Below are 47,029 nucleotides of genomic sequence, written 5' to 3'. Positions count from 1 at the left end.
AGCTCGCCGCGGTGTTGCTGTGGCAGTTCGAGCACTGCAGCGTCCCGGTCGGGATGTGCGGCGGCGTCGTCATGCCCTGCGCCGTCTTGCCGTTGTGGCAGGTCGCGCAGTTGGTGTCGGTGGCGGCATGCTTGAACGCCGCGCCACCGAAGCTGGCCGTGCTGGTGTGACAGGACTCGCACGGCAGATTGGTCTGGAGATGATTGCTGGACTTGCCGCGCGCCGTCGTCCCGTTGTGGCAGTTGGCGCAACCGGCGACGATGCCGGCGTGGTCCATCTTCATTCTGATGCGGAAACTCGCCGTCGACCTGTGGCACACATCGCATGGCGCCGCCGTCGTGATGTGGTTCTTCGACTTGCCCCGTGCCATCACGCCGTTGTGGCAGGTCGTACACGACGCTTTCGCCTGGGTATGATCGATCGCCCGAACGTCCTTCCATGTCGAAGTCTGATGGCAGCTCTCACAGCGCCTCGTGGTCATCGGATGGTTGACCGACATGCCGGCCGTCTGAGCGCCGTTGTGGCAACTGGCGCACTGCGTCTGCGTGCCCTTGAACCGCCCACCGACGTGGCAGGACGAGCACTCCACTCCAACATGGCTTCCGGTCAGCGGAAACCCGGTCGAGACATGATCGAATGAACTCTGCGCAGCAGCGTGCCCTGCCAGCGCCAGAGCGAGCAGCATACCGGCAAGCAACCACCGCGCCACATAGTGCGATGCTTGCGCCAACAGCCCCCGCTTGCTGTAGCAGCTGCTCAACTCAAACTCCCGATCTTCACTCTCGACTCGATCGCCATCCGAATATTCAACGGAGACCGGTCACCCCGAATCCAGCCGAAACCCTTGAGCGGCCCGCTGCTCGCCGGTCGCCCCAACAAACCCAAGACACTCCTGCGGATTTCCTCCCCAAACGGCCCGGCAGCATGCCTTCCCTGCTACCGAACACTCGGAACGCCCCCGGCCCCCTCAATCGAGCGCTACGTTGATCGGCGGCGACCAAGTCATCAGCCAGATCACGCAGCGTCACGCCCAACACAGGGCTTCATAGACCGGCAAAGCTGGCCCAAAACTGGGCCAAGCTGAACTCAAGCTGAATGGTGGTAATGTTTCTGGCGTCCTTCGCTCACGAGGTTCTCGCAAGCGCATCGCGCAAACCGTTGACCTGCAGGCGAACTGATAACTGTTGCGAGCTGATGTCAGCTCGACACGATGTCGGACGACCGATGCGGCCAGCGCAGCCGTCCGAATCAGTTCCTGATCTGAACGTTGCGCCATCCCGTTGCGACATGGCAGCGCTCGCACGTCTGACCGAAAGTGCCATTGTGCACGTCCGAGCTGCGATGACAGCTGAAGCAATCCATCGGCAACTTCAGATCCGGCGGCGACTTGGCCTTGTGGCAGGCCTCGCACGTGATCTTCTGGTGGACACCAACCAGCGGGAATCGTGTCTGCCGCGCGTGATCAAAGCGCCACAGCCGCCACCCATTCGGATTGTGACAACTGGCGCACCGTCCTCCGAGCTTCCCCTGGTGGAAATCCTTGTGGCAGCTCTCACAGGCCATCGGCGTATTCTTGTAGGTCGGCGTCCGGTGGCACTCCTCGCAAGGCACCGACTTGTGCAGACCTATCAACGGAAAACGCGTAATCTCGTGATCGAAGGAGAGCCTCTTCCGCCAGCCCGCATCGCTATGGCAGGTCTCGCAACGTTCGCCGAGCTTACCCTGATGCGGGTCCTGCTTGCGGTGACAGGACACGCATGACGTCGCGAGCTTGTCCCGATAGAGATCACCCGTATGGCAGCTCTCACACTTCACCTTGGCATGCGCATTTCGCAACGGGAAGCGGGTCTTGTCGTGATTGAAGCGGCCCGTCTTCCACTTCTCCTGATCGTGACACGTCTCGCACTTGTCGCCGAAGCGGCCGGCATGGACGTCCTGAAGACGGTGGCATGAGCCGCACGACGTCTGCAGATCCTTGTATTGCTGGCCGGAGTGGCACGTTGCACAAGCGACCGACTTGTGGGCGCCCACGAGGGGAAACCTGGTCTTCGTGTGATCGAATTCCTTGGTCGCGCGCCATTTCACCGCCGTGTGGCAGTTCTCGCAGCGCTCACCGAGCCGGCCGCGATGAGGATCGAGCGCCTTGTGACACTCGAAGCAGGTCGAGGGCGTGTTGCGGAACTTCACCTTCGCGACATGACATCCAGCACAAGGAACGTTCTTGTGCGCATCGACCAGCCTGTAGTTCGTCATGTCGTGGTTGAATGTTTCCTTGTCGAGCTGGACGATGTCGGTTCCACGCCCCTTGTGGTCGGTGTGACACTGCCTGCACTCCTGGGTCAGCGCCGCCTGCTCGCGTCCATGCAGGCGCTCATGCTGCCTGCGATCGACTGCAATCTCCTTGTGGCAATCGAGGCAGAGGCCCGACTGCGCCTTCCGCGTGAAGGCTTCGTGGCACTTTCCGCATTCGCTTTCGAGCTTGGCATGCTTCTCGGCCAGCGGGCCCGGCATGACCAGTTTTTCAAGCAACGTCTGCGCTCGAAGCCCGGCCGACAGCAGCGCAACACCGACCATGACAGCGACAACCGCCGCTAGGCGCCACCTCATCACGAAACTCCGTCAATAGTGATGGACGGCCCAGACATGAACGAAACCCGCCAGCAGCATGAGAAAAAACAGCGGCAGATGCAGAACGTGCCACAGCGAAAATAGCCGTTCGAAAAATGTCAGTTCGGCGGCCTTCCGCACCGCAGCGGTGTACCTCCGCACGACTTCTTCGATTCGCTTCTCGCGCCGTCGCCGCTCGAACCACGACCATCGCGCACGCTTGGCTTCGGCGCGAATGAGCCGGCGCGCTTCCGCAACCACGTTGGCACGCAGCCGCCTCGTCCGCGCCGCGATGATCGCCCCCGTCCGCAGGCTCCCCAGCGCAGTTCGCGGCACCCTGTTGTCGAGCCCCTTGCTGAAGGCAGCCAACTCCCGCGACACGAATGACGCTGCCTGCATCTCCTGACCGAGCTCCATCCTCATCGCCTCGGCTTCCGCAAGCAGCTCCTTGATGCGCGCCCTTCCACCATGAAGACCCATGTGGATCTTGCCGTAGATATACCGGCCGATCACGCCGCTGATCGCAACGATCAACATGGCAAAGAATGCCACGTTGCTGTTGAGTGCTCCCAGCTTGAAGTTGGCATGAAACAGGATCAGCACGGGGCCAACGACGCCCAGCAGCATGTGCGTTTTGAACCAGAATGGCACCGAGCCGATCCCGCGGAGCGACTTGAAGCGCTTGCGCATCGAATAGGCCAGCAACGATAGCATCGCGACGCTGCCGTATATTCCGAGCCAGTAGCCGGTCCCCGATCCCGGCGTAATATACTCCTCCTCCTTCTGCAGCCATCCGATGCCGATCGCTGCGACAACGAGAAGTGTGACGATGACCGGGATGGTTCCTCGAAGAGGATCGCCGTTCGCGCGAACGACTGCTGTTCTGCTCATGTTCTCGACGCTTCCTGTGAAACCCAAATGCCGGATGGGCGAATGTCCGGCTTGCCTGCGGATCTCCGGATCTCAGTCGAGAGATTCCTTCCTGATAACCACTTGCAAATAACTGTTGCGTCCTCCGGCACTGACATCATTCGTGTGAGATCAGTGCGAGCCATATTTCCGCCGACGGCATCTGTTCAACGAATGAACTACTCCTTGTCCGCAAAACTACAAATCATTCTGGAATTTCTATGTCGGCATCTGTTGAGACGAATTTGCATCTAGCGATGCGGCCGACCTTTCCGGGCGGCCACCACAGCCGGCACCTGCTGCCGCCTACTGTCAGGACTTAAGAAGGGGAAAGAGAGGACATGGCGCTCGATCTCCTGATCGTCTACGCCGCGCCGATGCTCGGCGTCTGGGCCACCTACATGGCCGTGCGCAAGCGTAAAGAAATAAAGAGCGTCGCGAAGCTCTCGGCCGCCAAGGACGCCGGTCTTCTCGAACCGGCATCGCTCCACCCCATCATCGATCCCGCCTTGTGCATCGGCTGTGGCTCATGCGTCAGGGCGTGTCCGGAGGGCGACATTCTCGGCCTGATCGGCGGCAAGGCGGCGCTCGTCGAGCCTTCGCATTGCATTGGACACGGCGCCTGCAAGGCGGTGTGTCCCGTGAATGCCATCACGCTGGTGTTTGGCACCGAAACGCGCGGCATTGACATTCCAAACGTGGACGAGGCGTTTCAGACCAATGTGCCCGGCATCTTCATCGCGGGAGAGCTCGGCGGGATGGGGCTGGTGCGAAACGCCATCGAGCAGGGACGCCAGGCGATCGACTCCGTCCGCAAGATCAAGAACATCGGCAAGTCGGACATGCTCGACGTCGTGATCGTCGGCTGCGGTCCGGCCGGACTCTCCGCCAGTCTCGCCTGCCTGCAGCATCGGCTGCGCTTCGTCACCCTCGAACAGGACTCGCTCGGCGGCACCGTCGCGCACTTCCCCCGCGGCAAGCTGGTGATGACCGCTCCCTTCACGCTGCCGCTCGCAGGTAAATTCAACTTCAGAGAGCTCAGCAAGGAGAAGCTGATCGAGTTCTTCATGAGCATCGTGCACAAGTCCCGCCTCAAGGTGAACGTCGGCGAGCGCGTCGAAGCGGTCGCCCGCGTCGGCGATGGCTTCGACGTCAAGACGAACTGCAGCAGCTACAGAACGCATGCGGTGCTCTTGGCAATCGGACGACGCGGAACACCGCGCAAGCTGGACGTCCCGGGCGAAGAGCAGACCAAGGTCGTCTATCGACTGATCGACCCCGAACAGTATCGCGGCCAGCACGTGCTCGTCGTCGGTGGCGGCGACGCCGCGCTGGAAGCCGCCTGCTCCATCGCCGACGAGCCCGGAACGACGGTGACTCTCTCCCATCGCAGCGACTCGTTCAGTCGCGCCAAACTGAAGAACCGTCAACGGACGGAAGCAGCCGCCCAATCGGGACGGCTCCACGTCATGTACAATTCGTCAGTCAAACGAGTTGGCGGTGACGACGTCGAGATCGATGCCGATGGTAGGACGAGCACGATCCGAAACGATGCCGTCATCGTGTGCGTCGGCGGCATTCTGCCGACGGCGTTCCTGAAGAGCATGGGTATCGAGGTCGAGACGAAGTATGGCACGGCATAAATCCTCTCCTGTCATCCTCCCGCTGATCTGTCTCGTCAGCTTGACCGTACCATCGGTCGCCCTGGCCGGCGACACGGCGGTGCTGGGCGGCAATCCAGCGGGCGCGAGCTCCGAAGTCCCCGGCACGAGCCAGGCTGCGGACGCGGCAATCCGGGCCGGACGTCCCGAGGAAGCACTGAAGCTGCTCGAGCGCGCGGCCATCGCCGGGGATCCAGAGGCGCAGTACCGCCTTGCATCACTCTACCGCGCCGGCCTCGGCACCAAATCAGACGACGCGCTGGCGTTCAAATGGATGGAGGCAAGTGCAAGGAAAGGACACGTCAAGGCACAGTACAATGTCGCAGCGATGTGGCTCGCAGGACGCGGAACGCCCGCCGATCCCGACCGGGCGCGGGATTGGCTGCGTAAATCGGCTGCGGCCGGTTATCAGCCCGCCGAGCAGTTGCTGGCCGATACGGCCAATCGAAACGCGCGCCCGCGCGCCAGGGAGCCGGAGCGGGAAACTGCGCGCAGGCCCGCGCCGACGCTCGATGCGCAGGCCGCAATGCGAAACGGCCATCCGGCCATCATCGACGCCGCCCTGCGCGGCCAGCTCGATCCGATGCGCCAGCTCATCGCTGCGAAGGCTGACGTCAACGCGGTCAACCAGGACGGCGATACGCCTCTGGCGATCGCCGCGGCCGCCGGGCATCTTCGGCTGGTGGAGCTCCTGCTCGCCTCGGGAGCCAACCCGAACACCGGCAACCGGCGCGGCGACACGCCGTTGATGCTGGCAGCGGACAAGGATCATGGAGACATCATCAAATTGCTGCTGACAAAGGCGGCCGACCCATCTGCAGCGCGTGCGGATGGCGCGACCGCACTGCTGATGGCACTCAGCCGCTGCAATGGTGCCGCTATCGCCGCGCTCCTCGACGGCGCTTCCGGCAGCCTGCCTCCGTTGGCAGACGGCCGGACCCCACTCATGATCGCGGTCGCGTCGTGCACCAATGGCCCGCTCGATCGGCAACTCGTTCAGAGATCCGACCTCAACGCCGCCGATGGGCAGGGCCGCACCGCACTTTGGCACGCGGCCGGCAATGGCAATACGCAAGCGATCGGGCAACTGATCCGCGCAGGTGCGGACGTCAACCGCGCTGACGCCGACGACAAGACGCCGTTGCTGAATGCAATCGAAGGCCGCAGCGCCGCGGCCTCGCTGCTTCTGTTGGACCACGGCGCCGATCCGAAACGCGCGACAAGAGGCGGAAATACCGCTCTCATCCTCGCTGCGCGCGCCGGCCTTGCCGATGTCGTCGGTGAACTTCTCAGGCGCAAGGCCGATCCGAACGCGCGCAACGGCCAGGGCATGAGCGCGTTGATGATGGCGGCCCATGAGGGAGACATCGGCATTGCGCAAAGCCTTCTGGCCGCCGGCGCCGAAAAGCAATTGAGGAACAAGCGGCGCGAACGTGCCACGGACATCGCCGCCGCCAGCGGTCACAGCGATATTGCCAAGCTTCTGGAATAGCAGCCGATCTCGTTTCGCCTTCCTGCCCATCATGCGGTCGACGCAGCGTTCGCTGTTCCATGGCGCCGCAGACGATTCGACCGCTATTTACCAACGAATACAACGCTCCGTGCCGAGACGACCGATGATACCGTTCTCCGGCAGTGAGTGAGAATGAGTTGCAATTTCACGACGATACGCGTCGATGGATCATCATCTTTCCGTACAAATGATGCCTCATTCGGCGCATTGATTGTCGACGCATCACAGACACTTGATAGTTAGCTGCAGGAATATCCGCTGCAGTCGGAGATACTACATGACAGCGGAGGCCGGATCGTTTGCGCTCATTCTCGCGCTCATCGTGTCGCTGGTACAGTCGATCGTTCCGTTCGCAGCGCTGCGTCGTCAATCCGCGATGATCGCCGGCTTCGTTCGTCACGCTGCCCTGACTCAGTTTCTCTTCGTTGCGATCGCATTCGCGTGCCTGACGTCGCTGTTCGTCCACTCCGACTTTTCAGTCCAGGTCGTCGCAGCGAACTCGCACACGCTGAAGCCGCTGCTCTACAAGGTCTCCGGAGTCTGGGGAAACCATGAGGGATCCATGCTGTTGTGGGTCCTGATCCTCTCCTTGTTCGGCGCGGCAGTAGCATTGTTCGGAACGAACCTTCCCGAGCGGCTGCAGAGCAACGTTCTCGGCGTGCACGGCATGATCGGTCTCGGCTTTCTGGCGTTCATCGTCTCGACCTCGAATCCGTTCGCGCGGCTGGTCGATGCTCCCCTCGAAGGCAACGGACTGAATCCGATTCTGCAGGATCCCGGCCTCGCCTTTCATCCACCATTTCTGTACCTGGGTTACGTCGGCTTCTCGATGGCGTTCTCGTTCTCGGTCGCCGCGCTGATCGAGGGAAAGGTCGATGCCGGCTGGGCCCGCTGGGTTCGACCGTGGGTGCTCGCCGCCTGGTGCTTTCTCACGATTGGAATCACGCTGGGCAGCGCATGGGCGTACTACACGCTCGGCTGGGGCGGCTGGTGGTTCTGGGACCCCGTCGAGAACGCCTCCTTCATGCCGTGGCTTGCAGGGACTGCGCTGCTGCATTCCGCCCTTGTGGTCGAGCGTCGGAGCGCCCTCCAGAGCTGGACGATCCTGCTGGGGATCGTGACCTTCTCATTGAGCCTGATCGGGACTTTCCTGGTGAGGTCCGGCGTGCTCACCAGCGTTCATGCCTTCGCACAGGACCCGTCGCGTGGCGCATTCATCCTGGCGCTGATCCTGGTAGCGACCGGCGGGGCATTGACGCTGTATGCGATCCGGGCGCCAAGCCTGAAGCACGGCGCGCTGTTTGCAGCGGTCAGCCGCGAGAGCGGCCTCGTCCTCAACAATGTGCTGCTCACCGCAGCCGTGGCCACCGTGTTTCTCGGCACGTTCTACCCGCTCCTCGTCGACATGCTCGGGAACGACAAGATCTCGGTCGGCCCTCCCTACTACAACTTGACGTTCGTTCCGATCATGGTTCCGCTGCTGCTTGCCATGGTGATCGGCCCGGCTCTGAAATGGAAGCGCGATCTCCTCGTTGCGGCGCTGCAACGGCTCCGTCTGGCCGGGGGGCTTGCGGCATTCGTCGCCGTCGCAATCCTCGTCGCGACGTTCGGACAGCGTTTCCTAGTCGCATTCTTCTTCGGCATCGCCGTCTGGCTCGTGATCGGCTCGTTGATGGTGCTGGCTCATCGCGTGCGCCTCGGCACGACGACTCCCTTGGCGACCTCGCTCAACCTCGCGCGCACCACCCCGCTCGCGGTCTACGGCCTGGTGCTGGCCCATGCGGGAATGGGCGTCACCGTCGCAGGCATTACCGGGATGACCGCGTGGGCCTCCGAGAAGGTGCAGATGCTGCGGCCGGGCCAGAGCCTGCAGCTCGCGGGCTATGACATCAAGTTGCGCTCGATCGGAAAATTTCCGGGCCCCAACTACGAAGCCGAGCGTGGCTCGTTCGACATCACGCGGAACGGAAAGCCGTTCACGCAGCTTTCCAGCGAGCGCCGCTTCTATCCCGTCAGACAGCAGCAGACGACCGCCGCCGGCATTCGAACCAACCTGATCTGGAACGTCTATGTGACGCTCGGCGACCCCGACGACAAAGGCGCGTGGGCGGTGCGCTGCTACTATCACCCTCTGGTGCCGCTGGTCTGGATCGGCGCACTGATGATGGCTTGCGGCGGCTTCATCTCGCTGGCCGACCGGAGATTTCGTGTCGGTGCTCCGCGACGGGCGATGCGGGCCGTACCGACTGCCGTTCCTGCTGAATAGGACGAGATATGCCGCGCCTACCCTATCTCATACCTCTCGTGGCCTTCGCCGCACTGGCCGCTGGATTGGCTTTCAGCCTGACCAACGATCCGCGGCGAATGCCCTCGACCCTGATCGACAAGCCGACGCCGCGCTTCCAGCTCGCGTCGCTCGACGGCAAGGGCGGCGGTCTTGCCAGTACCGATCTGCAGGGCGATGTGGTCCTGCTCAACGTGTTCGCATCCTGGTGTCCCGGATGCCGCGTCGAGCACCCGATGCTGCTCAAGCTCGCGGAGAGCTCCGCCATCCCGATCTACGGACTGAACTGGAAGGACGATCGGAACGACGGCAAACGCTGGCTTGCCAAGCATGGCAGTCCCTATGCCCGTGTCGGCTCCGATGAGTCCGGCCGGGCCGGCATCGACCTCGGCGTGACCGGCGTTCCCGAAACCTTCGTGATCGATCGGGCCGGCCGCATCCGCTACCGCTATCCCGGCCCGCTGACCGAAGATGTATGGCGTGACGATTTCGAACCTCTGCTGAAGGCACTCAGGAGCGAGTCATGAGCTGCCGGCGGATGAAGGGATTAACCGGAGCGCTGCTCGTCAGCTCGCTCGTGCTGACGGCGACCTTGTCGCCGTCCCGTGCGGTGCTTCCGGACGAAATGCTGCGGGATGAGGGGCTGGAGGCCCGTGCGCGCGCGCTGGGCCAGGAGTTGCGCTGCGTCGTTTGTCAGAATCAAAGCATCGACGATTCGAACGCTCCATTGGCGCATGATCTGAGGGTTCTGCTGCGCGACCGCCTGCAGGCCGGCGACAGCGACCGGCAGGCGGTGGACTTCCTGGTCGCACGCTACGGCAACTTCGTCCTGCTCAAGCCTCCCTTGCAGTGGAATACGATCCCGCTGTGGATCGGCCCGCTCCTGGCGCTGCTGGCGGCCATCGTCGGCTTCGGCCGCTACGTGCGCCGCGCGGCAGCCAATGCGACCGCGCTCGGAGCGGAGCACGTCGCTCCGCTCAGCGCCGACGAACTCAAAGCCATCGAGGCGATCCTCGATCGACGGAGCCTTTCATGATGCTATGGCTGATCCTGACGGCGATGATTTCCGTGGCCGCCGTGCTGATATCGACGCCCTTCATCCGCAACTACGAGCGGAGACGGTTGGCTTCGGCTCAGGGACTCGCCGTCCACCACGATCAGCTCCGCGAGATCGAGAACGAAACCGCACGGGGCTTGATCGACAAGTCGGATGGCGAGAACGCGGCCAGCGAGATCAAGCGGCGCATTCTCGCCGCAGCCGCCGCCGAACAGCCGCCGGCGCCCTCCCTCACCAGCTCCGAACGAAAATTTGCGCTCGCCGTCGTCACGATGACGGTGGTGTTCGGCTCCGTCATCCTGTACGCGGTCATCGGAAATCCGGATGTCCCCGCAGCCGCGCCGGGCCAGACCGCCAGCAGCACGACGGCGAGGTCGGTTGGCGAAGCGCGATCCGACGCCGGCACCCGGGCCATCGCGTCATTGGAGCAGATGGCCAGCCAGGACGGTCGCGACCGGCCGCAGCAGGGCAGCGGACTGCCGCCGGTCGAAGAGATGATCCAGCGTGTGCAGACCAGACTGGAGCGGAATCCCAAGGATGCCGACGGATGGCGGCTGCTGGGCTGGTCGCTGTTCAACATCGAGCGCTTTGCAGAGGCGGCACAGGCCTATGCGCGCGCGATGGAGCTGCGGCCGGGCTCGGCCGAATACCGCAGCGCGCGCGGCGAAGCGCTGGTGCGGGCCGCAGACGGCACCGTCACGTCCGAAGCCCGCGCGGATTTCGACGAAGCACTCAAACTGGATCCCAAGGACGCGCGCGCCCGCTTCTTCATCGGCGTCGTGAAAGAGCAGGAGGGCGACAAACGGGGTGCGATGGCCGACTGGACGGCGATCGTATCGGAGGCCGATCCGAACGAGCCGTGGCTGCCCGATCTCAAGCAGCGACTCGGCGCGCTTCGTCGCGAGCTCGGGGAGGATGACGGCTCGCCATCGCCTGCCCGGCCGAACCTGTCCGCCGAGCGCATGCAGGAGCTCCTGCGCTCCGGCAAGACGGCGGCGACCGAGCCGGCGGAGCCGCGCGGCCCCCGCGCCGAGGACATCCGCAAGGCCGAAAGCATGTCCACACAGGACCGCAACCTCATGATCCGCGGCATGGTGGATGGCCTTGCAAGCCGCCTCGAACAATCACCGCGCGATGTAGAAGGCTGGATCAAGTTGATCCGCTCGCGGGTCGTGCTGGGCGAGGTCGAAGCGGCGAAACAGTCGCTGCAACGCGCACTGTCGGTCTTCGCGGAGGACGTCCCGGAGCGCACGCGCATAGCTGACGCAGCCAGAGAGCTCGGAATCAATCCATAACGTTCGAGGGCCCGATCCGCGTGTCATCATCGTCGGAACCCGTTCGGCAACCGGAGGAATGGCAATGCGCATTCTGCTCATAGAGGACGAGCCCGTCTACGCGGAGCGCATCAGGGAAAGCTTGGCCGATGCCGGTTTCGAGGCGGATCTCGCCACCGATGGCAAGCAGGGCTGGATGCTGGGCAACAGCCAGCCCTATGATGCCGCGGTCCTCGACCTCGGCCTGCCGTGCATTTCGGGCCTCGACGTGCTGCAACGCTGGCGTCATACCGGGCACACGCTGCCGGTGCTGATCCTGTCGGCCCGCAGCGGCTGGGCCGAGCGTGTCAACGGCCTGAACGCTGGCGCGGACGACTATCTCGAAAAGCCCTTCAAGGCGCAGGAGCTGGTCGCGCGGGTCAAATCGCTGCTCCGTCGGGTCTCCAGCAGACCGGAGGCCGTGCTCCGCCTCCGGCAGATCGAATTCAACGCGGCGGCTGGCCTGGTCAAGAAGGACGGGCAGATCGTCGACCTGACTGCACTCGAGTTGCGCGTCCTCGAGCTCCTCATGCGCCGCGCCGATCATATCGTGTCGCAGACCGAGCTACTGGAGCACATCTATCCGAGCAGCGACCATCGCGACTCCAATACGGTCGAAGTCTACATTGCCCGGCTCAGGAGAAAGCTGGGGCGTGATTGCATTCGCACCGTCAGAGGCATGGGATATCGCTTCGGATAGAGCAATGTTCAGCCGCAACTTCCGAGCCCGCATGATCGTGGTCGCCGCGATCTGGATTTCCATCGTCTTGTTCGCCAGCGGGCTCGGACTCTCGATCGTCATTCGCCGTGTCGTCGTGGCCCACTTCGATCATGACCTCCTGGATCACGCCCGCGAGCTCGCCGACCTCGTGGAAATCGACGCAACGCAGCGGCTATTCATCGCCCGCAATCTGAGCGATCCGCGTTTCTCCCCTGCCAGGTCCGGAATGTATTGGCAGGTCATCCTGCAGAACGGCGAGACCGCGCGTTCGCCGTCGCTACAGGATGACCTTTCTCTTTCATTCACGCCCGACCAGACTCGCGAGGGTTCCCTGCCCCCCTCCACGGCGCTTACGAATGTGGAGGGACCGACTGGGCCGATGCGCATGGTCCGAAACATCAGCGAGCCGTCTCGGCTCGGGCAACCCGTCGAAATCCGTGTCGGTGCCGACGAGCGACTGATCAGTGACGAGATGCAGCACCTCAATCTGACGCTGATCGCGACGCTGGGTATCATGGCCCTCGCCATGGTTGGCACCGCCTACGCTCAAGTCGTTTACGGCCTGCGGCCACTCCAGCGCATGAGTCGCGCCATCGTGGACGTGCGCAGCGGCAAGACCACGCGGCTGCCTGAGGACCTGCCGGAGGAAATCATGCCGCTCGTAACCGAGTTGAACGGAATGATTGCGGCAAATCTCATCATGGTCGATCGCGCTCGCGTGCTCGCAGGAAGTTTTGCACACGCGCTGAAGACGCCTCTGGCAATTCTCGACGAGGAGGCAGCACGGCTGAAAGCATCCGGCCAGGAGAGCCACGCTCAGATTCTGTCGGAGCAGTGCTCGCGAATGGCGCTGCTCATCAACTACCAGACGGCGCGCGCAAAGGCCTCCACGATCGCGAATGCAGGTGCGTTTGCGGTCGTCGCAGACGTATTGAGGAGCGTCATCAATACCTACTCGCGATTCAGCCCGGGGCACGACCGGCGGTTCGAAGTCGAAGGAGCAGCCGACGTCGTCGTTGCCTGCGATACGAACGATCTGACCGAACTCATCGGCAACCTGCTCGACAATGCGGCAAAATGGGCACATGACCGCGTCGTGATTTCGATCGAGGATCTCGACAGCACCGTCTTGATCACGGTGGAGGACGACGGGCCCGGCATTCCAGTCGAAGAGCGAATGCGCGTGTTCGACGTGGGCACGAGACTTGACGACGCGAAGCCGGGCACTGGGCTCGGTCTGGCGATTGCCCGCGACCTGACCAGTCTCTATGATGGCCGACTATGGATCGAGGATTCGAGAATTGGGGGCGTCGCCCTGAAGCTCGCACTTCGAAAGAAGGGTGATCCAAGCTCATCGTGACATGACTGGTGCCCGCAGCGCCACACGAAGCCGCCCTGGTCGATGCGTTTGGTGAACAGACGCCCCCCATTGCCGTCACAGAACCGGACCTTCAGCACCAACGCCTTCTTGCCGCGGAAAGCAAACGGGTAGCCGAAGAACGGCCCTTCGTCGGCGCGTCGTGTACCAGCATCGAGACCCCGAAATGCCGGCTCACGACATCGCCCAAGCCAACCGTGAGAAGCCTGGCATCAGCGGAATGGACGAGGTGGTCGCGTTCGACCAGAGCCTGTCATCGGAGGATTTTCTCAAGCCCGTCGCAGAAAACAGGACAGCAACGCCCCGCGGGAACGATCGGCAACATTCCCGAGCAACATACAGAAAAAAGTTCAAGGATTTCAAGGATCAAACGAGGATTTATGGTGCGCTCGGAGGGACTCGAACCCCCACGGTGTTACCCACTGCCACCTCAAGGCAGCGCGTCTACCAATTCCGCCACGAGCGCGAAGAAGAAGCCGGAGCCAGAGGAAGGGCGGCACCGGATCAGTGGCGCCCATGTATCAAATCGATGTCGGGGGGACAAGGCCCGCCCTGCCCTAAAATACCGGATTGTGGATGGTTTTCGCGCCGCCCGGGGCCGCTATCGCGACGTCGGCGTCGGCGAGCGCGGCAGCATCTGCTTGACCTCGACCGCGATGCGGTTGCGGTCGACCAGCACGACCCCGTTGGCGATCGGCAGGTTGTTGGCGAGCACCTTGACGTCATCAGCCTCGGTAGCGTCCAGCTCGATGATGGCGCCGCGGGACAGGCGCAGAACCTGGTGGATGGGCATGGAGCAGGTGCCGAGAACGACCATCAGGTCGACTGTCACTTTATCGAGGGTTGACACTGCAGGACCACCGAAGTCACGACTGGATTTTCGTTGCCCAGACATCACCATGTTGTGGTTAGCCAATGGTTAACAGCCGCCAAACACTCGACCTGACCACCTTTGCGGGCCCCCCCGGCAACGCCGTGGCGTGGTGCATCTCCGATTCGCTGGTCGACTACGCCCAGGCCACCGAATTCATGGAGGCGCGGGCGGCGGCGATCGCCGCCAACGAGGCCGCGGAGATGGTCTGGCTGCTCGAACACCCGCCGGTCTACACCTCCGGTACGTCGGGCAAGGCGGAAGACCTGCGCGATCCGCGCTTTCCGCTGGTGCCGACCGGCCGTGGCGGCCAGGTCACCTATCATGGGCCCGGCCAGCGGGTGGCCTATGTCATGCTCGACCTCAAGCGGCGGCGCCCCGACGTACGCGCCTATGTCGCCGCGCTCGAGGAGACGATCATCCGCACCCTCGACGCCTTCAACGTGCGCGGCGAGCGGCGCGAGGATCGCGTCGGTGTCTGGGTCAAACGGCCCGACAAGGGCGAGGGCCATGAGGACAAGATCGCCGCGATCGGCGTGCGGCTGAAGCGCTGGGTCACCTTTCACGGCATCGCCATCAATGTCGAGCCGGACCTGTCGCACTTTCAGGCCATCGTGCCCTGCGGCGTGACCGATCCGCGCTACGGCGTCACCAGCCTGGTCGATCTCGGCCTGCCGGTGACGCTCGCCGATGTCGACATCGCGTTCCGGCAGGCGTTCGAGAGCGTGTTCGGCGCCGTCAGCGTCGCGCAGCCGGAGACGGCATGAGCTCACGCAGCGCCCTGCTGCGGCGGCACGCCGAGCTTCGCCGCGACATAGCGGCGCTCCTGGCTCAAGCCACCGAAGCCGTAGGCATCCGCCTTGACCTCGTCGACATGAAGGTAGGTCTCGTGATGCAGCGGTCCGATCAGCTCGGCCATGCGCGCGAACACCGCGGCGAGATAGGCGGCCTTCTCGTCCTTGGTATTGGTGCCCTCGCTGACGTGAACGTCGATCCAATAGCTTGAAAGCCCCTGCTCCGCCAGCGCGGCGCCGCCGGCGAACCAGTCCGCGGCATCCGCTTCCGAGACGATGACGGCGGTGACCTTGGGATCCTTGCGCAGGATGCGTGCGGTCAGTTCGGTGACGGCGTCCGCAATGTCCTTCTTCAGCTCGGGCGAGCGACGCTGGCTGGCATAGACGATATTGATCAATGGCATTTTTGGCTCCCGGCCTCGAGCGCGTGACTGCGCTTCGAGAGCAAAGCTAGCCCCATGCCGCTCATTTTGGTACGTTATCGATATGGATATCAATGATAACAGACGCATATGACCGCCACGCTCGACATCGCAACCGTCCGCGCCTTTCTGCTGGTGAGCGAGCTGCACAGCTTCACGCGGGCGGCCGAGACGCTCGGCACCACCCAGGCCGCGGTCAGCCTGAAGCTGCAGCGACTGGAAGCGCTGCTCGGAAAGCGGCTGGTCGAGCGTTCGCCGCGCGCGGTCCGGCTCACCGCCGACGGCGCGGCTTTCGCCGAGAACGCCCGCGCGCTGGTTGCCGCTCATGACCTTGCGCTCACGGGAGCGCCCCGCACCCGCCCGCTTCTGTCGCTCGGGATCAGCGATCACGTCGCCGGCCCCGAGCTGGTGCCGATGCTCGAGCAGATGCATGCAGCCATGGCGGACCTCGTCCTGTCGGTCAGCATCGGCTTCTCGCGCGACCTGCTCGACCGCTACGATGCCGGCAAGCTCGACGCCGTGATCGTCCGCCAGGAGGCGAGCCGCCGCGGTGGCGAGGCGTTGATCACGGACGAGTTCGGCTGGTTCGCAGCTCCCAGATTTCGTCTGCCGGCGGGCGGCACGCTGCCGCTCGCCACGCTCGCGCCGCCCTGCGGCGTGCGCAGCATCGCGGTCCGCGCTCTCGAGCGCGCCCGAATCAGCTTCAGCGAGACATTCGTCGGCGGCGGGGTGACGGCCGTTGCGGCGGCCGCGCGCGCCGGTCTTGCGGTTGCGCCGCTGGCCCGCCGGATCGCGCCGAGCGGACTGATCGATGTCGGACCGGATCTCGGCCTGCCCAAGCTCGGCCGTTCCAAGGTGATGCTGCATGCAAAGGCGGGAGATGCGGCCAAGCGCGCGGCCTTGCGCACGCTGGCCGCGGCCTTCCGAAGCGCCGCGATGTCGAAGTAATTGACGCCCGCGGAGCCTGATGTAGCATGGGTTGATGATCGGAGCTCAGGAGCAGCGGCTTGAACCGTCTCTTGACCGCAGCTGACCTCGTCAGCGCCCCAGCAAAGCCGAGCCCGGCCTCGACCGGCGCGACCGGCCTCGAACCGTTACATCGCCACGCGCTGATCCGAACCTCCAACGCCGACGTGCTGCGCGACCTCGCGGGGCGCCGGCTCGGCGCCGAGCGCGTCGACTTCAGGAACGCCGAGCGCTTCGAGGCGATCGTCAACCTGATCGAACTCGAGACCATCGGCCTCGCCTTTGGCACCACGACCTGCGACATGGTCTGCGACCATCGTGCGGCCGACTTCATCAGGGTGCAGATCGCCCTGAAGGGACGCGCGGTCAGTTGCGCCCGCGGCGAGGCGACCGACGTCAACGAGCATCAGCTCGCAGTCGCGCCGGCCGGCGTGCCATGGCAGATGGCGTGCCAGGGTGGCCATCGACGCCTCACTTTGCGGCTCGATCCGCAAGCGCTGCGGCGGCGCCTGACGGCGCTGGTCGGCGTGCAGCCGCGCGCCGACTTTGCGGTCGCCCCCGCCATTCCGGCCGCCGATCCGCAGGCCCGCAGCCTGATGCGGCTGCTCGATTTCCTGACGACCCAGCTGAACGAGCAGGATGCGGCGTTCCCCGCTGCGGTCTATCGCGAGCTGGAGGATGCGGTGCATGTCGCCTTCCTCTGCGCGAGCCGTCATCGTTTCCGCGACACGCTCCTGGATCCCTCTCCGATGCCGGATTTCGGCCTGGTCAAGCGGCTCGAAGATTACATCGAGGCCAACTGGCGCGAGCCGATCACGATCGAGCGCCTTGCGCGCGAAGCCGGCGTCAGCGCCCGCTCGATCTTCCGTCTGTTCGAGCGCGTGCGCGGCTATTCGCCGATGGCCTTTGCCAAGTCGGTGCGCCTGCGGCGCGCCCACGAGATGCTGCGGTCCGGAGATCCGGCCGTCACGGTTGCGGCGGCGGCCGCCGCCTGCAACTTTGCCAATGCCGGACACTTCGCCCGCTACTATCGCGCCACGTTCGGCGAGTTGCCATCGGCGACGATGACGCGCGCCGAGCAATCGTGACGCTTTCGGCCGCTCACAGGATGGCTTCGAGCGCGCTGCGCAGGCTCTGATGGCGGAACACGAAACCGCTCGACAACGCCTTGTTCGGCACCACGCGCTGGCCGCCGAGCAAAAGCTCCTCGGCGAGGTCGCCGCCGATCCGGCGCAGCATGCCGGCGGGAACGCGCAGCAGCGCCGGTCGCCGCAGGCAGCGCGCGAGCTCGGCGGTGAAGGCGAGATTGCGCACCGGCAGCGGCGCTGTCGCATTGACCGGCCCGGTGATGGTCTCGGTCGCAATCACATGCGCGATCAGCCGGACGAGATCGTCGCGCTCGATCCAGGACATCCATTGCAGGCCGGAGCCGAATGGCCCGCCCAGGCCGAATTCGAACGGCGTCAGCATCCGCGCCAGGAAGCCGCCGTCGCGGCCGACGACGAGACCGATCCGCAGCAATGCGACGCGGACGCCATGTGCTTCGGCACCGCGAGCCGCCTGCTCCCAGGCGTCGCAGAGGTCATGACTGAAGCAGGCATGCGACTTGGCGGATTCGGTCAGCGGCTGGTCCTGCCACAGGCCGTACCAGCCGATCGCCGAGCCGTTGACCAATACACTCGGCTTGCGGTCGAGCCGCGCAATCAGAGAGACGACGGCTTCCGTCGTAGCCAGCCGGGACTGCAGGATCGTGGCGCGCTTGGCCGCGGTCCATGGCGCGTTGCCGATCGGCTCGCCGGCGAGATTGACGATCGCGTCGATGCGGATGTCAGAGGCGAGCTGATCGAGACTGGTGATCAACGTCAGCGGCGCCGGCAACATTGCGGCCTTGGCCGGGTCGCGCACCAGGGCGACGACATGATGGCCGGCCGCGGCGAGACTGGCCGCCAGCCGCGTGCCGATGAAGCCGGTCGCACCGGTGACGAGAATGGTCTGCGCCGGCGGCAGCGCCGCGACCAGCGCGGCGGCATCGGGCTGTGACATCCGCGCCAGGCGCCGTGCCGCGGTGAAGTCGCGCAGACCGCACAGAGCAGCGCCAACCGCGGCCGCGGCAGCAATCCAGCTCAGCACGCCCGCATAGGCCGGCACGATCGCAGAAGGCCGCGTCGCCCAGCCGATCAGCAGCGGCACCAGCAGCATCAGGATCGCGCCGTAGTTGATGGCGAGCAGAGTGTGATTGATACGCTCGCTCGGTGGCAGCCTGCGCGTCAGATCCTCCTCGACGAAATCGGTCAAGGTGATGGCGATCTCGGCCACGAGCACCGCGAGCAGGAGGATTGCGAACAGGCCATGCACCTCGCACCAGCCGAGGACGGCGAACAGCAGCGCATAGAGCACGTTGCGGATACCGTGCAGCTTGAGCTCGCCCTGCTGCGACGGCCGCCACGCCAGGCGCTCAGTGAACTCATGGTGATAGAAGGTGTCGAACACGCCCATCACGATCTGGAGCGCGATCAGGGACCAGAGCAGCGGCGTCATGGTGTGGACTCCCAGAACACGGCGCTCTGGCGGATGATGCGCCCGAAGCGCGGGTGGGTGATCTCGAGCGAGAAGCGAAAGACGCCGCTGCCGAGATCGGAATGGGTGACGGTGAGGTCGCCGGGCGTGAGCCATGCCGGCAGCGCCCAGCGCCGGCCCGCGAAGTCGAACGTGTAGCCGGCGCTATGGAAATGAAGCGCCCATCGGCGACGCCGACACGCAGGCTCATGCTAAGGCCCCAGCCGAGATATTCCTCGAGCCCCGTTGGACCGGCGAAGCGCTTGGCGGAATGGATCACCTGCGGGAAGCCATGCGGGCGCCCGCAAATGCGTGTCCAGATCTGACCGCCTCTCGCCGCGTCCTCCGTCACCGCGACGATCATCGGCACACCGATGTCCGCGCGCGTCGGCAGCGGCCCGCCGATCAGCCGTGCCAGATGCGCGAACCAGAAGCCGGCACGGCTGATCTCGGCCTGATCGACCTCGCCGACATAGACGACGGTGGCGCCATCGGCGAGTTTCTTGGAGAAGCGGCGCCAGATCGACACCGGCAGTCGTCCCCAGTCTTCGGCGGACAGCAGCGCACGAAACCTGTGATCATCATGGAGCCGGGCGCTGGAGGGCGTTGAAAGTCCGAGATGTCGCATGGTGACCATGACGCCCTCCACTCTCCTCAAGCGCTGCCGGACCTGGACCTTCCCGACGGCAACAGATTTGCAATCTTCTCGCCGAGCTTGATCAGCGCGACGAGACGCGGCCGCGGCACCTTCAGCATCTGCACGTACCAGCGGTCGATCAGCTCGGTGAACGCCAGCATGTCCTTCAGACGCTTGGCTGCGACCGCGCTGATCGTGGGATCGCCGGTCGCTTCCGCGACGCAGGCGCGCAGCGCCGCGATGGCCGGATCGATCTCGCGTTCCTTGCGGCCGGCCGCGATCCGCTGCGCCACCTCCCAGATGTCGGTCTCGGCCTCGAAATGATCGCGGCGGTCGCCGAGGATCGGCACGCGCCGGATCAAGCCCCAGGCGAGCAGCTCCTTCAGCGAGTTCGAGACATTGGAGCGGGCCATGCCGAGCGTGTCGGCGACGTCCTCCGCCGTCATCGGCTTCTCGGCGAGGTACAGCAGGCCGTGGATCTGGCTCACCGAGCGGTTCACACCCCACTGGTCGCCCATGTCGCCCCAGTTGAGAATGAAGCGCTCGACGGCGGGCGGAAGCTTCCGATTGCCTGGTGTTTCTGTCATGACAGAAATATCTGACCGTAGAGAGTGAATGTCAAGAGCGTCTTATTTGAACCGGGCGGGTGGCCGGCAAGACGGATGTTACAGCGCCCCTCTTGCGCGCGCCGAGACCGCCTGATCCCCGCCTGCCCCATCTGCAACAGGAGCAAGCCATGACGGCATCCGACAAGGCTTTCACCGGATCGATCCCGCAGATCTACGATCAACTGCTGGTGCCCTTGATCTTCGTGCCCTACGCGCAGGATCTTGCGCGGCGCATCGCGGCCTGCCTGCCGCGCGACGTGCTGGAGACGGCGGCGGGCACCGGCGTGGTCACGAGGGCGCTGCACGCGCAACTGCCGCCGGAGGTCCGGATCACCGCCACCGACCTCAACGAGCCGATGCTCGCACAGGCGAAGACGCATCTCGCCACCGAGAGCCGCATCGCATTTCGTCAAGCGGATGCGCTGGCCCTGCCCTTTGCCGACGCGAGCTTCGATGCCGTCGCATGTCAGTTCGGCGCGATGTTCTTCCCCGATCGCGTCAAGAGTTATGCTGAGGCCCGCCGCGTGCTCAGGCCCGGAGGACGTTTCGTCTTCAATGTCTGGGACCGGATCGAGGAGAACGAAATCCCTCACGTCGTTCACGAGACGTTGCAGCAGGTGTTCCCCGAAAACCCGCCGCAGTTCTTCACCCGGACTCCGCACGGCTACTACGACACCGGGCGGATCGAGGCCGATCTGACAGCAGCAGGCTTCACCGATATCGTGATCGAGACGGTTGCACATCGCAGCCGCGCCGCCTCGCCACATCAGTCGGCAATGGCGTTCTGCCAGGGCACGCCGATGCGCGGCGAGATCGAAGCGCGCGGCACGCCCGGCCTCGCAGCCGTCACGCAGGCGGCCGCGGACGCGCTGGCGCGCCGGTTCGGCGACGGACCGATCGAGGGCCGCATACAGGCGCTGGTGATCTCGGCTGGGTGAGCGACAGCGACCGCTCTACGGTGCACCGCGGGTGAAATGCACCCGCAGCAGGATCAAAGCCGTCCAGAACAGAAAGCCGACAAATGTGCACGATCGGTAGTCGGCAACGGAAGACAACTACGCCGTCTGCAGCACCGAGAACGATTCGCCGGGCCGACGCAATGCGAGCTGATCGACCGTCCCGGCGACGTCGATCACGTCGTCGACACGCGCAGCCGGCGGCCCTTTGCGGCAGGCCGTGACCATCGCCGCGACGTCGTCGGCGGGACCGGCGAAGACCGCCTCGACGCTGCGGTCGCTGCGGTTGCGGACCCAGCCTTCGAGCCCGTTGAGGATGGCCTGGTCCTCGACCCAGGCGCGGTAGCCGACGCCCTGGACGCGGCCGCGGACCGTGACGTGGACGATGGCGCGACCGATCATGAACCAAGCCCCAGGAACTCGCGAAGTCTCTTCTTCACGTCGCCATCGCGCATGACGCGCGCGGTCAGTTCGGCCGACGGCAGCCCCTTGAGCTGCTTCGGCGAGGCGCCGTTGCGCAGCGCCTTCAGCGTCTCATGCACCGCCTGCGTCGCGGCCGCGATCGGTGCATGGCCCTGCAGCGCGACGCGGACGCGGCGCGAGGCGAGATAGCCGAGATCGGACATCTCCTCCGGCGCGCCACCGAGCACGATCGGCAATGTGGTGACTGCCGTAATTGCATCGAGCTGATCGCGCGAGGTGATGCCGGTGAAGAACAGGCCGTCGACGCCGCAGGCCTCGTAGGCTTTGGCGCGCATGATCGCGTCGTCGAGCGAGGCGATGGAGACGGCCCCGGTTCGCCCCAGAATGACCAGCGCGGGATCGCCTCGGCCGTCGAGCGCTGCCCTCACCTTGCCGACCCCTTCGGCGAGCGAGATCAACTGCGGCTTCGCCTCGCCAAAAGCCTGCGGCAGCAGCGTATCCTCGATGGTGAGACCCGCGGCACCGGCCGCCTCCAGCTCCTGCACCGTGCGGCGCACGTTCATCGCATTGCCATAGCCGTGATCGGCATCGACCAGCACCGGCAGCGCGGCGGCGCGCGACATCCGCCGCATCTGCTCGGCCAACTCGGTCAATGTGATCAGCGCGATGTCGGGATCGCCGAGGACGGCGAGCGAGGCAGCCGAACCGCCGAACATGCCGAGCTCAAAGCCGAGATCTTCGGCGATGCGGATCGAGATCGCGTCGTACACCGAGCCCGGATGGATGCAGCGATCGCCGGCGAGGATCGCACGGAGCGCCTCTCTGCATGCACGGAAGGTCATCCTCGCCTCCTCTCCTTCGTCATTGCGAGGAGCGCAGCGACGAAGCAATCCAGAATCGTGCCCCGAACTCTGGATTGCTTCGGAGCTGACGCTCCTCGCAATGACGGATGATGGTTCGTTCGGTCATCCGGGCCGCCTTCGACGAGACGAACCCGGACTTTCGAAATTCTCAGATGCGCAATTGCGCATCATGGTTCGATGCTGCGCATCGCCCCGGAATGATGGAGCAAGTCCTACGCAAACTCCAGGATCAGCGCGTCCACCGCGAGCGTAGCGCCGGCTGTCGCGTGGATCTTCTTCACCGTACCGTCCTGCTCGGCGCGCAGCACGTTCTGCATCTTCATGGCTTCGACCACGGCGAGCGTCTCGCCGGCCTTGACCTCCTGCCCTTCGGTCACGGCGATCGAGACCACGAGGCCGGGCATCGGGCACAACAGCTTCTTGCCGCTGTCGCCGGCGGTGACGACCGGCATCAGCCGCGCCGCGGTCGCCTCGGCTTCCGTGTAGACGTAGACTGGCGCTTCGACGCCCTGATGCGCAAGCCGCACACCGTTCGCAATGAGGCGCGTCTGCACTGCGATGGCCGCGCCATCGATGGTGCCGTGCCAGACCGCGTCGCCCGGTTTCCAGTCCGACACCAACTGATGCGCCGCGCCGACCTTGCCGTCGGCCCCGACGAAGCGGACCGTGATCGCGCCGTTCTCCCTGGTGATGTCGAGCAGGATCTCGTCACGCCCGAGCCACACCGCGCGGCGGCCCTGCCGCCTCACAGGCCGGCCGATCATCTGCTGCGAGATCTGCCGCTTGCGCTCGCCGAGCACGTGGTCGATCGCAGCACCCACCGCCGCTAGCCGGCGCGCGATCTCGCCTTCCGGCGCACGCGCGGCGAAGCCCTTGGGAAACTCCTCGGCGATGAAACCGGTCGACAGCCTTCCCTCGCGCCAGCGCGGATGGTTCATCAGCGCCGACAGGAACGGGATGTTGTGGCGGATGCCATCGACATAGAACGCATCGAGCGCGGTCGACTGCGCCTCGATCGCGGCAGCCCGCGACGGCGCATGGGTGACCAGCTTGGCGATCATCGGATCGTAGTAGATCGAGATCTCGCCGCCCTCCTGCACGCCGGTGTCGTTGCGCACGGTGACGCCGTCCGCCTTGCTCTCGGCCGGCGGGCGATACTTCACGAGGCGGCCGATCGACGGCAGGAAGCTGCGGAACGGATCTTCCGCATAGACGCGCGACTCCACCGCCCAGCCGGTCAGCGCGACGTCCTTCTGCGCAAGCGCGAGCTTCTCGCCGGCGGCGACGCGGATCATCTGCTCGACGAGATCGATACCGGTGACGAGCTCGGTGACGGGATGCTCGACCTGCAGGCGGGTGTTCATCTCCAGGAAGTAGAAGCTCTTGTCCTGGCCGGCGACGAACTCCACGGTGCCGGCGGAGTCGTAGTTCACGGCCTTGGCGAGCGCGACCGCCTGCTCGCCCATCTTGCGCCTTGTCTCCTCGTCGAGCAGCGGCGACGGCGCCTCCTCGATGACCTTCTGGTTGCGGCGCTGGATCGAGCATTCGCGCTCGCCGAGATAGATCACGTTGCCATGCTTGTCACCGAGCACCTGGATCTCGATGTGGCGGGGATCGACGATGAACTTCTCGATGAAGACGCGGTCGTCGCCGAACGAGGCCTTGGCCTCGGCCTTGGCGAGGTTGAAGCCCTCGGCCACCTCGGCGGTCGAATGCGCGATGCGCATGCCCTTGCCGCCGCCGCCGGCGGAGGCCTTGATCATGACGGGATAGCCGATCTCGTCGGCGATGCGCACGGCATGCTTGTCGTCCTCGATGACGCCGAGGAAGCCTGGCACGGTCGAGACCTTGGCCTTGGCGGCCGCCTTCTTCGATTCGATCTTGTCGCCCATCGCGGCGATGGCGCCGGGGTTGGGGCCGATGAAGACGATGCCAGCCTCGGCCAATGCCCGCGGGAAAGCCTCGCGCTCGGACAGGAAGCCGTAGCCCGGATGCACCGCCTCGGCGCCGGTCTTGCGGCAGGCCTCGACGATGCGGTCGATCAGGAGATAGCTCTCGGCGGCGGCGGGCGGGCCGATCAGCACGGCATCATCGGCCATCTCGACATGAAGCGCATCGCGGTCGGCTTCCGAATAGACCGCAACGGTCCGGATTCCCATGCGGCGGGCGGTCTTGATGACCCGGCAGGCGATCTCGCCGCGGTTCGCGATCAGAATGGTTTTGAACATTTCTTGCTTGATACCTTTGGGCGGGCTCCCCGCTCGTGGCACAGGCGTAACACCGCGAGCTTGACCGGTTCGTCTATACCAAAATCGCCCGCGCGCAACCCGCCTCTCGTTCCGACGTTGCCGTCCGGCGAGGCATGCCAGCTGCGTCCCTTGCCGTCAGCCGGAATAGCTGTGGAAACGTCCGCGGGCATAGGCGTGCGACACCGCCTTCATCAGTTCGCCGACCTCGGTCTCGAGAAAATCGTTCGCAACGATCAGGGCACGAATGGCCGCCCGCGGATCGCCCCCGCAGGCAGCAATGGCCTGGTCTACGGCGGCGTCCAGCGCGAGGTCTTCGGTGTCCGCGGCATCGGTCTTGGATTGCGATCTGGGCATGCGCGATGACGGTCCTCGCTCCGGTCACGCCGCCATGTTCACCTTATGTTCGAAGGAGTCAAGGCGGATCACGCCGCCCCGATCTCTTCCTGCTGAGGCTCGGCCTGTGGCTTTTCGGGAGCCAGAGCGACAGACTTTTGCTGTGCGCCCTGCCGCACCAGATGGTGGACGAAGCCGAGCTTGCCGATGACCGGCGGCGTCAGGATGAATGGATAGAGATCGCGCGCGCCCATCGCCCGGGCGACGCTGTTCATGGCGAAGGTGAATGGCAGCCAGGCGTTGACGATGATGTCGAAATCCTCCGCGACATACGGATCGAAGGTGACGCGCGCCGTCAGCCCGCCGATCTGGTCGGCGGGCGGATCGATCTCGATGCCGAACTCGGAGGCCATCTCCAGCGTATCGACGATGTGGAGGTAGTGCGCCCAGGTCTCGGCAAAATCCTCCCACGGATGCGTGGTGGCGTAGGCCGAAACGAAATTGTCCTGCCAGTCCACCGGAGGCCCCTGATCGTAATGCCGCCTCAGCGCCTCGCCGTAGTCCTGGGTATCGTCGCCGAACACGGCCCGGCATTCCTCGAGCCTGCCGGCATCGCGCACCAGCACGTCCCAGAAATAGTGCCCGACCTCGTGGCGGAAATGACCGAGCAAGGTCCGGTACGGCTCGTCCATTTCGAGCCGCCGTCGCTCGCGCTCGAAATCGTCGGCCTCGGCCAGCGCGATGGTGACGAGGCCGTTGTCGTGGCCCGTCATGACGTTCTGCTGGCCGACGGGGTCATCGGCGAGGAAGTTGAAGATCAGCCCGTGCTCGGGGTCCTCGATCCGCGTCTTCACAGGGAGTTTCCATCGGATCAGCGAGTAGAACAGTCGGTGCTTGGCCACCTCCAGCTCGCGCCATCCCGCGAGCTGCGCGGGATCGGACAGATTGGGAATGGTGCCGTTGTGCCGGCAGGCTCGGCAGAAGCCTGCGGTCTCGCCGGTCTCGAGCAGCCAGTTGCAGGCGTCGTGCTCGGCATTGGCGCAGAAGAAGCGCCCCGTCCCGTGGTCGGCGAGCGTCCGAAAGCCCTCCTCCGCCGGCTCGATCGCCGACAGGATCTGGCGCTCCGGCATGAAGGCGAGCTGATGGCCACAGCGCCCGCAGCTCCGATTCTCGAAGTACAGGATGTTCGTGCAGACCTGACAGACGAAGAGCTTCACGGCGTGGACCTACGTGTTGCGGTGTTCAGGGCCTGACGACGCACGACAGTAACAGTCCGTTCCGGGAGCGCGGAACTTTTTGTCTGCCCCGACGTTCTCGTCATGCCGGCGTTTGCCCGCCTTAATCTCTGGTCAGTTTGCTTTCCTTGGTCCCAATGTCGCCAAGCTTCCGAACACCCGCGATGGAATTCTCGGGCGACTGCTCGCCACATCAGTGCAGGTCAGCATGAACAGCGCGGATGCGCCCAGAGACGAAGTGAGGCCGGAGGCTGCCGCCGACGCGCTGCGCCAGCATATCGAGGAGATCGCGCGCGATCGCGATGAGGCCTATCGCGCGCTGCAGGAACGCGAGGCGGAGCTCGCGCGCATCCAGCGGATCGCCCGGGTCGGCGGCGTCGAGGTCGACCTGCGCGAAGGCTACCGCAACCGCCGCTCCCCCGAATACCTGATCATTCACGGCCTGCCGCCGGAAGCCGTTCACGAGACTCACGAAGACTGGGTCAGGCGCGTCCATCCCGACGACCGCGTCAAGGCCGAGCAGGAGTTCATCGCCGCGGTCAAGAGCAAGCAGGAGGACTACACCACCGAATACCGCATCATCCGTCCCAGCGATGGCGAGATCCGGTGGGTCCGCGTCATCGCCCGCATCGAGCGCGACTGGAACGGCCGCGCCATCCGCCTGGTCGGCGCGCATATCGACGTCACCGACCAGATGCTGGCGCAGGCCAAACTGCGCGAGAGCGAGGAGCGCTTCCGGCTGATCGCCGACAGCGCCCCGGTGCCGATCTGGGTGACGAAGCTCGACCGCACCCGCTCCTTCGTCAATCGCGCCTATGTCGATTTCCTCGGCCTGCCCCATGACGAGACGCTGGCCTTCGACTGGCGCAAGGTGCTGCATCCCGAGGACCTTCCGCGCATCCTGGAGCAGCAGCAGTCGGGAGAGCGCTCGCTGAAGCCGTTCTTCCTCGAGGCGCGCTACCGCCGCGCCGACGGCGAATGGCGCTGGCTGCGCTCGGAATCGCAGCCGCGCTGGGACGCGAACGGCAAACATGTCGGATTCATCGGCGTCGCTCACGACGTCACGGCCGCCAAGCAGGCCGAGATCGAGCTGCGCCGCATCAACGAGACCCTCGAAGAGCGGATCAAGGAGCGCACCGCCCAACTCGAGGCCAATGAAGCGCGCATGCGCGCGATCTTCGACACCAGCAATCAGTATCAGGCCATCCTCGACGTCGAGGGCCGCGTGCTGCATGCCAACCGCATCGCGGTCGCCGGCATGCGCGCCGGTGAAGTGAACGTCATCGGCCAGCCGCTCTGGGATGCGCCCTGGTTCACCCATACGCCGGGCGTGACCGAGATGCTGCGCAAGGCGTTCGCCCGCGTTCTCGCCGGCGAGAGCTTTCGGACCGAGATGCGGCTCGATTTCGCCAGCGGCCAGCGACATTTCGAGCTTTCGATGCGGCCTCTGTTCGACCAGCATGATGTGGTCACCGGCGCGGTCGCCGAGGCGGTCGACGTCACCGAACGCATCCAGGGCGAGGAGCTGTTGCGGCAGTCGCAGAAGATGGAGGCGATCGGCCAGCTCACCGGCGGCGTCGCGCACGATTTCAACAACCTGCTCACCATCATCCGCTCGGCCACCGACTTCCTGCGCCGCCGCGATCTCCCCGAGGAACGGCGCCGGCGCTATGTCGATGCGATCTCCGAGACGGTGGAGCGCGCCTCGAAGCTGACCGCGCAACTTCTGGCCTTCGCGCGGCGGCAACCCTTGACGCCGCAGGTGTTCAATGTTGGCGAGCAGGTCGAGAACGTCGTGCAGCTGATCCGTCCTCTCGTCGGCGGCCGCATCCAGATCGAGCTCGCGGTCACGAACAGCGGACTGTTCACCCTCGCCGACGTCGCGCAATTCCAGACCGCGCTGATCAACCTCGCCGTCAATGCGCGCGACGCCATGAACGGTGAAGGACATCTGAAAATCGGCGTGCAGCGGACCGAGAGCATCCCGGCCTTGCGTGGCCAGGGCCCCCGGCCCGGTGCCTTCATCGCGATTTCGGTCGCCGACACCGGGGGCGGCATCGCGCCTCAGCACCTCAACGCCATCTTCGAACCCTTCTTCACCACCAAGGAGGTCGGCAAGGGCACGGGTCTCGGCCTCAGCCAGGCGTTCGGCTTCGCCAAGCAGTCCGAAGGCGACATCGCGGTCGACAGCCGCATCGGCCACGGCGCGACCTTCACGATCTACCTGCCGCAGGCCACGGCACCGCAATCCGGCACGGAAGCCGGCTCCGCGCGCATCGAGCCGGCGACCATCGGGCGCGGCTACCGCGTGCTCGTGGTCGAGGACAATGACGAGGTGGGGCAGTTCTCGACCGAGCTGCTCGAGGACCTCGGCTATGTGACGCGCCGCGTCGCCAATGCCGCCGATGCACTGGCAATCCTGGCGAACGACGAATTCGCGGTCGACCTCGTGTTCTCCGACGTCATCATGCCCGGCATCAACGGCCTGGAGCTCGCCGGCATCATCCGCGACCGCTATCCCGGCCTGCCGGTGGTGCTGACATCCGGCTACAGCCACGTGCTCGCGGAGAACGCCCATCACGGCTTCGAGCTGATCAAGAAGCCCTATTCGGTGGAGTCGCTGTCGCGCATCCTGCGCAAGGCGATGGCCGAGAAGGCGCCGCTGCCGCGCTGAGTAGGTAGTGCGCGCTTCGCGCGCCCCGGCGCCGGCATCTTCGGCGCGATCATGCCGGTGATCGTCGCGGACCTGATGCGCGGCACCGGCCGCTTCAACATTGCTCAGGGCGCCGTGATTACAGCGCAGAGCATTGGCGCGGCGCTGTCGACCGCGCTGGCGGGCCCGGTCGTCGTCCATGGCGGCTACAGCGCCGCGTTCCTGGCCTTCGGCGCGGCCGCCGTGATCGTATGCTGGCGGCTGCAGCCCGAGACCGGTGGACCGGAGGCCGCGCACCCGGATGCGGCGTCCTCGCCCGCTATCCCCGCCGAATGATTTGCTCTATCGATCCCTGATCATGTCCCTGCAAGATACCTGGCTCGCTTACGCCATCATCATTCCCGCCACCGCCGGCGTCATCATCCGCCCGTTTCGGCTGCCCGAGGCCGTGTGGGCCGTCGCCGGCGCGATCCTGTTGGTCGCGCTCGGCCTGCTGCCTGTCGCTGATGCGCTCACCGGCATCCGCAAGGGCGTCGACGTCTATCTGTTCCTGATCGGCATGATGCTGATTGCCGAGCTGGCCCGCCGCGAGGGCTTGTTCGACTATCTCGCGGCCTATGCCGTGGAGCATGCGCGCGGCTCGCCGCAACTCCTGTTCCTGTTGGTCTATGCGGTCGGTACCCTGGTCACCGTGGTGCTCTCCAACGATGCCACCGCGATCGTGCTGACGCCGGCCGTCTATGCCGCCACGCGCGCCGCCGGCGCTTCGCCGCTGCCCTATCTCTACGTCTGCGCCTTCATCGCCAATGCCGCGAGCTTCGTGCTGCCGATCTCCAATCCGGCCAATCTGGTCGTGTTCGGCGAGCGCATGCCGCATCTCACCGAATGGCTGCGCCAGTTCACTTTGCCCTCGATGGCCGCGATCGCCCTGACCTATGTCGCGCTGTGGCTGACCCAGCGCCGCGCGCTCCGTGAGGAGACGCTGCGGACCGATGTCGACAAGCCGCATCTGAGCCGCGAGGGTCGGCTCGCCGCGGTCGGAATCATGGCGATTGCCGCCGTGTTGCTGACCGCCTCGGCGCTCGACGTGCAACTGGGCTTGCCGACCTTCGTCTGTGGCGTGGTCACGGCGGCCGCGATCCTGCTGATCAGCCGGCAGTCGCCATGGCCCACGATCAAAGGCGTGTCCTGGGGCGTGCTGCCGCTGGTCGGCGGCCTGTTCGTGATGGTCGAAGGCCTGAACCGGGCCGGCGCGATCGGCCAGCTCAGCGCCTGGCTGCACCAGGGCGTTACCGGCTCACCGGCTGGCGCCGCCTGGGCCGCGGGCCTGATCACGGCGATCGCCGACAACATCGCCAACAATCTTCCCGTCGGACTGGTCGCCGGCTCGGTGGCGGCCAGCGATCACCTGTCGCATGAGGTCATCCGTGCAATTCTGATCGGCGTCGATCTCGGCCCCAACATCTCGGTGACCGGCTCGCTCGCCACCATCCTGTGGCTGACCGCCCTGCGGCGCGAAAAAATCGAGGTGTCCGCCTGGCAGTTTCTCAAGATCGGACTCGTAGCAACGCCGCCAGCGCTGATCGCGGCGCTGGCCGCAGCGATCTGACATCGATGTGATGGCGGTGGGCACGGTGACGAAGGCGGGAGCCCGCCCTACCTCTCCAGGGCACCGTTGAAGAAGTCGACGAGCCCGAATGGTGCGCTGTCGCCGAGGCAGAGCTTGAGGATTTGATGCGCGCCTGCGGCCGCCGACGAGCTGCGCGGGAATAGCGCTGCTTCGTAGATGGCGAGTGCCGCTTCGATGTCGCCGGGGTGGGCAGCGATCGCCTTGCCGAGCTCGGCGCCGTCGAACATCGCCAGGTTCGCGCCCTCGCCGGCCGGCGGCGCCAGGTGCGCGGCATCACCGAGAAGCGTCACCCCAGGCACACGGTCCCACCGATGGTCGTTCGGAAGCGTGTGGATCATGCGCGGGACCGGCGGGGTTTCGCCGTCGGTGATCAGCGCGGTGAGCGCAGGCGCCCATCCGTCGAACTCGGCCGCAATTCGCGCCGTCGCGGCGGCAGCGTCCATGAAGTCGATGCCGGCGATCCACTCGGCGGAGCGGTTCAGCGCGACGTAGGCGTGAAGAACCTGTCCTGCCTCACGGTGCGCGCAGATCCCCTGTCCCGGAGCGAGCGCGAACAATGCGCCGCCGCCGACTGCTTCGGCCGCCGCGGTGTGCCGCTCGTCGGCGTCATGCAGGTAGGTCTCAACGAACGTCGTGCCGACATATTCCGGCTTGGCGGCCGACAGCAGGGGCCGGACCTTCGACCAGGCGCCGTCGGCGCCGACCAGCAGGCTCGTGACCACGCTCGCCCCGTCCGCGAATCTCAGCTCGTGCCTGTGGTCGCCGAGGCGCACGACGCCGGTCAGCTTCTTGCCCCACTGGATCGTCTCAGCTGGCAGGGACTCGAGAAGAATCCGCCGCAGATCACCCCGCAGCACCTCGGGGCGTCGGCCGTCATCGGGCTGCGCGAGCAGCACCGTGCCATGCCGGTCAAGCACGCGCGACGCCGCGCCGCCCTCATGGATGATCTCACGGAACGCATCGATGAGGCCGGCGTCTGCGAGGGCACGTTGCCCGTCGTGCTCGTGAATATCGAGCTGGCCGCCTTGCGCCCGGGTCTCGGCAGATGGCTCCGCCTCATAGATCGTAGCCGGGATACCGTGGACATGGAGGACGCGTGCGAGCGTAAGGCCGCCGAGGCCCGCGCCGACGATCGTGACGGGTGTCGTCATCATCTGCCTTTCAAATTGACTGGAACGTCGTTCCATGAAAGTTGATTGGAACAACGTTCCAATCATGTCAAGATGATGGTCATGGCGAGCAGAACACAACGGACGGAACGGCGCGCGGATGCGCTCTCGAAGGAGAGAATCGTCGAGGCCGCGACCGAGATCCTCGACACCGAGGGCGAAAGCGCTCTGACCTTCCGCGCGCTCGCAGCTCGCCTGGCGACCGGCAGCGGGGCGATCTACTGGCACGTCGCCAACAAGAGCGATTTGCTCGCAGCGGCCACCGATGACGTCATTGCCCGTGTCATGACCGGGGTCGTGGGCGATGCAGAGCCGCGACAGGCGATCCGTGCCGTTGCCCTCGGGCTGTTCGACGCAATCGACGCCCACCCCTGGGTGGGTGCCCAGCTTTTCCGTGAACCGTGGCGGTCCGCGATGCTGCAGATCGTCGAAAGCGTCGGCGGACGGCTCCAGACGCTCGGTGTCCCCGAAAGCGCCCTGTTCGATGCCGCGTCCGCGCTCTTGAACTATATCCTTGGCGTGGCCGGGCAGAATGCCGCGAACGCCCGCCTCCTCCCGCGCGAGACGGACCGCGCGGCGTTCCTCGGAGCGGTCGCCACGCGGTGGACGCAGCTCGATCCCGCGGAGTACCCGTTCGTGCATCGGGTGGCGACGGAGCTGCGCGAGCACGACGACCGCGCGCAATTTCTTGCCGGCATCGACCTCATCCTGGCCGGGATCGGGACCATCCGATAGGCAGCGGCTGACTTGCAGCCCACCTGCCTCCTCCGAACGCAAGGAGATGCGCAACCGGCGGGAGAATATCGAGGTCGGCGCCTTGGCAGGCTCCAACCAGGCTCCGAAGGTGCGACTCGTGACGCCGCCGCCAGCGCTGGTGGCACGCTGGCGGCGTTGTGATCACGATCGGCCGATGGTCATGCCGCGGCTTCGTAGTTGACCGCAGTCTCAGCGATCTTGGTCAGCGTCTCGTCGGTCTTCCGCTCTTCATTCAGCGTCTGGTCGAGCAGCTTGGCGGCCTTCGGCAGGTTGAGCTTGAGGGCCCAGGCCTTCAGGGTGCCATAGCGCGACATCTCATAGTGCTCGACCGCCTGCGCTGCCGCAAGAAGGCCGGCGTCGAGCGCCTGTGTCCCCTTGTACTCGTCCATGATCTCCTTGCCCTCGTCGATGATGCCCTCGATCGCATCGCACTTCTTGCCACGGGCGGGCTTGCCGATCAGCTCGAAGATCTGCTCGAGCCGCTCGATCTGGCCTTCGGTCTCGTCGTGGTGCTTCTCGAACGCCGCCGCCAGCTTCTCCGACTGCGCCGCCTTGGCCATTTTCGGCAGCGTCTTCAGGATCTGCTTCTCGGCGTAGTAGATGTCCTTGAGGGTATCGAGGAAGAGCTCGTTGAGGTCTTTGTCGGCAGGCATGGTGTGCTCCTGTTGATTGTGAGCCGACAACCAGAAAGCCATACCCTAGTTCCTGCCACCGACGAGCCCGCCGCAAGAAAATCCTGCCCGGAGCGCTGTCGGCGGCCCTCCGAGCCTCTTGTAACAAAACTGTCACCCGGCAAAACTACAGCTCTTCCCTGCGGCGAGACGCCGCGATTCCGCCGATTGCCTTCAGGAGTTTTCAATGCGCCGCCCGCTCGTGCTGCTGTGCGCCGGACTGACCTTGCTGTCGTCCGGAGCCGCATTTGCGCAGAACGCCACCCCCCATAACCTCATCCTGTTCATTCCCGACGGCCTGCGTGCGCTCAAGGTGACGCCGGAGACCGCCCCGGCCATGGCCGCCGTCCGCGACAAGGGCGTCAACTTCAAGAATTCGCACTCGCTGTTTCCGACCTTCACGATGGCCAACGGCTCGGCCATGGCGACGGGCCACTATCTCGGCGACACCGGCACGTTCTCGAACACGATCTTCACGGGCTACACCTCGGCGCCGGCCGGCGGCACCGTCGTGCCCTTCATCGAGAACGACGCCGTGCTCGGCGATATCGACGAGCATTTCAACGGCGACTACCTCAACGAGGACACCATCCTGAAGCTCGCCCGCAAGGCCGGCTATTCGACCGCCGCGATCGGCAAAGTCGGCCCGACCTACCTGTTCGACCACACCGGCTGCCCTTGCAAGCCCGGCGCGACCTCCTCGATCGTGATCGACGATTCCACGGGCAATAAGAACGGCGTGCCTGTCACAGACGAGGTCAAGGACGCCATGACCAAGGCCGGCCTGCCGCTGGCGACGCCGTCGCGCGGCGACAACGGAAAGGCGGGCGACGCCAAGACGCCGGGCACGACCTCGGCCAACGTCGTGCAGCAGGCCTACATGGTCGACGTCGCCACCAAGGCGGTGCTGCCGATGTTCAAGGCCCGCAACAAGCCGTTCGTTCTGGTGTTCTGGTCGCGCGATCCGGACGGCAGCCAGCACAATCACGGCGACAGCCTCAACACCATCACGCCGGGCATCAATGGCCCGACGTCGATGGCCGGCATCAGGAATGCCGACGACAATCTGGCGGCGTTGCGCAAGGCGCTCGACGATCTCGGGCTTGCCGCCTCGACCAACATCATGGTCCAGGCCGACCACGGCTTCTCGACCATCTCCAAGGAGAGCAAGACCAGCCCATCGGCCAAGGTCAGCTACGACGACACCCCGAAGGACTTCCTGCCGATGGGCTTCCTGGCGATCGACCTCGCCAAGGCGCTTGACCTGCCGCTGTTCGATCCCAACGACAAGAACGCGGCGGTGCCCAACGGCAAGCACCCGAAGGCCGGCAACGGCGTGCTCGGCAAGGATCCAACCAAGCCCGATCTCGTCGTCGCCACCAATGGCGGCTCCGACCTGATCTATCTGCCCAACAACGACAGGAAGCTCGCCCGCCGCACCGTCAAGGCGCTGCTGGCGCAGGACTACGTCTCCGGCATCTTCGTCGACGACAAGCTCGGCGAGATTCCCGGCACGCTGCCGCTGTCGCGGATCAACCTGCAGGGAAAGGCGGTGACGCCGCATCCGGCGATCGTGGTCAACTTCCGCTCCTATGTCGCGCCGGGCTGCGATCAGCCGAGCAACTGCCAGGTCGAGGTCGCCGACACCGTGCTGCGCCAGGGCCAGGGCATGCACGGCTCGTTCGGCCGCGGCGACACCTACAGCTTCATGGCGGCCACCGGACCCGACTTCAAGGCGGGCTTCGTCGATCCCCTGCCCGTCAGCAATGCCGATGTCGGCATCACCGCGGCGAAGCTGCTCGACCTCAAGGTCGCTCCGAAGGGCAGACTGATCGGCCGCATCATGACCGAGGCGATGCCGAACGGCACCACGCCGAAGGCGACGTCGGACGTCATCAAGTCGGATCCGGCCGCCGGCGGACTGCGCACCGTGCTGAAGCTGCAGCGCGTCGGCACCCAGCGCTATTTCGACGCCGCCGGCTTCCCCGGCCGCACCGTGGGACTCGACGACGAGGCGCCGAAGAAAACGGCGGCGGCGAAGTAGTCAGTCCGCCACCTCTACGCGATCAGCAGAGTGCCCCGCGAAAGTGGGGCATTTCTGTTTCGACTAGACGTGGTGCCGTAGCCCGGGTGAGCGCAGCGATACCCGGGGAGACCGTTCCCGCATGTCGCACCGCCGATTGATTCACCGGCCGGGCGGCGCCATCAAGAGCCGTCATGCGATCGCCGCCGGTCAAAAAGAAAAGAGCGCGATGAGGTCATCGCGCTCGTCGAACTCGTGCCTTTGGATGAACGCGACGCGCTTACATGCCGATGTCGATCATCGACGGCAGTTGCGCCAGCGGCAGCACGGTGACGCCGACCAGCGTGGCCACCATCGCCATCAGCGCACGGTTGCCCTGGCGCTTGCCGCGCATCTGCTTGGCGACCCATTCCAGCGCATCGGTGCGGAGGCCCCGCGCATTGACCGGAGCCCAGCTCTCGATCGCCGTCTCCGGCGACAACGCCACGCTGCGCGGCGGCACCGGCAGGCCGGAGGCGGCCGCGGCATGATGCGCCACCGCCTTGGCGAGCAGATCCTCGAACCGGCCGTCGTCCTTGCGCTCGGTCGCGGCGGCATCGATCGCGAACAGCGCTTCGGCCTCGGCGCGGCTGACGGGCACGTCGTTGATCGCGGCAGCGCTTAGAATGCGCGCGCACCAGGCGGCGTCATCGGCATCGAGCACGCGGGAGAAATGCACGCGTCCCGCGGTGGTCGGACCCTCGCCGGTGATCACGCCGTCGCGCACGATGCCGAGCGCGAAAGCAGCGGTCTCACAGGAGGACGGTTCGAGACCATCGATGCCGATGGTTTTTGGTGCAGAGGTAGCCATGTTCTCTTCTCAGTTGCTGTGTTGACCCACCTTGTCGGCCCGCGTCTGAACGAGTGGTTAACGGTTCGAAACGGTGCTGTGGGTTTTTGTATCGGTTGCCGATTTGCCGCAGTGACCTCGATCACGGTTCAAAGCCAAGGGGCGTCAGGGGGCGGCGTGTTGCGACCAACAGATGGCGAAATCTGGGCAACCGGTCGTCTCATGGATGTTTCGCCGCAGCCCGGAAACTCAAAAGAAGTTGTTGGCCGCGTGAGCTTTGGAGCAATTATCTTCTCTTTTCCGTCAGCCAGTTCCCTTCCGCGGCGGCATTTCCTATAGTGTTTAGAAGATTTATTCCCGCCACCTGTACTGAAAGGGACTGCCATGGCTCTCCAGATCGGCTCCACTGCCCCGGACTTCGAGGCAGACACCACCGAAGGCAAGATCAAATTCCACGACTGGATCGGCGACAGCTGGGCCCTCTTGTTCTCGCATCCGAAGGATTTCACCCCGGTGTGCACCACCGAGCTCGGCGCGCTGGCGCGGCTGAAGCCGGAGTTCGACAAGCGCGGTGTCAAGCTGATGGGCCTGTCGGTCGACCCGGTGGACAACCACGCCAAATGGTCGGAGGACATCCGCGAGACGCAGGGCGCGGCGCCGAACTATCCGATGATCGGCGACACCGACTACAACGTCTCCAAGCTCTACGACATGCTGCCGGCGGCGATCTCCGGTGATCCGTCCAAGCGCACCGCGGCCGACAATCAGACCGTCCGCAACGTCTTCATCATCGGGCCCGACAAGAAGATCAAGCTGATCCTGGTCTACCCGATGACCACCGGGCGCAACTTCCAGGAAATACTGCGCGTCATCGACTCGCTGCAGCTCACGTCAAAGCACCGCGTCGCCACCCCCGCCGACTGGAAGCAGGGTGAGGACGTCATCATCGCCGGCTCGGTGTCCGACGACGAGGCCAAGACGATCTATCCGAACGGCTGGAAGGCGCCCAAGCCCTATCTGCGCGTGGTGCCGCAGCCGAAGTGAGTGCTCGAGCGGCCAGTTCATTCGCCCTTCTCGGATGGGAAGGGCGAATGCCGCCGCAGGTCCATACGGTCATGCAGGATGCGGCCGATCTCGATGATCCCACAGCCACCCACGCGGTAGAGCAGCAGATGGCGCCCAGCGCGGCCGTGTCGTGCGACATGAAGTGTGCGAACGCCGTGCATGATCTCATCTCGAGCCCTGGATCCCGCAACATCGGGACCATACGCTAGTTCTCCGATCGCGCGCAGCAGCGTGTCCCGGTACACTTCGGCCTGACGGCGACCGAAGTTCTCTACCGTCCATTTCAGGATATTCGCGAAGTCGAGCTCTGCGACGGCACTGAGACGAACTCTCCACGTCTCCTCCATCGTCAGATGCTCCCGTGCGGGCGCGGCGATCAATCGGCGCGGCTGATAAGCCTGTCCGAGAGGCCGTAGAGATAGGCTTGAAGCTCGTCCATGCTGGTGAACTCCTTGAACTCGCCGCGATCGAGCGCAGAAAAACCAGCCTGCGCGGCCTCGCGCAGGCCGTTCAGCCGTGCAGCATCTTCGGCCTCGCGCTGCTCGATCAAACGCAGCCCATCGCGCAGCACTTCAGTCGCGTTCTGGTACCGGCCGGACTCCACCAGACCTTGGATGATCTTTTCCTGATCGTCCGTCAGAACGACGTTTCGTACCGGCATCGCAAGGCCCATTGCGTGAGTTATAGGCTCACTATGCCACGGGCGACGGCTTCTGTCGCCAGGCTTCCAGACCCAGGAACGTGCTAGCCCCGTGGCGTCGCCCAGTCCGCGATCAGCAGCCCGAGTGTCGCCGACACTGCCGTCACGAACACGCCCCAGCTGATGTCGACCGCCACCACCGCCCAGGTCCACTGCTTGAGCATCGCCAGCGACGTCAGCTCGAAGGTCGCGTAGCAGAACAGCCCGAACAGCGCGCCGTAGAGCAAGGTCGAGCGCCATGTCGCGTCGGCCGTCCCGCTGACGAAGATGAGCACGCCCACGACATAGAGCAGATAGAACAGCACCGCCGGCACGGGACGGATCTCGCCCAGCATCTCGCCGACCTGCGACTGGAAGAAGCCCCTGGCGACGACACTCAGGAACGGGATGTCGAAGCCGAGCAGCACGGCCAGCGTCGCGAAATACAGAACGGCGTACCGGCTCATGCGCGGCTCCTCCCTGGTGGCTCAGCTGCCGATAACGCGGAGCGACGGCAGCCCCCGCCTGGGCCGGGCCAATCAGCCGCGGCGTTTGGCCTTGGCCTTCTTTCCACCCGGCGCCTTCGCCCGCGAGGGTCTGTCTGAATACGTCTGTCCGCCGTGGCTGGACTTGTCGCGATGCTGCTTTTTGTTCGCGAACGCCGGCTGTTGGCCGGGTTTCGCCGGCCCCTCGCGATGCGGCTTGCCGCGCGGCTTGGCGTCCCTGCCCCCGCGCGGCTCATCGCGCTGCAGCGGATGGTAGGCCGTCTCGTCCGCCTCGCGCCGCGGCGGCCGCTTTTCGGCGCGCGGCTTGTCCGGCGACGCCTGCCCCGAGGGCGCGCCCGCCAGCGGCTCGATCCGGATATTGTCCTCCTTGTCGGGACGGCGGATGTTCGCAGTGAAAGCGTCGGCGACGCGCGCGGCGATCTCGAACTCGGTCGTCGTGTCCTGGATCTTGATGGCGCCGATGTCGTGCTTGTCGATGCCCCCGCGGCGGCAGATCATCGGCAGCAGCCAGCGCGCTTCCGCATTCTTCCTGCGCCCGATCGCCGCCCGGAACCAGACGCTCGGCTCGCCCATGCCGTGGCGCGCCGACGGCTTCCCCGTCTTCGTTCGGGGCGACGGTGGCCGCTCCTCGCCGCGCGCCGGCCTGACGGTGTCGCGACCGCGATCCTCGCGCGCACGGCCACGATCCTGGCCTGGATCGAGAATGTCCTCGGGCGACGGCAGCCGCGCGCGATAGAGCCGCGCCAATGCGGCGGCGATGTCCTCGGCCGACCGCTCCGCCAGCAGCGCCTGCGCGAGCGCCAGATCCTCCGCCGTCGTCTCCTCGGTGAACACCTGGTCGTGGAGCATGCGCTCCTGATCGAGCTTGCGGATCTCATCCGCCTGCGGCGCGGCGCCCCACGCGGCCTCGATGCCGGCGAGGTTCAGCAGCGTTTCCGCGCGCCGTCGGCGGGCCGGCGGCACCAGGAGCACGCTGACGCCCTTGCGGCCGGCGCGGCCGGTGCGACCCGAGCGATGCTGCATCACCTCGGGATCATTCGGCAGCTCGGCGTGGACGACGAGGTCGAGCTTCGCGAGATCGATGCCGCGTGCTGCGACGTCGGTTGCCACGCACACCCGCGCGCGCCCGTCGCGCAGCGACTGCAGCGCCGTGGTCCGCTCGTTCTGGGTCAGCTCACCCGACAGCGCGACGACGGAAAAGCCGCGCTCCAGCAGCGCCGCCTGCAGATGGCGCACCTTCTCGCGGGTGTTGCAGAACACGATCGCGCTCGGCGACTCGTAGAAGCGCAGCACGTTGACGACCGCATGCTCGACATCGTCGGCGGCGATGCGGATGGCGCGGTACTCGATGTCGGCATGCCCGCCTTCGTCGCCCTCGACCTCGATCCGGAAGGCGTCGTCCTGATACTGTTTGGCCAGCGCGACGATGCCGCGCGGGAAAGTCGCCGAGAACAGCAGGGTCCGGCGCGTGTCCGGCGTGGTCTCGAGGATGAACTCGAGGTCCTCGCGAAAGCCGAGATTGAGCATCTCGTCGGCCTCGTCGAGCACCACGGCCTTCAGTTCCGAGATGTCGAGACGCCCGCGCCGCAGATGATCACACAGCCGCCCGGGCGTGCCGACGACGATATGGGCCCCTGCCTCCAGCTCGCGCTGCTCGCGGCGCGGATCCATGCCGCCGACGCAGGAGACGACGCGCGCGCCCGCGTGCTGATAAAGCCATGCGAGCTCGCGCTGGACCTGCAAGGCAAGCTCGCGCGTCGGCGCCACGATCAGCGCCAGCGGCGCGGTGGCCCGCTCGAACCGCTCGGCCTTGCCCAGCAGGTTGTTCGCAAGCGCCAGCCCATAGGCCACGGTCTTGCCCGAGCCGGTCTGCGCCGAAACCAGGAGGTCACGGTCGACGGCGTCATGCGCAAGCACGGCGAGCTGTACGGGCGTCGGAGTCTCATAATTGCGCTCGGCCAGAGCGCGGGCGAGCGGCGGATTCGTCGTGGGAAAGGACAAGTGACCGGAAACCTCGTTTCGATCCGGCTGCTTTACGCCATGCCGCGCCGGAACACGAGGGCCGTGAACGGTCAAATCCTGTCCTGCTCAGTGCGCCCAGCCGGGCCGGGCGATACCGATGGTCGACGGCCGCGCGGCCCGGAAGATGCGAGACGCATGGCCACCGCTGCGCCAGATCTCGGCTACTCGTCGCTCCACGGCCAATGCCAGTGACGCCAGCCCCAGTTGCGCGGACCGCTGGCGTCCATGGCCGCCTTCTGCTTGTCATCGAGCGAGTCGTAGAGCGCCTGAAACGCCGGCCGGACGATCTTGATCGCCTGCTGCATCGTGTCGAGCCGCTGCTCCGCCAATGCGAGGCGGTCGGTCGCCTTGACCGGCGGCGTCGCCGGGCAGTCCTTCGTGATCAGCTCCGCCGCCTTGGCCGATGCCGCTTTGAGATCATCGAGCCGCGCCCGCTGCGCGTCGTTCGGCTTGATGGCGGCCTCGATCTGCGACATCCGCCATTCGGCAAATCCGGCCATGCGGGGATTGCAAAGGAAGCCGAAGCCCCGGCCGCCCATCATCCCCGGCCCCATCATCATGCCCGGGCCCCAACCTGGTCCGCCCGCGCCCGGCTGGGCAAAGCCCGGTGCGGCGGTGACGGTGACGATTGCGGCCGCGAAGACCAGCGCGCGTGGATCTAATCGCATTGCAGAACTCCTTGACGTGGCACCAATGAGTTTGCGCAAACTAAGCGAGCGGCGAGATCGCATGCTTGAGCGAGATCAACGAGCCACGGACGAGCCATGGCGAATAGAGGAGATGACAAAGATACGCAGCTATCGCTGGATATGGACGTCGGCGGTCGCATCGGGCTGCGGGACGCTGGCGCATATCGGCCTGATGGAGCTCAAGAGCCGGCTTCACCTATTGCCGCAGTTCGATCCCGCCTCGGCGCTTCTCGACACGCTCTCGCCCCTGTTCGCCCGAGCGATGCACGATGGGGCGCCGCTATGGTTGCTGTCGCAGCTCAACGGAGCCTTCCTGATCGGCCTGCTGTTCGGCCGCTTCTTCCACCGCCTGCCCGGCGGCAGCGGCGTCGCCAAAGGCTTCCTGCTCGGGCTCGCCGGCTGGGTGTTGCTCGGAATCGGTTTGTTTCCCGCCATCGGCCTTGGACCGTTCGCAACGTCGCTCGGGCTGGGCGCCGGCCCGGCGCTGTTTTCGCTGGCGATGGTCGAGGCGTACAGCGTCGTGCTGGGCGCCGTGTATGCGGCCCTGCAGAGACCGGATCCGAAGGCCGAGCTTCGCCGAGTCGGAGAAAGCGATCACGTCTGAGCGCCGCCGTCTCGTCTACTTCGAAAAGACCGAAATTTTTTGCTTTCGTTTTCTCGTAAATCATGTATGATCCGCGTCGTCCCGCCCCATGCAGAGGGACGTACGCGTCGTCACGAACGTCGGGTGCGGGATGCGGTGGCCGCAGTCATGCCGGACGCGCCTTCGGCGCAGACGACCGGCATGATTGCGGACGCGAAGTCGCAGCGTCCTGACACCCCGATGCTGGTGTTACGTTCGCGACGGCGCTCGAGGCGCCGCGCGGATCATGGTGGCCAACACGCTCGGCGCACCAGGGAGACTGCGTATAAGCGTGAAGACATCGCGCAGGGAATGCCGGTTGATCGGCTTTGCCTGTGGTACCTGCCGCCTGCATTTTTTTTCGCAGGCGGGCCATGGGTGAGGCCTTCACCCGGCATTCCCTGCACCCTCTCGTTTTGCAGAGGGTAAACAGGCCGCAGAACTCGGGCTGATCATGCCGCGGGAATGCGAACGCACGTCTTCGAGATGCTCCGCACGCGCTCCGATCTCCGCTGTCGTCCCGGACAAGCCACGGCGCGCGTCAGCGCGACGCGGCGCCGATCCCGGACCCATACTCCGCAGCGGATATGATGCAGAGGGTGTCAAATGATCGGCCTGCCCCAAACCGCTCCCTTGGGGTTATGGGTCCCGGCTTTCGCCGGGACGACAGCGGAGCATGTGAGCAGCACTGAACGCGGCGTCGTATTCAATGTTGCTAGCAAACAACCGCCCCACGATCAGCAAGGTTGCGCGCCGATCGCACCGCGACCTCAAATCCGCACCGCACCAAACGCAGAGCAGCAAGCTGCATCTCCGCTGGCGCAATGGCATAGGAATTGCTGAACTCGCACATCAATTCGTCGCTTGCGGAGACCATCGAATGCTTGAAGGAGCCGAAGTCCGGCTGGCCGTCGATATCGGAGGCACGTTCACCGATATCGTTCTCGACATCGGCTGTCAGCGCCGGACACGCAAGCTGCTGACCACGCCGGCGCAGCCCGAGCAGGCCGTGCTCGACGGCGTCAGCCTCATTCTTGCCGACGCAAAGGCTCGCATCAGCGACATTGACGTCTTCATTCACGGCACCACGCTCGCGACCAACGCCATCATCGAGCGCCGCGGCGCCAAGACCGCGCTGATCGCCACTTCCGGCTTTCGCGATGTTCTGGATATTGGAACCGAGAGCCGCTACGACCAGTACGATCTCTCGATCGACAAGCCGAAACCGCTGGTGCCGCGCTCCCTGCGCTTCACCGTGCCCGAGCGCGTCGATGCCCACGGAGACGTCAGGCTGCCGCTCGACGAAGCGGCGGTGCGTGCGCTGGTGCCGCAACTGCGCACGCTCGATGTCGCCAGCATCGCGATCGCCTTCCTCCACGCCTATGCCAATCCCGCGCATGAGCGCCGCGCCGCGGAGATCCTGGCCGAGGAAATGCCGGACATGTCGATCACCTTGTCCTCGGCGGTCTGTCCCGAAATCCGAGAGTACGAACGCACGTCGACCGCCGTCGCCAACGCCTATGTGCAGCCGCTGATGGACAGCTATCTCGCGCGCATGGAGCAGGCGCTAAGGATCGAGCAGTTCCGCGGCGCGATCTATCTCGTCACGTCGGGCGGCGGCGTGACCTCGATCGCGACGGCGCGGCGCTTCCCGGTGCGCCTCGTCGAATCCGGTCCCGCAGGCGGCGCCATCTTCGCCGGCCAGATTGCGGCGCGGCTCGGCGAGCGCAAGGTGCTGTCGTTCGACATGGGCGGCACAACCGCCAAGATCTGTCTGATCGAGAACTTCGAGCCGGAGAGCTCGCGCGTGTTCGAGGTCGATCGCGCCGCGCGCTTCCTGAAAGGCTCTGGCCTGCCGGTGCGCATCCCCGTCATCGAGATGGTCGAGATCGGCGCCGGCGGCGGCTCGATTGCGCGGATCGACGCAATGAAGCGCGTCACCGTCGGCCCTGAGAGCGCCTCCTCCGAGCCCGGTCCTGCGTGCTACGGCCGCGGCGGCCAGCGTCCTGCCGTGACCGATTCCGACGTCGCACTCGGCATGATCGATCCCGACGCGTTCGCCGGCGGCACCATCACGCTCGATCCCGAGCTGTCGAGACAGGCCCTGCTCCGCGACGTCGGCGCGCCGCTCGGCCTCGATGCCGAGACCGCGGCTTATGCGGTGCATGAAGTCGTTTGCGAGAACATGGCGAGCGCGGCGCGCGTCCACGCCGTCGAGCGCGGCGCCGTGATTGGTCAGCACACGCTGATCGCGTTCGGCGGCGCCGCGCCGCTGCACGCCGCCCGCGTCGCCGAGAAGATCGGCGTCGCCAGGGTGATCGTGCCGTCCAACGCCGGCGTCGGCTCGGCGGTCGGTTTCCTCGCCGCGCCCATCGCCTATGAGCTGGTGCGCAGCCGCCATGCCCGGCTCGATGATTTCGATACGGCGCTCGTCTCCAGCCTGCTGCAGGAGATGGCGGACGAGGCGCGTGCGCTGGTCGAGCCGGGTGCGGCTGGAGCTGCGGTGCGCGAGCGCCGCGCCGCCTTCATGCGCTATGTCGGCCAGGGTCACGAGATCAATGTCGAGCTGCCGAACCGCCCGCTCACCGCGCACGACCTGCCGGCGCTGCGCGCCTCGTTCGAGGCGGGCTATGCCGCTTTGTTCGAGCGCCCGATCCCCGGCGCAGCGATCGAGGTGCTGAGCTGGTCTGTGCTCGCGACCACGGACGCGCACCAACCGCCTGCTGTCGCCGAGGTGCAGCGCAAGCCCGCGGGGCAAGCCGCCGGCCATCGCAAATTCTTCGACGGCCGCGCCGGCCGCTTCGTCGACATCCCGCTGTATCGCCGCGAGCAGATGATGCCGGGCGCCGTCATCGCGGGACCGGCCGTGATCGCCGAGGACGAAACCTCGACCTTCATCTCCAACAGTTTTGACGCACATATCGACGGTGCCGGCAGCATCGTCATGGAACGGAAGGCGGCCTGAGATGAGCCAGTTCCAAGCGACGAGCCTGATCGACCTGCAGATCATGTGGCACCGGCTGATCGCCGTGGTCGAGGAGCAGGCCCAGGTGCTGCTGCGCACCGCCTTCAGCCCGATCGTGCGCGAATGCGGCGACCTCTCCGCCGGCGTGTTCGACCTGAAGGGCCGCATGCTGGCGCAGGCCGTCACCGGCACGCCCGGTCACGTCAACTCGATGGCCGAGTCGGTGAAGCACTTCATCACGCATTTCCCGATTGCGACGATGAAGCCGGGCGATGCCTACATCACCAACGATCCCTGGATGGGCACCGGCCATCTCAACGACTTCGTCGTCACCACGCCCTGCTTCAAGGACGGCGAGCCGGTCGCGCTGTTCTCCTGCACCAGCCATCTGATGGACATCGGCGGCATCGGCTTCGGCCCCGATGGCACCGACGTATTCATGGAAGGACTGTACATCCCGATGCTGAAGCTGATCGACCAGGGCGTCGTCAACGAGACGCTGATGGCGATGATCAGAGCGAATACACGCCTGCCGGTGGACACCGAGGGCGACACCTACTCGCTCGCCGCCTGCAACGATGTCGGCTGCCAGCGCCTGGTCGAGATGATGACCGAGTTCGGCATTGCCTCGCTCGATGAGCTCGGCGACTACATCTGCGACCGCTCGCGCGAGGCCGTCCTGGCCGAGATTGCCAAGCTGCCCAAGGGCACCTGGCGCAACGAGATGGTCGTCGACGGCTACGACGCGCCGGTGACTTTGAAGGCAGCGCTGACGATCTCGGACGACGGCATCCACGTCGATTTCGACGGCACGTCGAAGGCCTCGAAGTTCGGCATTAACGTGCCGCTGTCCTACACCACGGCCTACACCGTGTTCGGGCTCGGCTGCGTCGTGGCCTCCGCGATCCCCAACAATGCCGGCTCGCTGTCGCCGCTCACAGTGTCGGCGCCATCGGGCGCGATCCTCAATGCGCCGAAGCCCGCGCCGGTCGCCTCGCGCCATGTCATCGGCCAGATGCTGCCCGACGTGGTGTTCGGCTGCCTGCGCCAGATCATCCCGGAGCGCGTACCTGCCGAAGGCACCTCCTGCCTGTGGAATCTCAATGTGCGCGGCCAGACCCGCTCCGGCGCCGGCGGCAATTACGGATTCTCGATGGCGGTGACCTCGAACGGCGGCACCGGTGCCCGCTTCGACAAGGACGGGCTGTCGGCGACCGCCTATCCCTCGGGCGTCCGCGGCACGCCGGTCGAAATTGCCGAGACGCAGACGCCGCTGATCTTCTGGCGCAAGGAGCTGCGGCCGGATTCCGGCGGCGCCGGCCGCACCCGCGGCGGCCTCGGCCAGATCATCGAGGTCGGCAGCGGCGTCGATGCGCCGTTCGACATCCTCGCCGCCTTCGACCGCATCGGTCACCCGCCGCGCGGCCGCGACGGCGGCCACAACGGCCAGGCCGGCTATGTCGGGCTCAAGTCAGGAAAGAAGCTGCGCGGCAAGGGCTTTCAGACCGTGCCGCCGGACGACCGGCTGGTGGTGCTGACACCCGGCGGTGCCGGCATCGGCGATCCCGGGGAGCGGGCCGCAGAGCTGGTGCGGAGCGATGTCGAGAGCGGACTGGTGTCGGCGGACAATGCAGCAAAGCTCTACGGACAGGCGCGGTGAGATCTCATGCCCGCCGGAACATTTGTGGCCTCATGGTTCGAGACGCGTCGCAAGGGCGACGCTCCTCACCATGAGGGTTTAGTACCGCGATCGATGCTGCACATTGACCATGAGAAAAGTCCTCATGGAGAGGATCAGCATCTTGCCGCGCAACGTACCCTCATCCTGAGGAGCCCGCCGCAGGCGGGCGTCTCGAAGGATGGCCGCGAGCATAGTGCTCGCCCAACCTTTTTCGATCTCATGCAAATAGCTCAGCAACGAACCCGGAGACACTCATGATCACGCGACGGACGTTCACGGCAGGTGCAACTACCCTGCTCGCAGCCAGCCATGTCTCAACGAGGGCACGCGCCGCAACGACGACCTGGGACATGTCCACGGTCTGGCCCGACGGCAACTTCCACACCCAGAATGCGATGGCCTTTGCCGAGGAGGTGAAGAAGCAGACGGGCGGTGCGGTCAACATCACCGTGAAGGCCGGCGGTCAGCTTGGCTTCAAAGGGCCTGAGCATTTGCGCGCCGTGCGCGACGGCCTGGTGCCGCTGGCGGACGTGCTCAACATCCAGCAGGTCGGCGACGAGCCGTTCATGGGTGTCGAGAGCATCCCGTTCCTCGCCGGCTCGATGGACGAGCTCAAGGTGCTGCACAAATATGTGCGGCCCGAATATGAGAAGATCGCGGCGCGCAACAACCAGAAGATCCTCTACATCGTGCCGTGGCCGACGCAATATCTG

General features: G+C 65.5%; 41 protein-coding genes, 1 tRNA gene and 3 pseudogenes (1 of these 45 running past the window's edge). 22 read left to right on the top strand and 23 right to left on the bottom strand.

The features are described 5' to 3' along the window. The 3 genes from QX070_RS14630 to QX070_RS14620 form a co-directional block, all read right to left on the bottom strand. Positions 1-760: hypothetical protein (locus QX070_RS14630; protein ID WP_409999166.1), on the bottom strand; the 760-nt coding region annotated here is incomplete at its 3' end. Positions 761-1,248: 488 nt separating this feature from the next. Next, complete coding sequence (locus tag QX070_RS14625) at positions 1,249-2,607, bottom strand: cytochrome c3 family protein (protein ID WP_315737701.1); 1,359 nt, start codon at positions 2,605-2,607, stop codon at positions 1,249-1,251. Between the two features lie 12 nt (positions 2,608-2,619). After that, positions 2,620-3,525 carry a pyridine nucleotide-disulfide oxidoreductase gene (locus QX070_RS14620; RefSeq protein WP_315737700.1) on the bottom strand — a complete coding sequence of 302 codons (906 nt, stop codon included), beginning with the start codon at positions 3,523-3,525 and terminating at the stop codon, positions 2,620-2,622. A 392-nt stretch (positions 3,526-3,917) separates the two neighbouring features. Between QX070_RS14620 and QX070_RS14615 the strand changes: the two genes are divergently transcribed. The 8 genes from QX070_RS14615 to QX070_RS14580 all read left to right on the top strand — a co-directional run bounded on the left by QX070_RS14615 (position 3,918) and on the right by QX070_RS14580 (position 13,425). After that, positions 3,918-5,159 (top strand): NAD(P)-binding domain-containing protein, encoded by a 1,242-nt coding sequence (locus QX070_RS14615; protein WP_315737699.1) that lies wholly within the window; start codon positions 3,918-3,920, stop codon positions 5,157-5,159. Then, positions 5,146-6,669, top strand: coding sequence for an ankyrin repeat domain-containing protein (locus QX070_RS14610; RefSeq protein ID WP_315737698.1), 1,524 nt, complete (start codon positions 5,146-5,148; stop codon positions 6,667-6,669). Before QX070_RS14615 ends, QX070_RS14610 begins: the two co-directional genes overlap by 14 nt. A 298-nt stretch (positions 6,670-6,967) precedes the next feature. Next, the gene (locus tag QX070_RS14605; protein WP_315737697.1) at positions 6,968-8,956 is read left to right on the top strand and encodes a heme lyase CcmF/NrfE family subunit; all 1,989 of its coding nucleotides are present in this window, start codon (positions 6,968-6,970) and stop codon (positions 8,954-8,956) included. An 8-nt stretch (positions 8,957-8,964) separates the two neighbouring features. Beyond that, positions 8,965-9,501, top strand: coding sequence for a DsbE family thiol:disulfide interchange protein (locus QX070_RS14600; protein WP_315737696.1), 537 nt, complete (start codon positions 8,965-8,967; stop codon positions 9,499-9,501). Continuing rightward, a complete protein-coding gene (locus QX070_RS14595; RefSeq protein WP_315737695.1) occupies positions 9,498-10,010 on the top strand; it encodes a cytochrome c-type biogenesis protein in 513 nt (170 codons plus the stop codon). The genes QX070_RS14600 and QX070_RS14595 overlap by 4 nt, the downstream gene beginning before the upstream one ends. Then, positions 10,007-11,326 carry a c-type cytochrome biogenesis protein CcmI gene (gene ccmI, locus QX070_RS14590; protein WP_315737694.1) on the top strand — a complete coding sequence of 440 codons (1,320 nt, stop codon included), beginning with the start codon at positions 10,007-10,009 and terminating at the stop codon, positions 11,324-11,326. Before QX070_RS14595 ends, ccmI begins: the two co-directional genes overlap by 4 nt. A gap of 64 nt (positions 11,327-11,390) precedes the next feature. Continuing rightward, positions 11,391-12,044 (top strand): response regulator transcription factor, encoded by a 654-nt coding sequence (locus QX070_RS14585; protein ID WP_315737693.1) that lies wholly within the window; start codon positions 11,391-11,393, stop codon positions 12,042-12,044. Positions 12,045-12,048: 4 nt separating this feature from the next. After that, entirely contained in the window at positions 12,049-13,425 is a 1,377-nt protein-coding gene (locus QX070_RS14580; RefSeq protein WP_315737692.1) for a HAMP domain-containing sensor histidine kinase, read from the top strand. Here the strand turns inward: QX070_RS14580 and QX070_RS33030 are convergent. The 3 genes and pseudogenes from QX070_RS33030 to QX070_RS14570 all read right to left on the bottom strand — a co-directional run. Next, a pseudogene (locus QX070_RS33030) lies at positions 13,332-13,565 on the bottom strand (hypothetical protein); the annotation flags it as partial. The gene QX070_RS14580 and the pseudogene QX070_RS33030 overlap by 94 nt on opposite strands. 259 nt (positions 13,566-13,824) lie before the next feature. Further along, a tRNA-Leu gene (locus tag QX070_RS14575) sits at positions 13,825-13,909 on the bottom strand. Between the two features lie 135 nt (positions 13,910-14,044). After that, positions 14,045-14,338 (bottom strand): FliM/FliN family flagellar motor switch protein, encoded by a 294-nt coding sequence (locus tag QX070_RS14570; protein WP_409997775.1) that lies wholly within the window; start codon positions 14,336-14,338, stop codon positions 14,045-14,047. Positions 14,339-14,358: 20 nt separating this feature from the next. Between QX070_RS14570 and lipB the strand changes: the two genes are divergently transcribed. Beyond that, on the top strand, positions 14,359-15,081 hold the full coding sequence (gene lipB, locus QX070_RS14565) for a lipoyl(octanoyl) transferase LipB (protein WP_315737691.1): 723 nt from the start codon (positions 14,359-14,361) through the stop codon (positions 15,079-15,081). Positions 15,082-15,083: 2 nt separating this feature from the next. Here lipB and QX070_RS14560 read toward each other — a convergent pair whose 3' ends face one another. Beyond that, complete coding sequence (locus tag QX070_RS14560; RefSeq protein ID WP_315737690.1) at positions 15,084-15,512, bottom strand: 4-oxalocrotonate tautomerase family protein; 429 nt, start codon at positions 15,510-15,512, stop codon at positions 15,084-15,086. A 108-nt stretch (positions 15,513-15,620) separates the two neighbouring features. Here QX070_RS14560 and QX070_RS14555 point away from each other — a divergent pair, with 108 nt between their 5' ends. Further along, positions 15,621-16,478 (top strand): LysR family transcriptional regulator, encoded by an 858-nt coding sequence (locus QX070_RS14555; RefSeq protein ID WP_315737689.1) that lies wholly within the window; start codon positions 15,621-15,623, stop codon positions 16,476-16,478. Positions 16,479-16,537: 59 nt separating this feature from the next. Then, positions 16,538-17,584, top strand: a complete 1,047-nt coding sequence (locus tag QX070_RS14550) for an AraC family transcriptional regulator (RefSeq protein WP_315737688.1) — start codon at positions 16,538-16,540, stop codon at positions 17,582-17,584. Positions 17,585-17,597: 13 nt separating this feature from the next. On the opposite strand, the gene QX070_RS14545 is transcribed toward QX070_RS14550, so the two are convergent. The 3 genes and pseudogenes from QX070_RS14545 to QX070_RS14535 all read right to left on the bottom strand — a co-directional run bounded on the left by QX070_RS14545 (position 17,598) and on the right by QX070_RS14535 (position 20,276). Beyond that, entirely contained in the window at positions 17,598-19,034 is a 1,437-nt protein-coding gene (locus QX070_RS14545; protein ID WP_315737687.1) for a TIGR01777 family oxidoreductase, read from the bottom strand. Continuing rightward, a pseudogene (locus QX070_RS14540) lies at positions 19,031-19,689 on the bottom strand (DUF4166 domain-containing protein). The gene QX070_RS14545 and the pseudogene QX070_RS14540 overlap by 4 nt, the downstream one beginning before the upstream one ends. A gap of 17 nt (positions 19,690-19,706) precedes the next feature. Further along, the gene (locus QX070_RS14535) at positions 19,707-20,276 is read right to left on the bottom strand and encodes a GbsR/MarR family transcriptional regulator (RefSeq protein WP_315737686.1); all 570 of its coding nucleotides are present in this window, start codon (positions 20,274-20,276) and stop codon (positions 19,707-19,709) included. A gap of 149 nt (positions 20,277-20,425) precedes the next feature. On the opposite strand from QX070_RS14535, the gene QX070_RS14530 reads away from it, so the two are divergent. Further along, a complete protein-coding gene (locus QX070_RS14530) occupies positions 20,426-21,235 on the top strand; it encodes a class I SAM-dependent methyltransferase (RefSeq protein ID WP_315737685.1) in 810 nt (269 codons plus the stop codon). Positions 21,236-21,352: 117 nt separating this feature from the next. Here QX070_RS14530 and QX070_RS14525 read toward each other — a convergent pair whose 3' ends face one another. The 5 genes from QX070_RS14525 to QX070_RS14505 all read right to left on the bottom strand — a co-directional run bounded on the left by QX070_RS14525 (position 21,353) and on the right by QX070_RS14505 (position 26,338). Beyond that, entirely contained in the window at positions 21,353-21,655 is a 303-nt protein-coding gene (locus QX070_RS14525; protein WP_315737684.1) for an acylphosphatase, read from the bottom strand. After that, positions 21,652-22,518, bottom strand: a complete 867-nt coding sequence (locus QX070_RS14520; protein WP_315737683.1) for an isocitrate lyase/PEP mutase family protein — start codon at positions 22,516-22,518, stop codon at positions 21,652-21,654. Before QX070_RS14520 ends, QX070_RS14525 begins: the two co-directional genes overlap by 4 nt. Positions 22,519-22,751: 233 nt before the next feature. Beyond that, a complete protein-coding gene (locus QX070_RS14515; protein ID WP_315737682.1) occupies positions 22,752-24,767 on the bottom strand; it encodes an acetyl/propionyl/methylcrotonyl-CoA carboxylase subunit alpha in 2,016 nt (671 codons plus the stop codon). Positions 24,768-24,923: 156 nt separating this feature from the next. Further along, positions 24,924-25,142, bottom strand: a complete 219-nt coding sequence (locus tag QX070_RS14510) for a hypothetical protein (protein ID WP_315737681.1) — start codon at positions 25,140-25,142, stop codon at positions 24,924-24,926. A gap of 68 nt (positions 25,143-25,210) precedes the next feature. After that, positions 25,211-26,338, bottom strand: a complete 1,128-nt coding sequence (locus QX070_RS14505) for a putative zinc-binding peptidase (RefSeq protein ID WP_315737680.1) — start codon at positions 26,336-26,338, stop codon at positions 25,211-25,213. Between the two features lie 226 nt (positions 26,339-26,564). On the opposite strand from QX070_RS14505, the gene QX070_RS14500 reads away from it, so the two are divergent. The 3 genes and pseudogenes from QX070_RS14500 to QX070_RS14490 all read left to right on the top strand — a co-directional run bounded on the left by QX070_RS14500 (position 26,565) and on the right by QX070_RS14490 (position 30,618). Further along, positions 26,565-29,030 (top strand): PAS domain-containing protein, encoded by a 2,466-nt coding sequence (locus tag QX070_RS14500; protein WP_315737679.1) that lies wholly within the window; start codon positions 26,565-26,567, stop codon positions 29,028-29,030. Positions 29,031-29,057: 27 nt separating this feature from the next. Continuing rightward, a pseudogene (locus QX070_RS14495) lies at positions 29,058-29,345 on the top strand (MFS transporter); the annotation flags it as partial. 22 nt (positions 29,346-29,367) lie between these two features. Beyond that, positions 29,368-30,618, top strand: a complete 1,251-nt coding sequence (locus tag QX070_RS14490) for an arsenic transporter (RefSeq protein ID WP_315737678.1) — start codon at positions 29,368-29,370, stop codon at positions 30,616-30,618. Between the two features lie 47 nt (positions 30,619-30,665). Here QX070_RS14490 and QX070_RS14485 read toward each other — a convergent pair whose 3' ends face one another. Then, a complete protein-coding gene (locus tag QX070_RS14485) occupies positions 30,666-31,790 on the bottom strand; it encodes an NAD(P)/FAD-dependent oxidoreductase (protein WP_315737738.1) in 1,125 nt (374 codons plus the stop codon). Positions 31,791-31,835: 45 nt separating this feature from the next. On the opposite strand from QX070_RS14485, the gene QX070_RS14480 reads away from it, so the two are divergent. Beyond that, positions 31,836-32,543: a TetR/AcrR family transcriptional regulator gene (locus QX070_RS14480; RefSeq protein WP_315737677.1), complete on the top strand. Its 708-nt coding sequence runs from the start codon at positions 31,836-31,838 to the stop codon at positions 32,541-32,543. A gap of 179 nt (positions 32,544-32,722) precedes the next feature. On the opposite strand, the gene QX070_RS14475 is transcribed toward QX070_RS14480, so the two are convergent. Continuing rightward, the gene (locus QX070_RS14475) at positions 32,723-33,217 is read right to left on the bottom strand and encodes a ferritin-like domain-containing protein (RefSeq protein ID WP_315737676.1); all 495 of its coding nucleotides are present in this window, start codon (positions 33,215-33,217) and stop codon (positions 32,723-32,725) included. Between the two features lie 205 nt (positions 33,218-33,422). Between QX070_RS14475 and QX070_RS14470 the strand changes: the two genes are divergently transcribed. Beyond that, a complete protein-coding gene (locus QX070_RS14470; protein WP_315737675.1) occupies positions 33,423-35,279 on the top strand; it encodes an alkaline phosphatase family protein in 1,857 nt (618 codons plus the stop codon). 259 nt (positions 35,280-35,538) lie between these two features. On the opposite strand, the gene QX070_RS14465 is transcribed toward QX070_RS14470, so the two are convergent. Beyond that, positions 35,539-36,108: a hypothetical protein gene (locus QX070_RS14465; RefSeq protein WP_315737674.1), complete on the bottom strand. Its 570-nt coding sequence runs from the start codon at positions 36,106-36,108 to the stop codon at positions 35,539-35,541. 363 nt (positions 36,109-36,471) lie between these two features. Here QX070_RS14465 and QX070_RS14460 point away from each other — a divergent pair, with 363 nt between their 5' ends. Next, positions 36,472-37,131, top strand: coding sequence for a peroxiredoxin (locus QX070_RS14460; protein ID WP_315737673.1), 660 nt, complete (start codon positions 36,472-36,474; stop codon positions 37,129-37,131). A gap of 17 nt (positions 37,132-37,148) precedes the next feature. Here the strand turns inward: QX070_RS14460 and QX070_RS14455 are convergent, their stop codons facing one another. The 5 genes from QX070_RS14455 to QX070_RS14435 all read right to left on the bottom strand — a co-directional run bounded on the left by QX070_RS14455 (position 37,149) and on the right by QX070_RS14435 (position 41,027). Further along, positions 37,149-37,499 carry a type II toxin-antitoxin system RelE/ParE family toxin gene (locus QX070_RS14455; protein ID WP_315737672.1) on the bottom strand — a complete coding sequence of 117 codons (351 nt, stop codon included), beginning with the start codon at positions 37,497-37,499 and terminating at the stop codon, positions 37,149-37,151. Positions 37,500-37,528: 29 nt separating this feature from the next. Beyond that, a complete protein-coding gene (locus tag QX070_RS14450; RefSeq protein ID WP_315737737.1) occupies positions 37,529-37,813 on the bottom strand; it encodes a type II toxin-antitoxin system ParD family antitoxin in 285 nt (94 codons plus the stop codon). Between the two features lie 83 nt (positions 37,814-37,896). Beyond that, a complete protein-coding gene (locus QX070_RS14445; protein ID WP_315717693.1) occupies positions 37,897-38,298 on the bottom strand; it encodes a DUF2177 family protein in 402 nt (133 codons plus the stop codon). A gap of 72 nt (positions 38,299-38,370) precedes the next feature. Further along, the gene (locus QX070_RS14440; RefSeq protein ID WP_315737671.1) at positions 38,371-40,338 is read right to left on the bottom strand and encodes a DEAD/DEAH box helicase; all 1,968 of its coding nucleotides are present in this window, start codon (positions 40,336-40,338) and stop codon (positions 38,371-38,373) included. 182 nt (positions 40,339-40,520) lie between these two features. Then, positions 40,521-41,027, bottom strand: coding sequence for a Spy/CpxP family protein refolding chaperone (locus tag QX070_RS14435; RefSeq protein ID WP_315737670.1), 507 nt, complete (start codon positions 41,025-41,027; stop codon positions 40,521-40,523). A gap of 25 nt (positions 41,028-41,052) precedes the next feature. On the opposite strand from QX070_RS14435, the gene QX070_RS14430 reads away from it, so the two are divergent. The 4 genes from QX070_RS14430 to QX070_RS14415 all read left to right on the top strand — a co-directional run. Continuing rightward, positions 41,053-41,652, top strand: coding sequence for a DUF6789 family protein (locus QX070_RS14430; RefSeq protein ID WP_315737669.1), 600 nt, complete (start codon positions 41,053-41,055; stop codon positions 41,650-41,652). An 898-nt stretch (positions 41,653-42,550) separates the two neighbouring features. Then, positions 42,551-44,635 carry a hydantoinase/oxoprolinase family protein gene (locus QX070_RS14425; protein ID WP_315737668.1) on the top strand — a complete coding sequence of 695 codons (2,085 nt, stop codon included), beginning with the start codon at positions 42,551-42,553 and terminating at the stop codon, positions 44,633-44,635. A 1-nt stretch (position 44,636) separates the two neighbouring features. After that, positions 44,637-46,295, top strand: a complete 1,659-nt coding sequence (locus QX070_RS14420) for a hydantoinase B/oxoprolinase family protein (protein ID WP_315737667.1) — start codon at positions 44,637-44,639, stop codon at positions 46,293-46,295. Positions 46,296-46,570: 275 nt separating this feature from the next. Next, positions 46,571-47,029, top strand: the 5' portion of a protein-coding gene (locus tag QX070_RS14415; RefSeq protein ID WP_315737666.1) for a TRAP transporter substrate-binding protein. Its footprint extends 543 nt past the window's final position; only the first 459 of its 1,002 coding nucleotides appear in the window; it begins with the start codon at positions 46,571-46,573; its stop codon lies off the right edge, out of view.

Origin of the sequence: Bradyrhizobium sp. SZCCHNR1093 (assembly GCF_032381175.1) — a bacterium.
In the GTDB taxonomy this organism is placed as follows: Bacteria; Pseudomonadota; Alphaproteobacteria; order Rhizobiales; family Xanthobacteraceae; genus Bradyrhizobium.
This window is presented reverse-complemented; position numbering and strand designations above follow the sequence as displayed.

Coding starts and splice junctions, on each gene's coding strand:
- QX070_RS14625 (WP_315737701.1), bottom strand. CDS start 2,607: ATGAGGTGGCGCCTAGCGGCGGTTGTCGCTGTCATGGTCGGTGTTGCG.
- QX070_RS14615 (WP_315737699.1), top strand. CDS start 3,918: ATGGCCGTGCGCAAGCGTAAAGAAATAAAGAGCGTCGCGAAGCTCTCG.
- QX070_RS14610 (WP_315737698.1), top strand. CDS start 5,146: ATGGCACGGCATAAATCCTCTCCTGTCATCCTCCCGCTGATCTGTCTC.
- QX070_RS14605 (WP_315737697.1), top strand. CDS start 6,968: ATGACAGCGGAGGCCGGATCGTTTGCGCTCATTCTCGCGCTCATCGTG.
- QX070_RS14600 (WP_315737696.1), top strand. CDS start 8,965: ATGCCGCGCCTACCCTATCTCATACCTCTCGTGGCCTTCGCCGCACTG.
- QX070_RS14595 (WP_315737695.1), top strand. CDS start 9,498: ATGAGCTGCCGGCGGATGAAGGGATTAACCGGAGCGCTGCTCGTCAGC.
- ccmI (WP_315737694.1), top strand. CDS start 10,007: ATGATGCTATGGCTGATCCTGACGGCGATGATTTCCGTGGCCGCCGTG.
- QX070_RS14585 (WP_315737693.1), top strand. CDS start 11,391: ATGCGCATTCTGCTCATAGAGGACGAGCCCGTCTACGCGGAGCGCATC.
- QX070_RS14580 (WP_315737692.1), top strand. CDS start 12,049: ATGTTCAGCCGCAACTTCCGAGCCCGCATGATCGTGGTCGCCGCGATC.
- QX070_RS14570 (WP_409997775.1), bottom strand. CDS start 14,338: ATGTCTGGGCAACGAAAATCCAGTCGTGACTTCGGTGGTCCTGCAGTG.
- lipB (WP_315737691.1), top strand. CDS start 14,359: ATGGTTAACAGCCGCCAAACACTCGACCTGACCACCTTTGCGGGCCCC.
- QX070_RS14560 (WP_315737690.1), bottom strand. CDS start 15,512: ATGCCATTGATCAATATCGTCTATGCCAGCCAGCGTCGCTCGCCCGAG.
- QX070_RS14555 (WP_315737689.1), top strand. CDS start 15,621: ATGACCGCCACGCTCGACATCGCAACCGTCCGCGCCTTTCTGCTGGTG.
- QX070_RS14545 (WP_315737687.1), bottom strand. CDS start 19,034: ATGACGCCGCTGCTCTGGTCCCTGATCGCGCTCCAGATCGTGATGGGC.
- QX070_RS14535 (WP_315737686.1), bottom strand. CDS start 20,276: ATGACAGAAACACCAGGCAATCGGAAGCTTCCGCCCGCCGTCGAGCGC.
- QX070_RS14530 (WP_315737685.1), top strand. CDS start 20,426: ATGACGGCATCCGACAAGGCTTTCACCGGATCGATCCCGCAGATCTAC.
- QX070_RS14525 (WP_315737684.1), bottom strand. CDS start 21,655: ATGATCGGTCGCGCCATCGTCCACGTCACGGTCCGCGGCCGCGTCCAG.
- QX070_RS14520 (WP_315737683.1), bottom strand. CDS start 22,518: ATGACCTTCCGTGCATGCAGAGAGGCGCTCCGTGCGATCCTCGCCGGC.
- QX070_RS14515 (WP_315737682.1), bottom strand. CDS start 24,767: ATGTTCAAAACCATTCTGATCGCGAACCGCGGCGAGATCGCCTGCCGG.
- QX070_RS14510 (WP_315737681.1), bottom strand. CDS start 25,142: ATGCCCAGATCGCAATCCAAGACCGATGCCGCGGACACCGAAGACCTC.
- QX070_RS14500 (WP_315737679.1), top strand. CDS start 26,565: ATGAACAGCGCGGATGCGCCCAGAGACGAAGTGAGGCCGGAGGCTGCC.
- QX070_RS14490 (WP_315737678.1), top strand. CDS start 29,368: ATGTCCCTGCAAGATACCTGGCTCGCTTACGCCATCATCATTCCCGCC.
- QX070_RS14485 (WP_315737738.1), bottom strand. CDS start 31,790: ATGACGACACCCGTCACGATCGTCGGCGCGGGCCTCGGCGGCCTTACG.
- QX070_RS14475 (WP_315737676.1), bottom strand. CDS start 33,217: ATGCCTGCCGACAAAGACCTCAACGAGCTCTTCCTCGATACCCTCAAG.
- QX070_RS14470 (WP_315737675.1), top strand. CDS start 33,423: ATGCGCCGCCCGCTCGTGCTGCTGTGCGCCGGACTGACCTTGCTGTCG.
- QX070_RS14465 (WP_315737674.1), bottom strand. CDS start 36,108: ATGGCTACCTCTGCACCAAAAACCATCGGCATCGATGGTCTCGAACCG.
- QX070_RS14460 (WP_315737673.1), top strand. CDS start 36,472: ATGGCTCTCCAGATCGGCTCCACTGCCCCGGACTTCGAGGCAGACACC.
- QX070_RS14455 (WP_315737672.1), bottom strand. CDS start 37,499: ATGGAGGAGACGTGGAGAGTTCGTCTCAGTGCCGTCGCAGAGCTCGAC.
- QX070_RS14450 (WP_315737737.1), bottom strand. CDS start 37,813: ATGCCGGTACGAAACGTCGTTCTGACGGACGATCAGGAAAAGATCATC.
- QX070_RS14445 (WP_315717693.1), bottom strand. CDS start 38,298: ATGAGCCGGTACGCCGTTCTGTATTTCGCGACGCTGGCCGTGCTGCTC.
- QX070_RS14435 (WP_315737670.1), bottom strand. CDS start 41,027: ATGCGATTAGATCCACGCGCGCTGGTCTTCGCGGCCGCAATCGTCACC.
- QX070_RS14430 (WP_315737669.1), top strand. CDS start 41,053: ATGAGTTTGCGCAAACTAAGCGAGCGGCGAGATCGCATGCTTGAGCGA.
- QX070_RS14425 (WP_315737668.1), top strand. CDS start 42,551: ATGCTTGAAGGAGCCGAAGTCCGGCTGGCCGTCGATATCGGAGGCACG.
- QX070_RS14420 (WP_315737667.1), top strand. CDS start 44,637: ATGAGCCAGTTCCAAGCGACGAGCCTGATCGACCTGCAGATCATGTGG.